Raw genomic sequence first — 56,507 nt, forward strand, 5'->3', positions numbered from 1 at the left:
CGCGGTAGAGCTGTTCCTCGCTGGCGCGCGGCCACGCCAGATAGACCTCGAAGCCCATCTGCAGCAGGCGCCGGTACTGGTCGAAGTCGTGGTGGCCGAGCCGGCCGATGGCATGGACGCTGCGCCAATAGGCCATCTCGGCGTCCACATCGAGGCTGCGAAGGCTTGCAGTGTGCGGGTTCTGCATGAGCGGTCTCCGTTCGCGGTCCGCCCCCTGTAGGCCGGATGCTACGACCGGGTCGGCGCGGGGTTCAACCCGCGCCGCATTCAGGCTTCGGCGCTGGCGGCATCCAGCTGGGCGATTTCCTGCGCCGACAGCGACAGCCGCGCGGCGGCGAGGATCTCGTGCAGCTGCGCCACGCCGGTGGCGCTGACGATGGGCGCGGTGATGCCGGGCCGTGCGATCAGCCAGGCCAGTGCGACCTGCGCCGGCGTCGCCCGGTGCGCGGCGGCGACATCGTCGAGCGCGGCGAGGATGCGCAGCCCGCGCGGGTTCAGATAATGCGCGACGACCTTGGCGCCGCGCGCGCCGCTTTTGCCGGCGTCGTCGGCGCTGCGGTACTTGCCGCTGAGGAAGCCGCTGGCCAGCGCGTAATAGCCGATCACGCCCAGCTCCTGTCCGCGCGCCAGCGGCTCCAGTTCCGCTTCGTAGCCGGCGCGGTCGTAGAGGTTGTACTCGGGCTGCAGGCTCTCGTAGCGCGGCAGGTGGTAATCGGCCGATACCTTCAGCGCATCGCGCAGGCGGGACGCGCTGTAGTTGGACGCGCCGATCGCCCGGACCTTGCCGGCTTCGACCAGGCGCGCGAAGGCGCCCAGGGTTTCCTCCAGCGGCACCGATTCGTCGTCCTCGTGCGCCTGGTACAGGTCGATCACGTCGGTGCGCAGGCGCCGCAGCGAGTCGTCGACGGCGGCATGGATGTTGTCGGCCGACAGGCCCGGGCGCTCGGCCCATTTGCCGACCTTGGTGGCGAGCACCACCTTGTCGCGCCTGCCGCCGCGGCCGAGCCAGCGGCCGATGATGGTTTCCGATTCGCCGCCCTTGTTGCCCGGCACCCACGCCGGATACACGTCGGCGGTATCGACCAGGTTGAAGCCGGCCTCGACGAAGGCGTCGAGCAGGGCGAAGGCGGTCTTCTCGTCCGCGCTCCAGCCGAAGACGTTGCCGCCGAACGCAATGGGGCCGACCTGCAGGCCGGAACGGCCGAGTTCGCGGAACCGGGTCATGCGCACCTCCTTGGAATCGGCATAACAGCATAGACGCCGCATATGCCGGTTCCGTTGCGACGAGGTGAAAACAGCGTTCCGCATGAGCTGCGCGCGCTAACGGGTCGTGAACATTCCAGCCCTGCGAGCGCATCGCACGCGCGTGCTAGGCTCGCTGCACTCCAACCGTGGAACATTCCGATGAAGACGACCGCCCCGTTGGTTGCCGCCTGCCTGCTGTTCGCCGCGCTGCCCGTTGCCGCGCAGGAGCACGCGCACGCCGGCCACGACCACGCCGCCATGCATGGCGCCCCGGCCTCCGCGCCGTTGCAGGCCGCCGTGTCCGGCGACTGGCGCAGCGCCGCCAACGCCGCGCGCGACCAATACCGGCATCCGCTGCAGACGCTGGAATTCTTCGGCGTGCAGCCGCAGCAGACGGTGATCGAGATCACCCCGGGCGGTGGCTGGTACTCCGAGATCCTGGCGCCGTACCTGCGCGGGCAGGGGCATTACGTGGCGGCGGTGGTCGATCCGCAGGCCCTGCCGGCCGGCGGCGGCCGCGACTACCAGCAGCGCACCCGCGACGGGCTGGAAAAGAAGTTCGCCGGCGCGCCGGCGCTGTTCGACAAGACCACGGTCGTCGCCTACGACCCGGCCGCGCCGGTGCTCGGCAAGCCGGGTTCGGCCGACGTGGTGCTGACCTTCCGCAACGTGCACAACTGGCGCGCCAGCAACCAGGCCGAGGGCATGTTCCGCGCGTTCTTCGCGGTGCTCAGGCCGGGCGGCACGCTGGGGGTGGTGGAGCACCGCGCCAAGGCCGACGTTCCGGCCGACGACAAGAGCGGTTACGTCGGCCAGGCGCAGGTGATCGCCATGGCCGAGGCGGCCGGTTTCAAGCTCGAGGAACGCAGCGAGATCAACGCCAATCCGCGCGATACCAAGGACCATCCCAACGGCGTGTGGACGCTGCCGCCTTCCAACACCCACGATGCCGCCGACGATGCCAGGTACAAGGCCATCGGCGAGAGCGACCGGATGACGCTGCGGTTCGTGAAGCCGCGCCCGTAACGCGTCTGGTTGTTGTACAGGCAAGGGCCGCCATCGCTGCGGCCCTTGCCGCTTCCGCGCCGCTGATTTCCTCTTCGTGTCCGCCATGCTCATCGCCTTCAACAAGCCCTTCAACGTCCTGTGCCAGTTCACCGACCGCAGCCAGCCGCCGCGGGCGACGCTGGCCGGTTTCGGGTTGCCGAAGGACGTGTATGCGGCCGGGCGCCTGGATTACGACAGCGAGGGCCTGCTGCTGCTCACCGATGACGGCGGCCTCGCGCACCGGTTGACCGATCCGCGCCACAAGCAGGACAAGACCTACTGGGTGCAGGTGGAGGGTATGCCGGCGCCGGAGAAGCTGCAGGCACTGCGCGACGGCGTGCTGCTCAACGATGGGCCGACCCTGCCGGCGCGCGTGCAGTGGCTGGAAACGGCGCCGGCGCTGTGGCCGCGCGATCCCCCGGTGCGTTTCCGCAGGACCGTGCCCGATGCCTGGCTGGCGGTCACGATCCGCGAGGGGCGCAACCGCCAGGTGCGGCGCATGACCGCCGCGGTAGGCCTGCCGACCCTGCGCCTGGTGCGCGCCTCGATGGGGCCGCATGCGCTGGATGGCCTGCAGCCCGGGCAGTGGCGGTGGGTCGGTGAATAGGAACGGGTGAGGGCAGCGCAAGAGCCCAGGGCAGGTTCACATGCAGCTTGAACGCATGCGGTTCCTGCCTCTACCCGTTCCTTTTCACGCGTTCCCTGCTTCAGGTGTCGCTGCCGATATCGCTGGTTTCGTCCACCGTGGTGGTGGCGCGGCGGCGCTGGGCGATCTGCTGCGATTTCGCCTCCAGCGCGGCATTGTCGCGCTTGTTCTTGCGGTAGATCGCGTAGCCGATCAGGCCCAGGCCGACCGCGGCCACGGCGACGGTGGCGGTGGGGTTGCGGCGCGCCGCGCGGCCGACCGCGCGGCCGCCGGTCTTCATCGCACCGATCGCGGCACCGGCCTTGAGCCAGTCGGCGGCATTGGAACCTCCGCTCTTGAGGCTGTCGCCGGCGTGGCTGGCCAGTTCCATGGCCCGTTCCAGGGCCGTTCCGGTGATGTCGCTGAACTTGCTCATGGGGATCCTCGGTTGCAGGGGCAGGCACGCAGTGTCGCGGGACGGGCGTGCAGGAAATGTTAGCCGCGCCCACGCATGAATCTGCAGTCCAGTATTCTTTCACCGTCGCCACGGGAGATGGATCTTCACGTCCCGCGTGGTTTTGCCCGGTGTGTTGCAGTCGCGCTCCACGGATCATCAGGCCAAGGGTGTCTGGGATACCGCCCCTTCATCTCCTTCTTCACCTCGGCATAGGTGTTCTGCCAGAAGTTGCGCAGGTCGCCCGTGACCTGCAGCGGCTTGCCGCCGGGGGAGAGCAGGTGCAGCAGCAGCGGTATGCGGCCATCGGCGATGCGCGGGGTGTCGGCCAGGCCGAACAGTTCCTGCAGTTTCACCGCCAGCACCGGCGGGCGCGGGGTGATGCCGTCGTCGTCCATCGCGTAGTCGATGGCGCGCTCCATGCCGGACGGCACGCCGATGCGCACCGGTGCATGACGGTCGATCAGCTGGCGTGCGTTCCAGTCGACGCCGGACTTCAGCGCCTCGCCCAGTTCCTGCTCGCCGAGAGCGTCCAGTCGGGTCTTGCCGGCGAAGGCCGGCAGCAGCCAGTCGTCGAGCGTGGCCAGCAGCGCCGCGTCGGACAGGTCCGGCAGTTCCAGTTCCGGCATCCAGTGGCGCAGGCCCTGCACGCGATGGCGCCATTGCCGCAGGTTGCCGGTCCACGGCAGGGCGTCCAGCCCCAGTTCGCCGACCGCGTCGGTGAGCGCGCGCGCGGCCTGCGCCGGATCGACCTTTCCGGCCGGGCGGCTGTCCAGCACGATGCGGTCGAAGCCGGATTCGCGGCGGGCCTCCAGCGCCCGCCGTTCGCTGTTCCAGCGCACCACGTCGTGCTGGTGGAAGCGCCTCGGGAAATCGCTGCGCAGGCGCGCTTCGTCCACCGGCGCGGCGCGCAGCAGCAGGGCATCGCGGGCCTCGAAGCGCAGTTCGCTGACCACCAGCCAGGGTTCGCCGCGCAGGTCGCTGTTGTCGAACAGGCGCGCGCTGCGGCCATTGGCCAGCTGGTAGCGCAGCGGATCATTCGGATGGCGCGCGGCGATGCGGTCGGGAAAGGCGTGGGCGAGCAGGTCGCCGAGCTCGTGCGCTTCGATGTCGGCCGGCGGCGTGGCATCGCAGCGCAGGCGCCGCCGCCACTGCCGGGCCGCCGCGTCGATCGCGGCCAGGGCGCTGCGACTGGCGTCGTGCGCCGCGCGCCCGTTGCGGAACGCGGCCAGCGCGCGCCAGCGCGCGGCCAGGGCATCGCCGCCGTGGCGCAGCGGATCGCGGGCTTCCAGCAAGGTGGCCAGGTCGGCGGCCAATGCCTGCTCGCGCGGATTGGCCGCGGCGATCAGCATCGCCGACAGGCGCGGGTGCGTGCCCAGCGCGAGCATGCGCTTGCCGGCAGCGGTGATGCCGGCGTTGTCGCCCAGCGCGCCCAGCCGTTGCAGCAGCTCGCGCGCGGCGGCCAGCGCACCGGCTGGCGGTGGGTCGACGAAGCGCAGGTCGTCGCTGCCCCAGGCGGCCAGTTCCAGCACCAGCGCGGCCAGCTCCACCTGCGCCATCTCCGGCCGCCGCTGCGGTTCCAGCCGCTGCGATTGCGGCCACAACCGCAGCGCCCAGCCGGCGGCCACGCGACCGGCACGGCCGGCGCGCTGGTCGGCCGAAGCCTGCGAGATCGCCACCGCGTCCAGCCGCGAGAAACCGCTGTTGGGGTCGTAGCGCGGCTCGCGCGCCAGGCCGGCGTCGATCACCACGCGCACGCCGGGCAGGGTCACCGAGGATTCGGCCACGTTGGTGGCCAGCACCACGCGGCGGCGCCCGTCCGGATCGGGCTGCAGCACGCGCGACTGCTGTTCGACGGGCAGTTCGCCATGCAGCGGCAGGACATCGCTGTCGCCCGGAAGCACCGGCTCCAGCGCGGCCTGCACGCGCGCGATCTCGCGCTGCCCCGGCAGGAACACCAGCACGTCGCCCGGATGCGTCGCCAGCGCATGTTCGACCGCCCGCCGCGCCTGCGCTTCCAGCGCCTCGTCGCGCCGCGCCGGGAAGTGGCTCACGTCCACCGGGAAGCTGCGGCCCTCGCTGGACAGGCGCGGCGCGTCGAGGAAGCCCGCCAGCCGCTCGCCGTCGAGCGTGGCCGACATCACCACGATGCGCAGGTCCTCGCGCAGCCCGGCCTGCACGTCCAGCGCCAGCGCCAGCCCGAGATCGGCGGACAGGTGGCGTTCGTGGAATTCATCGAACAGCAGTGCGCCCACCCCTTCAAGCAGGGGGTCGTCCTGCAGCATGCGGGTGAGGATGCCCTCGGTGACGACCTCGATGCGGGTGCGCGCGGAGACCTTGTTCTCGAAGCGGATGCGGTAGCCGACGGTCTCGCCGACCGGTTCGCCGAGCTGCCGGGCCATGAACTGCGCGGCGCTGCGCGCGGCAACCCGGCGCGGCTCCAGCATCACGATTTTCCCGCCCTGCAGCCAGGGCGCGTCGAGCAGCGCCAGCGGCACCTGGGTGGTCTTGCCGGCGCCGGGCGGGGCTTCGAGCACCAGGCGCGGGTGCGTGACGAGGCTGTCGGTGATCCGCGGCAGCAGTGGGGAAATAGGGAATTCGGCGACTTTCATGTGTGCGCAAGCATACGCGCTCGCCATGCGCGCCCGGCAGGCCAACGACAGGCGTGGATGGTCGTTTCCGCCACCTTCCCGGGCGAAACAGGTCGCTTCCAGCCGGGGGTATTCGCGTTCCGATGATCCTTTCCATCCCCTTCCTGCGCGTTGATGGGATGCACGGCCGAAGTGGGCGCAGCCCACTCCTGCCCACCTCCACCAAGAGACTCACTCCCATGCGTATGACATCAACATCCCCCTTCGCTTTGCTGGCGCTATCGGTTCTGCTGGCATGTCCGGCCTGTCAACCCGCTGCGAACACGGATGTACCTGTCACGAGCGCCAATGAGCTTGCCGCCAATGCCGATGAGCCGGTCGCAAACGCTGATGAATCTGCCGCGAACGCCGATGCGCCTGCCGCGAACACTGACGAACCGGCCGCGAACGCCCATGAGCCTGTCGCAGACGCCGGTAAAGGCGGAAAACTATGCTCACCCAGAACATCAGAAAAACTGGCGGTTGAGTTCATCAACAACTCCAGCCAGTCCGTCAATTTCCACTGGATGGAATTTGATTGCACGGAAGGCGGCGGGCCGTCATTGGCACCTGGACAACGGGAAAAGGCCGTCACCCACCCCGGTCACATTTTCCTGGCGCGTGGCGAAGGCGATCAGGTTCTGCGCACCTTCACGGCATCTGCCGATGCCCAGACCTTCGTCGTGGATGACGCTCTGATTGCACGGATAGCCAAGGAAGGTGAACCCTATACCGAAGGCAATTGTTCGCCGAAAACCGAAGGCCGGTTCAACGTTGAGTTCATCAACCATCTGAATGAGCCGGTCAGGATGCAGTGGATCGGGTTCGACTGCACGGTCCGGATGCTTCGCACGGTTCCCGCGAACGGAAAAACCAGGGAAATGACCTACCCCGGCCATATTTTCCGATTCGTTGATTCGGTCGGGCGCCAGCTCGCCACGTTTGATGTTTCCCCTGACGACGAGCAGCCCTACCACGTTTCCGATGACTGACTGCACTCCCGGTGCCCTCCTCCGGGACGTTGACAGCGGTGGTGCCAGCGGTTTGCAGGGGGTGAAAGGGACTCACCCGATGATCCTTTTCATCCCCTTCCTGCGCGTTTGTCGAGTGACCGATTGCCGTCATCACGGTAACGGCATCTTCCATTCGCTCCGAACCTGAGGAACCTCTCCATGGAACTCCCATCTCCACGTATCAAGCCGATGCGCACACGGCTTGCGCACGCCCTTTTCGGGGCATCGCTCACGGCCGTCGGCCTTGGCGCTGCGCTGCTGGCCCCCGTGCCTGCGCTGGCGCAGGTCGCCGCCTGGCAGACAGGGGCGCAGCCCATCGAGTTCGTGCGCGGGCATAAACACTGGTCCGAAACGCGCAGCCACTTCGTCGTCCTCAACCCCGATGGCAATCTTGTCGTGGCAAAGGCCGATGGCGGTTACGTCTGGGGCTTCGACACCCAGCCCAATATCGATCATCGGCTCGTGGGCCGGGTGGCCTGGCAGCCGGACGGCAATCTGGTGGCCTATGACGCAAAGGGCGGCTATCTCTGGTCGGCCCTGAGCAAGGATCCGGACAGTAGAAGCCGGCTGGTGTTGCAGTCCAACGGTGCGCTCCAGATCGTCTCCCCGCAACGTGGCGTGCTGTGGTCCAGCGACGGAAAACTCTCGGCACCTGGCGCTGCCCCGGTGACGACGGCGCCTGCGCCTGCACCCAAACCGGCACCCGCGCCGGCAGCGCCAGCACCTGCTGCCGAAGGCGTCGCGGGCAAGGGTTTTCCTTTTACTGCCGGGCAAACCATCCCGCAGGACGTGGAGTTCATTTCGCCTTCCAAACGCCACTTCCTGACCTTCCAGCGCAGTGGCAACCTGGTGGTCGCTTCTGCGGGCAAAAAGGCCTTCCTCTGGGGCCTGAACGTGCTGCCTGCGGTGGACTTCAGGCAGATACGCAGTGTCCGCCTGTCCAGCGATGGCAACCTTGTGGGCCTTGGCGAAAAGGGCAACATCATCTGGAAGGCGCTCAACGCCAACCCCGACCCCGCCTCGCGTCTGGAACTGTCCTATGGCGGCGCACTGCAATTGGTCTCGCCCAGCCGGGGCATCCTGTGGTCCAGCGACGGCATCCTTGAGCAGCCGATCCGGGTGGATTCGCGCCCGGCCGGCGTGAGCGCCTGCAAGCCCGAGGCTGGATGGAGCAAGTGTGTGCAGTTGGCAAGCCCGACCATCAAGATCATGGGCACCCCGAAAGTCAGCGACCAGGCGATAACCGCCGCTGCCAACGTGTACGCGGGGATGTTTGCCCGGCTCAAGCCGGCCTTCCCCGGCAGTTCGTTCAACGAATTCCGCGTCTATATGACCAACGGCGAAACCGAGCGGCAACTGGCCGCCCTGCCGGTGGTGGGCCAGATGTGGACGGATGGCTACGGCCCGAGGAGCCGGGCGGCGCTGCGGGGCGGTGCATCGCATGACTTCCTGTGGATCGAGGAACAGATGATCTGCAAGGAAGGCATCGTGACCCGCAACGAGGACTTCGCCGCAGGCCGCGCCGCCACCGGGGACAATGCCTACCGCAGCTTCGATCAGGTCATCCATGAAATGGCCCATTCCATCGATAGTCGCTACAAGCTGATGGATACGCGCCTGCGCAGGGCCTACCAGGGCGACCCGACCGAGCAGTTCCCGCAGGGCGTGCAGGCGTGGTTCGGCGCGCCGGTACGCGAGTTCGGTGCCCAGGAAAGGGTGCTGTTGCAGGATTTGTTCACCGCCCGCGCCACGTTCTCGTGCGAGGGCGTTGTCCGCTGACGGCAGCGACCTGTCGCGATGCAGCCGGGTGCAATGCCATTGCGCCCGGCTGCCGCGTCATTCCTTCAGCAGGCGACGGTAGGCCGAATCGAGCGGGTAGGCCGCTTCCAGCCGGGGGCGGTATTCGCGTTCCAATGCCAGCGCGGCGCGGGTGTCGCCGGCGTCGCGCAGGGCGCGCGTATGGGCAAGGGCGTAACGGGCGGTACGCGGGTTGCGTGCGCCCTGGTCGTCGCGGGTGATCTGATAGGCGGCACGGGCCTGTGCCAGCGCGCCTGCCATGTCGCCACGCGCATGCGCGATGGCCGCGCGCGTGGCGGCGGTGCGGGAGCGCAATTCCGGCTCGACACCTGTACCGGCCGATGCGACCAGATCCAGCAGCTTGTCCGCTTCTGCGTAGTCGCCGTGCGCCACATGCCACCGCGCCAGCGGCAGGCGCGCATAGGCCAGCCCCACCGCGCTGTCCTGTGCGGCAGTGCGGTCGGCAATGACCCTTTCCAGCAGGCCACGCGCCTCGGCATCGGCATGGCCGGCTTCGATGAGGGCCTGCGCCAGCGTGGTTCTCAACACCAGCAGGCGATTCTTGTCGCGCCCCTCCACGAGGGTTTCGTAGAGGTCGCGGGCCTGTCGCAGTTGCACCACGGCGGTTTCGAACTGACCACGCTGGAAGCTGAGCCAACCCGTGTGGAAAACAGCCTGCGCATACTGGAAGCTGTGCGCACCGTGCAGGCGCAGCAGCACCGGTACCCCCTTGGCCAGCGCCGCATCCGCCTCATCGAAGCGGCCCTGTTCGGCCAGCGGCATGGAAAGCGAGACACGTAGTTTCGCCAGGGTTGAGCTGTCTTCGCCGAACAATTCGCGGGTCAAGGCGATGCGCTCGCGCGAGACTGCCCATGCCCTGTCGTAGTCGCCGCCGAGATATTCCAGCGTGGTCTGTATCTGCTGGAGCAACGCAAGGTAGTCGCGCGTATGTGCGGCACTGGCATCGGCCAGCATCCGGCGCGCGCGCTCGCAATCGTTCAGGGCCTGCGCGTGGTCGCCGCCGCCGGAATGGAGCCTGCACAGGCCGCGCAAGCTCCGTGCAATTGCCGTCGGGTCCGCCTTTCCGGCTTCGCGCAGCGCCAATGCCTGCTGTGCGGCGTCCAGTTCACCGGCTGCCTGTGCCAGGGTTTCGTAGGCGTCGGCAAGCAACAAATCATCGCCTTTGCCGTGGCGGCGCACGAGGTCGAATGCACGTCGGGCGGCGTCTTCCGCCTCCTCGCTGGAGCCGATAACGGAATGGATGCTCGCCGCCTTGGCGCGCAGGCTGCGCGCGGCGGCCAGTGGGTCGTTCACGGTCGGGCGCAGATGCAGCTGCGCTGCCTCCTCCAGCAGTGGCGCGCCAACGTCGCCCTCGTTGATGCCGGAATAGGCGTTGCCCAGGGCTTCCAGCAGGCGCGCACGCACGCGCGGCTGGTCGGCCAGTTCCTCGTTCACCTGCTTGCGGCCACGGTCCAGCACGTCACGGGCGCTGAAATCATGGCGCTCGGCCTGGGTCGGGTCGGACAGTGAAAAGGCCGACACCAGGAACTCGGTGGTGCGGTCGGCCACTTCCGCCTGGAGGCGCGCCTCGCGCTCGGCCAGCACGGTGCGCCAGGTGAACGCACTCACCACCGCCAGCAGCGACGTACCGACCGCCAGCGGCCAGCGGTTGCGTTGCACGAAACGCTGTGCGCGGTAGCTCCACTGCCCGCGCCGCGCCAGCACCGGGCGCGCGCCGAGGAAGTGTTCCACGTCTGCGGCGAGTTCACGCACGGAGGCATAACGCTGCGCCGGTTCGCGGCGCAGTGCCTTGAGCACGATGGCGTCGATGTCGGCGGGGATGTGCAGCCCTTTCGCACGCGGTGCGGCGACGTGTTCGTCATCGTCCTTGCCGCTGCGCCTGCGGTGCTGGCTGGGTGGGGTGATGACGCCGGACAGGATGGCGCTGGCGCGTGCGTGGTCGGTATCCAGGTGCGCGAAGGGGCGCACGCCGGCCAGCAGTTCGTACAGCACCACGCCCAACGACCACACGTCGCAGGCCGTTCCCAGCGGTTTGCCGTCGATCTGTTCGGGGCTGGCATAGGCCGGCGTCATCGCCTGTGTCGCCGTGGCGAGCATCGCATCGGCATCGAGCAGGCGCGCGATGCCGAAATCCAGCAGCTTCGGCTCGCCACGTGCATCGACGAGGATGTTGGCGGGCTTGAGGTCACGATGGATGACCAGTCGCTCGTGCGCATACGACACTGCTGCGCAGACTTTCAGGAACAGGCCAAGGCGTGCGCGAAGATCCAGCGCCCTGGCATCGCACCAGCGGTCGATGCGCTGCCCCTCGACGTATTCCATCGCAAGGAACGGCTCGCCTTCGGCATCCACGCCGGCGTCGACCAGCTGCGCGATGTTGGAGTGGTTCAGGCTGGCGAGGATGCGCTGTTCCTCCGCGAAGCGCGCATGCAGCGAAACGGCACCGGCATGCAGCCGCTTCAGTGCCACGCGCTGCCGTGCGCCGCCAGCCTCGCGTTCGGCCAGCCACACCACGCCCATGCCGCCTTCGCCCAGGCGCTTGACGAGCCGGTAGCGGCCCGGCGCGGTGGGATGGATGTGAAGGTCGGCTTCAAGTGCCTCGGCGGCGGCAGTGACGACGCGGGGAATGGCGTCCAGCGCGGTATCGTCGGCGGCAGCAACCAGCCATTCGACCTCGCGCCGCAAGGCTGCATCGGCGCCGCATTGCGCCTCCAGATATGCGGCGCGCGCCTCCGGTGCGCGTTCCAGAACCGCATGCGCGATGGCTGTTGCGCGGGCGTAACGCTCGTCGCCGACGCCCTCAGGCATCGGCCAGCTCACGCCGCAGCCACGCCCGCGCCATGCGCCAGTCGCGCACGACGGTGGGGCGCGCCACGCCGAGTACGTCGGCGATTTCTTCCAGCTCCAGCCCGGCGAAGAACTTCAGGTCGACCACCTGCGCCTGCCGTTGGCTGAGGCCGGCAAGGCGTTCAAGTGCTTCATCAAGGCCGAGCAAATCCGCCTGCGCTTCCGGCACGTCGATTTCCGCGATGTCCACGCGCCGGTTCGGTGGCGGGCGCTTGGCCGCTGCGTTGCGGCGTGCGATGTCCACCAGAACCCGCCGCATCATCTGCGCGGCAAGTCCCAGGAACTGCGCGCGGTTGGCCATGTCCAGTTGCTGCTGGCCCAGCACCCGCAAACAGGCTTCGTTGACCAGTGCCGTGGTCTGCAGGGTGTGGCCCTCGCGCTCGCCGCGCATCGCGCGGGAAGCCAGTACCTTCAGCTCGGCGTAGAACATCGGCGAAAGCCCGCCCTCCGTAGCGACAACCGTTGCAGCGCGACGAGGCAGGGGATCCAGCGAAATCGGCATGGGCAACGGGCGGCAACGTAACAGGATGGCGGAGCAAGATGGCATCATCCCCGGGCCTGGACAAGCCCCGCCGGGAAGCGAGAGGAGCCTGCCGGCAGCGCCGCACCGGTGGTTCGGCGGTGCAGTTTGGTCGCCGCTCGCGCCGCTCGTACAATTCCCGTCTTCCCATTTCCGATTCCCGGCTTCATGCAACTGATCGACATCGGCGCCAACCTTACCCACGAATCCTTCGTGCGCGACCTGGACGCGGTGCTCGAGCGCGCGCGTGCCGCCGGCGTGGCGCAGATGGTGGTGACCGGCGCCAGCCGCGAGCATTCGCCGATGGCACTGGAACTGGCGCGGCAACATCCCGGCTTCCTGTACGCCACCGCCGGCGTGCATCCGCACCACGCGGTCGAGTACACCGACGAATGCGACGCGGAAATGCGCGCGCTGCACGCGCACCCGGAAGTGGTGGCGGTGGGCGAATGCGGGCTGGACTACAATCGTGATTTCTCGCCGCGCCCGGCGCAGCGCAGGGCGTTCGAACGCCAGCTGCAGATCGCCGCGGACCTCGCCGTCGACGGCGTGGGCAAGCCGCTGTTCCTGCACCAGCGCGACGCGCACGACGACTTCCTGGCGATGATGAAGAACTTCGACGGCCGGCTCGGCCCGGCGGTGGTGCACTGCTTCACCGCCGAGCGTCGCGAGCTGTTCGACTACCTGGACCGCGACTGGCACATCGGCATCACCGGCTGGCTGTGCGACGAGCGCCGCGGCGCGCACCTGCGCGAACTGGTGAGGCACATCCCGGCCGGGCGGTTGATGATCGAGACCGATGCGCCCTACCTGCTGCCGCGCACGTTGCGGCCGCTGCCCAAGGACCGCCGCAACGAGCCGGCGTTCCTGCCGCACATCGTCGAGGAACTGGCGCGCGACCGCGGCGAGGACGTGGCGCTGACCGCGGCCAACGCCACTGCCACCACGCGCAAGTTCTTCCGCCTGCCGGCGTCAGCCGGCTGAGCCGGGAAATGCCACCGTCGCCCGCGCGCCGCCTTCCGGCGATGCCTCCAGCGCGAAGCGGGCGCCATGCAGGTTGGCGATCTCGCTGACGATGGACAGGCCCAGCCCGCAGCCATCGCCGTCGGTGTCCAGCCGGTAGAACCGTTCCAGCACGCGCGCGCGTTCGCCGGCGGGAATGCCCGGGCCATCGTCGTCCACGCGCAGGGTCGGCGGCGTGGCGGACAGGCTCAGGGTCACCCGCCCGTCGCGGCGGCCGTAGCGCAGCGCGTTGTCGAGCAGGTTGCCGATCATCTCGCGCAGCAGCTGGGCTTCGCCCTCGACCGGCACGCCCTGTTCCGGGCCGTCGTAGCCCAGGTCCGCGCCCTGGGCGATGGCGCGGTCGGCATGGCGCTCCAGTTCGTCGCGGCACAGCGCGGCCAGGTCCAGCGGACGCAGCCGCAGCGCGCCGCTGCCGGCTGTCTCCGAGCGGTTGAGCATCAGGATCTGGTGGGTGAGGTGATGCAGCCGGGTCAGGCCGTCCAGCACCGCGTCGAGCGCGGCCCGGCGGGCGTCGCCGTCGGTCTCGCGCAGTGCGCTTTCCAGTCGCACCTGCAGTGCCGCCAGCGGCGTGCGCAGCTGGTGCGCGGCATTGGCGACGAAGCGCTGCTGCTGTTGCTGCGCGTCGACCAGGCGCCCGATCAGGGTGTTGATGGCGTCCAGCGCCGGCTGCAGTTCGCGCGGGCTGTCGCCGTGCAGCGGCAGCGGCCGCAGCTGCTGCACGTCGAACGCGGCCAGGCGCTGCGTGGCGCGGTTGACGTTGCCGACCACCGCCGCGGTGCCCCAGCGCAGCGCCGCCGCCGCCAGCAGCAGCACCACGGCCTGCAGTGGCAGGCTGGACAGCAGCAGGCGCCGCTCCAGGCGGTGCCGCTTGATCCGGGTCTCCGCCACGCGGACAAGCACCGGCCGCCGCGCGCCGGGCAGGGCGATGGCGACCTGCACCGCGCGCACGGCTTCGCCGTCGATCCAGGCGTCGTAGTACAGCGGTTCGCCGTTGCCGGGCACGGCCGGCGCCGGCACCGGCCGATCGCCGAACAGGAGGCGTCCGTCGTCGGCGACCTGGCCGTAGACGCGGTCCACCGTGTCCCAGCGGAACATGCGCGCGGTGGCATCGCTCATGGCGATGCCGGCGTTGCCGTCGCGCACGTACAGCAGCTGCGACAGCGACATCGCCGAGTCCCACAGCCAGCGGTCGTAGACCTGGCCGGCGTAGTGCCGCGCCAGTGCGAAGGACGCCACCGCGCTGGCCAGCAGCAGCAGCAGCAGCGGCAACCACAGCCGGCGCAGCAGCAGCGAGCGCAGGCTGGCCGGGGCTCGCGTCACGGCATGGCCTCGATCCGGTAGCCCAGCCCGCGCAGCATGCGGATGCCGGCGCCGGCGCCGGCATCGGACAGCTTGCGGCGCAGGCGGCTGAGGTGGACCTCGATCACCGACAGGTTGGCGTCGGCGTCCCAGTTGTAGACCGCGTCGAACAGGCGCTGCTTGGACACCACGCGCCCGGGCTGCTGCATCAGGATCTCGATCAGCGCCAGCTCGCGCGCGGTCAGTTCCAGCGGCGTGCCGTCGTCCAGGCGCGCGCCGCGGATGCCGGCATCGAACACCAGCCGGCCGATGCACTGCAGTTGCGCGCCATTGCCGCGCCGGCGCACCAGTGCGCGCACCCGCGCTTCCAGTTCGCCCAGCGCGAAGGGCTTGGGCAGGTAGTCGTCGGCGCCCGAATCCAGCCCGCGGATGCGGTCTTCCACGCCATCGCGCGCGGTGAGGATCAGCACCGGCGTGTCCATCCCGGTGCGGCGCAGCTGCGCCAGCAGGTCCAGTCCGTCGCCATCGGGCAGGCCCAGGTCGAGGATCAGCAGGTCGTAGTCCACCGCGTCGAGCGCGGCCGGCACGAGCTGCGCGCGGTCCAGGTGGTCGCACGCATGCCCGCCCTGCGCCAGCGCGCGCAACAGGCCTTCGGCGAGTCTACGGTCGTCTTCGATCAGCAGGATACGCATTGCAAGTTTCGCGCAAGGTTTTGGTCAGTTTCCCGCAAGTTCGCCACCTTATCGTGCCGGCGATGAATGCCAAGCCCCTGCTGTTCCTGTCGCTGCTGACGCTGCCGTGCATCGCCGACGCCATGACCCTGGCGCAGGCCGAAGCCGCCCTGCGCGAGAAAAACCCCGACATCCTCGCCGCGCGCATCGAGCTGCGCGGCGCGCAGGGCGATCTGTTCGATGCCGCGCGCCGGCCGCCGGCGGAACTGAGCATGGGCAGCAGCAAGATCAGCCGCCAGCAGGGCATCGGCGCCGGTCCCTGGAAGGACAAGCGCGTGGACAGCACGCTTGGCCTGGGCTGGACCTGGGAGCGCGGCGGCAAGCGCCACCTGCGCGTGGATGGCGCGCAGGCGCGTGGCGAGGCGGCGCGGCTGGACCTGCTCGACCAGCAGCGCGAGCAGGTGTTCGCCCTGCATGAAGCGTACTTCGGCCTGAAGGCCGCGCAGCAGTCGCTGCAGATGGCCGACGACAACCGCGCAGGCTCGGCGCGCGCGCTGGCCGCGGCCGAGCGCCAGCTTGCCACCGGTGCGATCGCGCCGATCGAGCGCAACCGCCTGGCGGTGGAGGACATGAAGGCCGAGGCCGAAGCGCGGCAGGCGCGGCAGGAACTGCTCGACGCGCAGACCGGGTTGGCATTGCTGATCGGCAGCACGCAGCCGCCGGAGCAGCTGCAGGCCGACGACCCGTGGCCGCAGTCCGGCGTGGCGGCGGAACTGCCGCAGGACTTCGACCCGGCCCTGCGCGCCGATCTGCAGGCCGCCGCCGCGCGCGTGCACGCGGCCGACGCCGAGCGCAGGTTGGCGCGCAGCCAGCGTCACCGCGACGTGCAGCTGGGCGTGGAAATGGAGCGCGAGCCGACCGACATCGGCGGCGTCACCTGGGGCTTCTCGGTCAGCGTGCCGCTGGCCGGTCCGGACCACTACCGCGGCCAGATCCTGCGCGCCGAGGCCGACTACGACGCGGCCGTGCTCGAGCAGCAGCGCAGCGGCCAGCTGGCGCGCGCGCAACTGCGCCAGGCCGGCGGCCAGCTGGAGGCGGCCGGCACCCGCCTTCGGCACTACGAACAGCGTATCGCCCCGGCCGCGCGCCAGGCGCTCGATGGCATGGAGCTGGCGTACCGGCGCGGCGCCGCCAGCCTGACCGATCTGCTCGATGCGCGCCGCACCTGGCGCGAAGCCGAACAGGAGCGCGTGCAGGCGCTGCTGGAACACGCCGTGGCCCTGGCGCGCTGGCAGGCGCTGGTCGCGCTCCCCTCTCCGCAAGGAACCTGATCCGATGAGTCGCAAGGTCTTTTCCCTCCCGGCGCGCTGCGGCCGCCTCGGTCCGCTGCTGCTGGCGCTCGCGCTCGGCGCCTGCGGCCATGAAGAAGAAGGTGCCGCGCCCGGCGCGCCGCAGGTGGAGAAGGACAGCATCCGCTTCGCCGCCGACAGCCCGCAGCTGCAGGTGCTGCGCAGCGCCGCCGCCGAAGCGGTGACGGCCAGCCAGGTGCAGGTGCCGGCGCGACTGGCATGGGACGACACCCGCACCAGCTACCTGCGCGCGCCGATGGCGGGGCAGGTCGCGCAGCTGGTGGCGGCGCCGGGCCAGGCGGTCCGCGCCGGGCAGACGCTGGCCTGGATCACCTCGCCCGAGTTCGGCCAGCTGCAGGCCGAGGGCGCGCGCGGGCAGGCCGAACTGCGCCAGGCGCAGCATGAGCTGACGCGGGTGCGTGAACTGCATGAGGCGGGCATCGCCTCGGGCCGCGAGCTCGACGAGGCCGAAGCGGCCTTCGCCGCCAGCCGCGCCGAGCACGCGCGCTCCAGCACGCTGGCGCGGGCGCTGGGCAACGGCGGGCGCATCGACCAGCGCCTGCCGCTGCGCTCGCCGGTCGACGGCGTGCTGGTCGAGCGCAACATCAGCCCCGGCATGAGCGTGTCGGCCGAGAGCGAACGGCCGCTGGCGGTGGTCAGCGACCCGGGACACCTGTGGCTGCTGCTGGACCTGCCCGAGCATCTGGCCGCGCAGGTCCATGCGGGTCTGCAGGTGGCCATCGACGACGGTGCCGGGCAGGCGCTGCACGTGCCGCTGCAGCACGTGGCCGACTACGTGGACAGCGAGACCCGCGTGGTCCATGCGCGCGCCGAGGTGGATAACGCTGCGCGCCGTTTCAAGGCCGGGCAGTACCTGCGCGCCACGTTGTCGTTGCCGCTGGCGCAGGGCGTGGCGGTGCCGGTGGCGGGCGTGCTGCTGATCGACAACCGCCAGGTGGTGTTCGTCGATGAAGGCAAGGGCCGCTACCGCCGCCAGCCGGTGGTCGGCGAGGACATCGGCGGCGGCCGCGCCTGGGTGCGCGAGGGCCTGCAGGCGGGACAGCGGGTGGTGGTCGATGGCGGGCTGCTGCTGCAGCAACTGCTCGACCAGCCGCAGGCGGCCCCGCACGGCAGCGCGCAGGCATCGCCATGATCGACCGCCTGGTTTCCTGGTGCCTGCGCCAGCCGGTGATGGTGATGCTGGCGCTGGTGCTGTTCATCGGCGCGGCGCTGGTGGCCTTCCGCGAACTGCCGGTGGAAGCGTTCCCGGACGTGTCCGACACCCAGGTCACGGTGGTCTCGCTGTATCCCGGCCGCGCCGCCGAGGAGGTCGAGCGCGAAGTCACCATGCCGCTGGAAGTGGCGCTGTCGGGCATCCCGCATTCGGTCAGGGTGTTCTCGCACACGCAGTTCGGGCTGTCGATGGTGATCCTCACCTTCGACGATGGCGCGGATGACTACTTCGCCCGCGCGCAGGTGCTCGAGCGGCTGCAGGACGTGGACCTGCCCGAAGGCGTGCATCCGGGCATCGAGCCGATGAGCTCGGCGGTGGGCGAGATCTACCGCTACGTGCTGCGCGGCGAACACATGAGCCCGACCGAGCTGCGCACGCTGCAGGAATGGGTGATGGCGCGGCAGCTGCGCACCGTACCCGGCGTGGCCGACGTGATCGGCTTCGGCGGCTGGCTGCGCGCCTTCCAGGTGCAGCCGGACCTGGACCGCCTGCGCGACCGTGGCGTGAGCCTGGAGGACTTCGCCAAGGCGCTGCAGGAAGGCAGCTCCAACGCCGGCGGCGGCTATGTGGAGAAAGGCCAGCAGCAATACCTGATCCGCGGCGTCGGCCTGCTCGGGTCGCCCGAGGACATCGGCCGCATCGTCGTGGCCGAGCGCGATGGCGCGCCGGTCCTGGTGCGCGACCTGGCCACCGTCGCCGATACCGGCCTGCCGCGGCAGGGCCTGGTCGGCCACGATGGCAACGACGACGCTGTGTTCGGCATGGTGCTGATGCGCAAGGGCGAGAACCCTTCCCGGGTGCTGGACGCGCTGCACGAACGCATCGCCCAGATCGAGAAGAACCAACTGCCCGCCGGCGTGAGCATCGAGCCGTTCTACGACCGCTCGTGGCTGGTATCGACCACGCTGCGCACCGTGTTCGGCAACCTGGTCGAAGGCGCGGTGCTGGTGTTCCTGGTGCTGTGGCTGTTCCTGTACAACCCGCGCGCGGCGCTGATCGTGGCGGCGATGATGCCGCTGGCGCTGCTGTCCACCTTCCTCGGCCTGCGGTTGTGGGGCGTGCCGGCCAACCTGCTGTCGCTGGGCGCGATGGACTTCGGCATCATCATCGACGGCGCGGTGATCGTCACCGAGCACATCGTGGCCAGGCTGGCGCTGCTGCCGCCCGGCAGCGACCGCCGCAGCAAGCTCGATACGGTGCTGTCGGCCACGCGCGAGGTCGGGCGGCCGACCTTCTTCTCGATGCTGATCATCATCGCCGCGCACATCCCTATCTTCACCCTGCAGCGCCACGAAGGGCGCATGTTCGCGCCGATGGCCTATTCGGTGACCTCGGCCCTGATCGGCGCGCTGATCCTGGCGCTGACCGTGGTGCCGCTGCTGTGCTACTGGTGGCTGGGGCGCGGCAAGCCGCCGCGCGCGGACAACCCGTTGATGCGGCGCCTGAGCGGTTGGTACCGGCCGGTGCTGGAGCGCGCGCTGGCGCAGCCGAAGACGGTGGCGCTGAGTGCGCTGGCGATCCTGGCGGTGACCCTGGCGCTGGGCACGCGGCTGGGCAGCGAGTTCCTGCCGGAACTGGACGAGGGCTCGATCTGGCTGACCGCCACGCTCGACCCCAGCACCAGCCTGAGCGAGGCGCAGGCCCAGTCGCGGCGCATCCGCGAACTGGTCGGGCAGATGCCGGAGGTATCCACCGTGGTCGCCAAACTGGGCCGCCCGGAAGACGGTTCCGACGCCAAGGGCGCCAACCAGATCGAGGCGCTGGTCGCGCTCAGGCCGGAGAAGGAGTGGCGCAGCGGATTGAACAAGGCGCAGCTGGTGGCGCGCATGCAGCGTACCCTGGAGCAGCGTATCCCCGGGCCGGAGTTCTCGATCTCGCAGCCGGTGCGCGACAACATCCTGGAGAGCATCTCCCAGATCAAGGGGCAGATCGTCATCAAGATCAGCGGCGACGACCTGGACCAGCTCAATGCCCAGGCCCAGCAGGTGCTGGCGCAGGTGCGCGACGTGGAGGGCGTGGAGAGCGCCTTCATCGACCGCGACGGCAGCCTGCCGCAGCTGCACATCGACATCGATCGCGAGCGCGCGGCGCGCTACGGGCTGAGCGTAAAGGCCATCGACGAGGTGATCGAAACCGCACTGGGCGGGCGCGAGGTCGGCGAGCTGTGGCAGGGCGAGCGGCGCTTCCCGGTGACCCTGCGCCTGGCCGACGGCGACCGCGAGCTGCAGCGGCTCAAGCAGGTGCCGGTGGACATCGGTCAGGGCCGCACCGTCACCCTGGGCGACGTGGCCGACTTCGGCATGGCCAGCGGCGCGATCAACATTTCCCGCGACAACGGCCAGCGGGTCAAGGCGATCAGCGTCTTCATCGCCGGCCGCGACATGGGCAGCGTGGTGGCCGACATGCGCCAGCGCGTGGACGCGTCGCTGCGGCTGCCGCCGGGCTACGGCGTCAGCTGGTCGGGCGAGTTCGAGAACCAGCAGCGCGCGATGCGGCGCCTGGCCTGGGTAGTGCCGCTGTCGGTGCTGATCATCTTCGTGCTGCTGTTCGATGCGTTCAAGGACGTCACCAGCGCCGGACTGATCCTGGCCAACGTGCCGTTCGCGATGATCGGCGGCATCCTGGCGCTGCTGCTGACCGGCATCCCGCTGTCGGTGTCGGCGGCGATCGGCTTCATCGCCCTGTTCGGGCAGGCGGTACTGAACGGGGTGGTGATGCTCAGCCGCTTCGGCCAGCTGCGCGAGCAGGGCCTGCCGCTGTACGAATCGGTGGTGCAGGGGTCGCTGCAGCGGCTGCGCACGGTGCTGATGACCGCATTGCTGGCGATGTTCGGCCTGCTGCCGATGGCGACGTCGCACGCCATCGGCGCCGAAACCCAGAAGCCGCTGGCGGTGGTGGTGATCGGCGGCCTGATCTCGGCGATGTTGTTGACCCTGGTGGTGCTGCCGGCGCTGTACTACTGGGTGCACCGGCGCCGCGAACGGCGCGAGGCGGCGCCTGCCTGACGGGGATGGGCCGGCTCCCCGCGGAGACGGCCCGCCCGGTGCGCGATCAGCGCTTGACCGGTTCCACCCGGCGGTTGCGGGCGCGGCCGTCCTCTTCGGCGTTGTCGGCCACCGGCTTGTCGTCGCGGTGGTGGAGGGCGCCGGCATCCTGCGCCGTTGCCGCGGCCGGCGGGTGCATCGCCGCTGTCGGGCGCCGCGCTGCATCCGGCCAGCAGCAGCGCCGCCATGCCGTATCCCCATGCCTTCCCGTGCCTGCGCACGCGTGTTTCTCCTTGAACGGGGAAGGGGCGAGCATCACGGGGACATGTTTCGCCACCGTGCTGCGTGCGTTACCTGCTCTGGGGAAGCATGTCGCTAGCGGGGGAGGGCAATGCCGTCGCCCGCGGCCCAGGCGTCGGCCAGTCCTTCGCGGTAGGTGCGGAAGCGCGGCTGCCATTGCAGCGCCTCGCGCGTGCCGCGGCTGTCGATGCGCTTGTTGCTCGCGTGGAAGCGGCGCAGCGCCGGATCGAGTGCCGGATCGTCCCAGGCCTGCGCCGGCGGCATCGTGAAACCGCCCAGCCGCGCGGCGCAGGCCAGCACGTCCTGTGGCGGCGCCGGTTCGTCGTCGGCAGGCAGATACAGGGCATCGCGCGACGGCCGCCGCATCGCGGCGATCAGCGCCTCGGCGAGGTCTTCGACATGCAGCCGGTTGAAGACCAGGCCGGGCCGCACGATGTGGCGCGCGTTGCCCCGGGCCAGCCGCACCAGCGCATTGCGGCCGCGCCCGTACAGGCCGGGCAGGCGGAACACGGCCGAGTCGATGCCGCGTCCGTGGGCGAGCGCGCGCCACTGCGCTTCGGCGAGCAGGCGTTGCGTGGCGGTGGTGCCGGTGGCGTCGGCGCGGGAATGCTCGTCGATCCAGCCACCGTCGCGGTCGCCGTACACGGCGGTCGAGGACAGGTAGCCGACCCAGCGCAATGCGGAGCTGGCCTGCAGGGCGGGGGCGAGCAGGCGCAGCGCGGGATCGCCGTCGACATCGGGCGGCACGCTGCCCAGCACCGCGTCGGCGCGTGCGACGGCGGCAAGCAGCGCCGCATCGGGGGCGTGGCCGGCATGCAGGCGGTGACGCACGAGGCCGTCATCGGGCGCGACGGCGGGATCGCGCACGCTGCCCTCCACGGCGACGCCGAGGGACTCCAGGCGCAACGCCAGCGTGCGCCCGGCATGGCCGAGGCCGAGGATCAGCACCCGCCGCGGCAGGGTGCCGGTGGTGGTCATGCGGGCTGCTGCGCTTCGTAGGCCTGAAGGTGGCAGTACGCGCTCTGCAGCAGGGGCGCGGATTGCCCGGCGGCCAGGGCGCGGTCGAGCATGTCGCCGACGATGTGCGCCGCTTCCACGCGCTGCCCCGCCTCCAGGTCGCGCAGCATCGAGGCCTTGATCGGCGAGCCGGCCCGGGTCAGCGCGGCCAGGGCGATCTCCTGCGCTTTCGCCGGTATCGGCTGGCCGGCGTGCGCGGCCACGGCCAGGCATTCGTCGTACAGCGCGCGCATGAACGCGGTGCCGTGGTCGGTGGCGACGATGCCGCCGATATCGGCGCGCATCAGGCAGGTGCCGGCCGCCAGCGCGGTCAGGAAGGTGTACTTGATCCACTGCTCGCCGACGATGTCGGGCGAGGCGACATGATCGATGCCCGCCGCCGCGCAGGCGGCCGCGAGCGCGGTGACCCGCGCGCTGCCGGTGCCGCCCTCGCGCTCGCCGAAGGTGAGGCGAGCGGGCTTGTCCAGATGCACGACGGCGCCGTCGCCGGCCTTGGTCGCGCTGATGAAGCACAACCCGCCGAGCACCGCGTCGCGGCCGAAGCGCGCATCCAGCGCGGCATAGTGGCGCAGGCCGTTGAGGATCGGCAGCACCGTGGTGCCGGCGCCGACCGCCGGCGCGATCGCCTCGATCGAGCTGTCCAGGTCGTAGGCCTTGCAGCTGAGGACCACCAGGTCGAACGGCCGTTCCTGCGCCAGCGCCGGCAGGGCATCGGCGGTGACGTGCGCGACCGGGAACGCGGCGTCGCCTAGCGGGCTGCGGATCACCAGCCCGTCGCGCTGCAGCTGCGCGGCGCGCGCCGGACGCACCAGGAAGGTGACGTCGCTGCCGGCCTGGGCCAGCCGGCCGCCGAAATAACCGCCGGTACCGCCGGCTCCGAGGATCAGGATGCGCATGTCGCAGGCTCCGGCATTGCTCAAGGAAAGGATTTGGGCAGGGCGCGCAACGCGGTCAGCTGCGCAGCCCCACGCCGCGCCGCAGCAGCCACAGCGACAGCGCGGTGAGCGCGGCGACGAAGCCCAGCATCAGCGCGTAGGACACCCACGGCGTCACGTCGCTGGTGCCCAGCAGGCCGTAGCGGAACGCGTTGACCATGTAGAAGATCGGGTTGGCCTTGGTCAGCGCCTGCGCCCACGCCGGCAGCAGGGTGACCGAATAGAACACGCCGCCCAGGTAGGTCAGCGGGGTCAGGATGAAGGTCGGCACGATGGCGACGTCGTCGAACTTCTTGGCGTACACCGCGTTGATGAAGCCGGCCAGCGAGAAGATCGTCGAGCCCAGCAGCACCGTGGTCAGGGTGACCAGCGGATGCGGGATGTGCACGCGGGTGAAGAACATCGCGATCAGCAGCACGATGGCGCCGACCATCAGCCCGCGCAGCACCGCGCCGGCGACGTAGCCGCCGAGGATCACCCAGTTCGGCATCGGGCTGACCAGCAGCTCCTCGATATGGCGGCCGAACTTGGCGCCGAAGAACGAGGAGCTGATGTTGCCGTAGCTGTTCTGGATGACGCTCATCATCACCAGGCCCGGCACGATGAACTGCATGTAGCTGTAGCCGCCCATGTCGCCGATCTTCGAGCCGATCAGGCCGCCGAAGATCAGGAAGTACAGGGTCATGGTGATGGCCGGCGGCACCAGGGTCTGGCCCCAGATGCGCAGGATGCGGTTGATCTCGCGGCGGACGATGGTGCCCAGCGCCACCCAGTTGCGGGCGCGGTCGGTCATGGGGGCGTTGGCCACGGGCGCGGGGGTGCTCATGCGGCGGTGTTCTCCAGGTTGCCGGTGAGGCGCACGAACAGCTCCTCCAGGCGGTTGCTCTTGGTGCGCATCGAGCGCACGCGGATGCCGGCGGCGCCCAGCGTGTCGAACACGCGGTTCAGGTCCATCGCCCGCGGCATGTCCAGGTCCAGGGTGTGCGCGTCGACCGCGGCCAGCTGCGCGCCCTCGATGTGCGGCAGCTGCGCGGGCAGCTCGCCGTCGATGTCGAGCACGAAGCCCTCCACGTCGAGCTTGGCCAGCAGGCCGCGCATCGGCCCCTGCTCGACGATGCGGCCATGGTTGATGATGGCCAGGTTGCGGCACAGCTGCTCGGCTTCTTCCAGGTAATGCGTGGTGAGGATGATCGTGGTGCCGGCGGCGTTGATCTCCTGCAGCGTCTTCCACATGTCGCGGCGGATCTCGATGTCCACGCCGGCGGTGGGCTCGTCCAGGATCAGCAGGCGCGGGCGGGTCATCATCGCGCGGGCGATCATCAGCCGCCGCTTCATGCCGCCGGACAGCGTGCGGCTCATCATCTGCGCCTTGTTCCACAGGTGCGCGCGCTTGAGCTCCTCTTCGGCGCGGACCTCGGCCTCGGCGCGCGGGATGCCGTAGAAGCCGGCGTAGTTGACCAGAATGTCGAAGGGCTTCTCGAACAGGTTGAAGTTGATTTCCTGCGGCACCAGCCCGATCAGGCGCATGGTCGCGCTGCGCTCGGCCACCAGGTCGGTGCCGAACACCTGCACCTGGCCTTCGCTCAGGTTCACCAGCGAGGACACGATGCCGATCAGGGTGGACTTGCCGGCGCCGTTGGGGCCGAGCAGGGCGAAGAAATCGCCGGGGGCGACTTCCAGCGAGACGCCCTTGAGCGCCTGCACGCCGTTGTCGTAGGTCTTGCGGAGGTCATGCACGCGCAGCGCGGGCGCGACGGGAGAGGTTCGGGAGTCCAAGCTCGGGGCCTTCGCGCCGGGGAGACGGCGCCGGATGAGTGCGAGCCGGTATTATAGGTGCCCCCGCGGCCCCGGCCCGGTTACACACTGTTGCTCGTGCCTGCACAATTCCCCCTCAGACTGGCCGGTCGCCGCATGCTGGCGCCCACCGTCGGCCACTACCAGTTCATCCGCGACGACGGCCAGCCGCTGGATTTCCAGCCAGGGCAGTTCATCCAGGTGCATTTCGAGTACGCCGACGGCACCGCCACCAAGCGCAGCTATTCGCTGGCGACCATCCACGACCACGTGCTCGGCCCGGGCGACGCAGTGGAGATCGCGGTCAGCTTCGTGCCCGGCGGCGCCGCCACCGCGCTGTTCGAGGGGCTGGAGATCGGCCAGCACGTCACCGGCAGCGGCCCGTTCGGGCGCTTCTGCCTGCAGCCGGGCGACCGCAATGGCCGTTACCTGCTGATCGCCACCGGCACCGGCGTCACCCCGTACCGTTCGATGCTGCCGCTGCTGGCCAGGGCCATGCAGGAGCGTGGCGTCGAGGTGGTGCTGCTGCAGGGCGCACGTACCCCGGCCGAGCTGCTGTACGCCGACGACTTCCGCGCCTTCGCCGCGGCCAACCCCGGTTTCCGCTACATGCCCTGCCTGTCGCGCGAACTGCCGGCCGACCCGCACCCGGACGTGCGCAGCGGCTACGTGCAGCAGCAACTGGCCGAGCTGGTCCCGGACCCGGCGCGCGACATCGCCTACCTGTGCGGCAATCCGGTCATGGTCGACGCCTGCTTCGAGGCGCTGAAGGCCGCCGGCCTGCCGGTGCCGCAGGTGCGCCGCGAGAAGTACGTCAGCAGCAAGTAGGCGGGGCTGCGCGGCCGCCCCCGCATGCGGCATGATTCCGCCAGGTGCCCCGTGCGTGGCGGCACCGCTGGACGCAAGGACTCCCGGGCTTGGCTTCGCTGGACTTCCCCACCATCGCCATCATCGGCCTGCTGCTCAATATCGGCGTGGCGGTCGGCTTTTCGCTGATCCTGCTGGTGATGCGCGGCCAGCCGGTGCCGCGGCTGTGGGCGGCGAGCCTGTGGGCCGGCGCGGTGAGCACGGTGATGGTCAGCCTGCCGGTGCCGCTGCCGGAACCGGCGGCCATCCTGGTGCGCAACGCGTTCGCCGTACTGGGCAGCATGCTGATGCTGTTCGGCGTGGCCCTGCACGTCGGCCGGCGCGCGCCGGTACGCCCGGCACTCGCACTGGCCGGCGGCTACCTGCTGGCCATCGTCTGGTTCAGCACGGCCAGGCCCGACCTGGGCATCCGCCTGGCGCTGTACAGCGTGCTGATCATCATCTGGAAGACCTGGGAGGCCTGGCTGCTGCTGCGCCATGCCCCGGCCGACGTGCGCCGCAGCTGCCGGCTGGCGGCCGTGGTGTTCCTGCTGGACGCGGCGCTGTTCCTGGCGCGGGCGCTGATCCCGGTGGCGCCGGGGGCCGGCGGCGACATCCTGCGCGCCGGCCTGCCGATGAGCGTCACCTACATCGGCGGCATGTTCGTGATGCTGGGCCACACCTTCGCCCTGGTGCTGCTGATCGTCGAGCGGCAGATGGTGGACCTGCGCCGGCTGGCGCGCCGCGACGGCCTGACCGGCCTGCTCAACCGCACCGCCCTGATGGGCGACGGCGAACAGCAGCTGGAGCAGAGCCTGCGCCTGCGGCAGCCGTTCGCTGCGATGCTGCTGGACCTGGATCACTTCAAGCGGATCAACGACACCCGTGGCCACCAGGCCGGCGACGAGGTGCTGCACCACACCGCGCGTGCCCTGCAGCGCAACCTGCGCGGCCGCGACTGGCTGCTCGGCCGCTACGGCGGCGAGGAATTCGTGCTGCTGGTGCCCGGCGCGGGCATGGAACAGGCGATGGCGCTGGCCGAGCGCCTGCGCGCGGCGCTGGAAGCCAGCCCGCTGGACCGGGACGGCGGGGCGATCGTCATCACCACCAGCATCGGGGTGGCCGTCGCCGATGCCACGCCTGGCCTGGAGCGCCTGCTGGCGCGGGCCGATGCGGCGCTGTACCGGGCCAAGGCCGCCGGCCGCAACCGCGTCGTCTGCGACCTGGGTGTGGAACCGGCGGCAGTGGCCTGAGGCCATCGCGCCGCAGGCCGGGGCCAGGACCCCGGCGCCCCCTGCATACCGCCGCCGGGACAGGTCCTGTAAAGCACGCTTGACAGCGGTCTTCGGCTCGTACATCCTCCTGTCAAGCTTCCTTGACAAGGACATGTGCGCAATGAACAGCAAAGTGTGCGCCGGCACCGGCGCCGGCTTCATCGGCATCGGTACGGCCTTTCTTGCCCTCGGGATTTCCGGACAGAGCGCCTTCACCGGCGTCGGCCTGATCTTCTTCGGCCTGGGCATCGGTGGTCTGGCGCGTGCCTCGAAGCGGAGTACGGGGGCGTGAAAGCCGCGTCCCGCTGCGTCCTGGTGGTGCTGGCGGGCGTGGCCGGGCTTGCCGCCGTGCAGATCAGGCAGGCATGGCCGTCGCCGCTGGGGAATACCGTCAGTGGCCTGCTCATCGCCGTCAGCGGCGTATTGATCGCTCTGGCGGTGGCCGATGGCATCCGCCCGAGGGCCGAGGACTGCGCGCCGCTGGCGGTGCGCCAGCGCTACATGCGCCGGTTCTTCGCCGCGATGGGCGGTTATCTGCTCGCGGTGTTCGCTTCGGTATGGATGCTGCGCTACGTGGAGTCATTGCCGTTGCGCGTGCTGCTGGCGCTGTTGCCGGTGCCGCCGGTGGCGCTGGTGATCGGTGCGATGGTGCGCTACGTCCGTGAAGTGGACGAAATGCAGCAGCGCATCGAACTGCAGGCGGTCAGCATCGCCACCGCGCTGGTGTCGCTGTTGTACCTGACCGGTGGTTTCCTGCAATCGGCCAAGGTGGTCGACCTGCGTGCCAGCACGGTGATGCTGATGGTGTTCCCGCTGGTGTGCGCGGTGTACGGGCTGGCAAAGTTCGTGGTCGCGCGGCGTTATCGATGAACAACCGCCTGCGCGAACTGCGCGAAACCAATGGCTGGTCGCAAGGAGAGCTGGCCGAACGGCTTGAGGTCTCCCGGCAGACCGTCAACGCGCTGGAGACCGGCAAGTACGATCCCAGCCTGCCGTTGGCGTTCCGCATCGCCCGCCTGTTCGATGCCAGGATCGAGGACATCTTCTTTCCTGATGTCACATAACGCTGCCAGCCGCGTCATGGGCTGACAGATCCAGATATCCGTTCCATCAACCACAAGGGGCCGTTCCGATGATGTCCCGCAAGACCCGTACCCTCCTGGCGGTAGCCGCGCTCATCGCCGTGCTCGGCTACCGCGCGTTCAAGCCCGCACCCGACGAGGCCAAGGCCGACAAGGCATCGCCTCCCGTCGCCGACGCGCCGGCCAGGCCGTTGATGCTGGGCCGGCTGGCGTTCCAGCCCTGCAGCCTGGATTCGCCGGCCAGCCGCGACAGCCTGGAAGCGCAGTGCGCGACCTTCGAGGTTCCCGAGGACCGCGCCAATCCGCAGGGCCGCAGGATCGCGCTGAACATCGCGCTGCTGGTACCGGACAAGCCGGAAGACGTGCAGCCCGATCCGGTGTTCTTCCTCGCCGGCGGCCCCGGCCAGTCCGCGGTGGACAGCTACCCGATGGTCGATGCCGCATTCGCCGACGTGCGCAAGCACCGCAACGTGATCCTGGTCGACCAGCGCGGTACCGGCCGATCCAACCTGCTGTCCTGCGAGGCGCCGGAGGAAGACGACGCCAGCGTCGAGGCGATGCAGGCCAGCGCCGCCGCCTGCGCGGCGACCCTGTCGAAGAAGGCCGACCTGCGCCACTACACCACCACCGATGCGGTGGCCGATCTGGAAGCCGTGCGCGAGGCCATCGGCGCGGCGCAGGTCAACCTGGTCGGCGTCAGCTACGGCACCCGCGTGGCGCAGCAGTACGCCATGCGCCACCCGTCCAGCACGCGCAGCATCGTGCTCGATTCGGTGGTGCCCAACACCCTGCGGCTGGGCAGCATCTTCGCCCGCAACCTGGACGACGCGCTGGCGCTGCAGTTCGCCCAATGCACCGGCAACGCCGCCTGCAAGGCGGCGCTGGGCGACCCGCGCGCCGAACTGGACGCGCTGCTGGCCACGCTGCGCGCCAACCCGGTGACGGTGCGCTACCGCGACGCCAGCACCGGCGAGGAACGCGAGGACGTGCTGCGCGCCGAAACCGTCGCCGGCCTGGTGCGCATGTACGCCTACATGCCGCAGGCCGCGGCGCTGCTGCCCAAGCTGATCCACGAGGCGCGCAACGGCCGCTACGGCGACCTGATGGCGCTGGCGCGGATGATGCAGGGCGACATGAAGGACGCCATGGCCATGGGCATGCAGCTGTCGGTGATCTGCAGCGAAGACGAGGAAGGCATGGTCGCGCGCAGCGGGGACGAAGGCACCGTGCTCGGCAACCGCATGGCCGAGGGGCTGGCGGCGATGTGCAGGGCATGGCCGAAGGGCCAGGTGCCGGCCGACTTCCACACGGCGTTGTCCGGCGCGGTGCCGGCGCTGGTGCTGGAAGGCGAGTTCGACCCGGTCACGCCGCCGCGCTATGGCGAGGACGTGGTCAAGGGCCTGTCCAAGGGCCGCCTGTTCGTGCTGCGCGGCCAGGGCCACGCGGTGATCGGCGCCGGCTGCATGCCCAAGCTGTTCGCCCAGTTCGTCGACAAGGCCGATGCCGCCGCGCTCGACGGCGCCTGCCTGGAAAAACTGAACTACGTGCCGTTCACCAGCTTCAATGGCTGGGAACCGTGACCGTCCACGCATCACTCAAGGATCCGCTTCCATGATCGTTGCAGAACGACTCCGCAAGACCTTCCCCGGCAAGGGCAAGGACAAGACGCCGGTGATCGCCGTGGACGAGGTGGGCTTCACCGCCCACGACGGCCAGATCACCGGCCTGCTCGGCCCCAACGGCGCCGGCAAGACCACCACGCTGCGCATGCTCTACACGCTGATGACGCCGGAGACCGGCAAGGTCGTGGTGGACGGCGTGGACGCCGCGGTCGACCCGAACACGGTGCGCCGCAGCCTGGGCGTGCTGCCCGATGCGCGCGGCGTGTACAAGCGCCTGACCGCGCGCGAGAATATCGAGTACTTCGGCCAGCTGCACGGCATGGACGCGGCGACCATCGCCGCGCGCATCGGCCGCCTGGCCGCGGCGCTGCAGATGGAGGATTTCCTCGACCGCCCGACCGAAGGCTTCAGCCAGGGCCAGCGCACCAAGACCGCCATTGCCCGCGCGCTGGTGCACGACCCGAAGAACGTGATCCTCGACGAACCGACCAACGGCCTGGACGTGATGACCACGCGCGGCCTGCGCGGCTTCCTCAAGGAACTGCGCGCCGAAGGCCGCTGCGTGATCTTCTCCAGCCACATCATGCAGGAGGTGGCGGCACTGTGTGACCGCATCGTCATCGTCGCGCACGGCCGCGTGGTGGCGCAGGGCACGCCCGACGAACTGCGCGATCACGCCGGCGAAACCAACCTGGAAGACGCGTTCGTCAAGCTGATCGGCAGCGAGGAGGGCCTGCACGCATGAACAAGACCGGATTCATTGGCAGCATGTTCACGGTGATGCGCAAGGAGCTGCGCGACTTCGCCCGCGACCGCCGCACCTTCTTCCTGACCCTGTTCATCGCGCCGCTGCTGTACCCGCTGCTGTTCCTGGGCATCGACAAGCTCAGCAACCTGCGCGTGGAGAACCAGCTGGAGAAGGACATGACCCTGCCGGTGGTGGGCATGGAGCGCGCGCCCAACCTGGTGGCGTTCCTGGCCAGCCACGGCATCACCGCCAGCGAGGCGCCGGACGATTACGAGGCCCGCATCCGCGCCCAGCGCGAGGACGTGGCGCTGGTGATCGCCCCCGACTTCGCCGACGACTGGCACGCCGGCAAGCCGGCCAAGGTCGAGGTCGTGGCCGACACCACGCGCCGCACCAGCGATGTGCAGGTGGCGCGCGTGCGCAAGGTGCTGATGGCCTACGGCCAGTCGGTGGGCGCGTTGCGGCTGCTGGCGCGCGGCGTCAATCCGATGGTGGCCGCGCCGGTGAGCGTGGGCACGCGCGACCTGGCCACCGCCGAGGCCAAGCGCGGCATCTTCCTGTCCGTCATCCTGCCGATGCTGCTGATGATGTTCGCCTTCATCGGCGGCTCGCACCTGGTCATGGACACCACCGCCGGCGAGCGCGAGCGGCAGTCGCTGGAGCCGCTGCTGGCCACCCCGGCTTCGCGTGGCGCCCTGGTCAGCGGCAAGATGCTGGCCTCGGCGGCGGTCGGACTGACGGCGATCCTGCTGATCCTGCTGTCGTTCAAGTTCAGCGCCAGCATCGGCCGCGGCATGGCCGGCTCGCTGGATGTCAGCTTCATGGCGATGGGCAAGCTGCTGCTGGTGCTGCTGCCGCTGGTGCTGATCGGCACCGCGCTGCTGACCTGCCTGGCGGCGGGCGCCCGCAGCATGAAGGAGGCGCAGAGCCATATCGTCTGGCTGATGATGCTGGCGATGATGCCCGGCTACGCGCTGATGGCCTATCCGCTGAAGGACACCCAGCTGTGGCAGTACGCGGTGCCGTTCTTGTCGCAGAACCAGATGCTGGTGAAGGTGACCCGCGGCGAGATGCCGGGCGCCGAGCAGTGGGGCGTCTACCTGGCGGCGTCGCTGTTGCTTGCGGTGCTGTTGTGGGCGGTGGCGGTGTGGCGCTACCGGCAGGAGAAGCTGGCGATTTCGGGCTGACGGCCAGCGGTACAAGTTATGCAGACAGCCCGGTTCCGCCGGGCTGTCTTTTTTCCGATGCGTGGATTGCCGCAGGACGCGGCGTCCGCCCGCCTCAACGCATCGCCACTGCGTCCACTTCAACCAGCACTTCGGGCCCGAACAGCGACTGGACACCGATCAGCGCGCTGGCTGGCGCATGCCCTCGCAGCCAGCGGTCGCGGCTGTTGCGTATCGTCGCCAGCTCCGCCTCCCGGTAGTCGCGGACATAGAAGGTGAGCCTGACCAGGCGGTCGATGCCGCTGCCGGCCTGGCGAAGCGTGGCTTCCAGATTCTGGAACACCTGTTCGAGCTGCTCCTGCAGGGTGCCGGCGATGCTTCCATCGGAGGACAGCGGGACATGTCCGCTGAGCAGGATCAGGCCACTGTCCAGAACCATCGCCCCGGAAACACCGGGGATCTCCTGCCCCGGCGCGGTTACCGCGGTGAAGGCTGCCACCGGTCCGCCCGCTGCGGGCACCGCGGGGGACTGCGCCGGAGGCGGTTCCTGCTGCCGCAGGGCGCCGATGAAATCCTGGACCGGCATCGCCCAGCCGAAGTGGTGGACGACATGCTCCAGTACGTGCCGTTGCTGCTGCGCGGTGAAAGCGGCGGTGGCGTCGCTCAATACGATGGGTTCGTAGCCGAGGTCATGCGCCGCGCGCAGCGTGGATTCGATGCAGACATGGGTGGCGTATCCGGCCAGATAGAGCCGGGTGATGCCCTGGCCGCGCAGATAGCTGTCCAGATTGGACGCGGCGAACGCGCTGGCACCGGCGCGGCCGCTGACGACGAACTCACCGGCTCGCGGAGCGAACGCGGGATGGAACCGCCAGCCGCTGTCTTCGGTCTTCCAGGTATTGAAGCTGGGAATGGCGCCGCGCAGGCCAAAGCGCGCCTGGCCCAGTTCGCGGTAATCCGATGACATCTGCAGCGTGGCGTGGATCACCGGCATGTCCGCATCGCGCGCTGCCGCCAGCGCGCGTTGCGCAGCCTGCTGCGAATGCTGGAAGGCCTCCTGGTCTTTGATCAGGCCGCGCAACTTGCCATCATCGACCAGCCATTCATTGACGAACTCGATCATCAGCAGCGCCGGGCGCCCCTGGTGTGGTGCGGAAAGAAGGGGCACCTGCGGCGATGCGGCGGAGGATTGGCCGGCTTTCGGCGGCAGCGGCGTCGAATGGCCGTTGGCGCTGGCCGCGGCGGACAGCAGCAGGAATTTCGGAAACAGCGAACGTGTGAGATCGAACAAGACAGGCCCCTCGCCAAATGGTGTGGGGGCGACTATAGGAAGGAGCGATATGGGTGATAAGCCCGTGGAATTCGCAGTAACTGTGAACGCAGGGAACGCTTGAGATGGATCCTTTCAGCGACATCAGCACCTTCGTGCGTGCGGCGGAAACGGGCAACTTCACCCGTGCGGCGCGCGTGCTGCGGCTCACGCCATCTGCGGTAAGCAAGTCGGTTGCGCGATTGGAGGCGGAGCTGGGAGTGAAACTGTTCCACCGTTCACCACGCCAGATCACCCTCACCGGAGACGGCGAATTCTTCTACGCGGCCTGCCGGCAGAGCATGAGTGGCGTGGAGGCCGCGCGCAGTCTGCTTTCAGGCGATGCGCAGCCCTGGTGTGGAAAGCTGCGGCTGGCGGTACCGGTGAGCTTCGGCCAGTACGTGGTCGCGCCGGCACTCGGCGCATGGTTGGCGGCGCATCCCGGCCTGGAAGTGGAGCTGGTATTGACCGACCGGCACGTGGATATGACTGCCGAGCGCTTCGACCTGGCGGTGATGCTGGGCGAAGTGCCCGATTCGAGGTTGGTGGCACGCGCATTGCCGCCGCACCGGTTCGTGACGGTCGCAGCGCCGTCGTATCTGCGGCAGCAGGGTGTGCCGCGGCGGCCAGAAGACCTTTCCGGGCATCGCTGCCTGCGCTACGTCATGGCCGGGAGCGGCAGGTTCCGTGCATGGACCTACACGCGGCAGCGGCAACATTACCGCCATGTCCCGCTTGGACCGCTTGCCAGCGATCATGCCGCGGTGCTGCTGGCCTTGGCCGAAGCGGGGCAGGGCATCCTGCAGGCGCCGCGCTACGTGGTGAGCGCCGGGCTGGCGGCCGGGCGCCTGGTGCCGGTTCTGGACGACCATGCCTGCACCGGGGCGCCATTGGCGGTGGTATATGGCCACGCACGCCAGGCATCGGCGCGTACCCGGTTGATGGTGGAGTTCCTGTTGTCCCTGGGCGACCAGCTGTGAGCCCGGGCGTGATTGCCGGTTCCGGCCGTGTTCGCAGCGCCGGGCGGTGAAGCCCGGCGCTGCGGCCCCGGATCGGGCCCACAAAAAAAGGCCCGGAGCGATCCGGGCCTTCTTTCTGCGGTGGCGCAGGGTTACTGGTTCGGCTGGAAGGCCAGCGTACGGCGGGTGGTGGTCGGGCTGGAGATCGGCTCGAAGCGCCAGCGCTTGACCGCGTTCAACGCCTCGCGGTCGAACACGCGCGGCGGATTGGCGCGCAGCACGCGGGCGTCGGTGACCGAACCATCGGTGCCGATGGTGAGTTCCACCAGCACCTCGCCGGAGGTGCCCGAGCGCAGCGCATCGGCCGGGTAGCGCGGGGCGGGCGTGCTCACCGCGCGCAGGGTAGGTGCGGCCGCGGCGGGCTTCGGTGCGGCGGCGACCTGCTGCGCGGCGGCGCGGGCATCGGCCTCACGCTTGGTGGCGGCCTGGCGCTCGGCTTCCAGGCGTTCGCTTTCCTGGCGTGCGGCCTCCTGGCGCGTGGCCAGCTGCTGCGCGGCGGTGGCCTCGGCGGCCTGCTGCTGCGCCAGGCGCTGCTGCTCGACCAGCTGCTTGGCGCGGTTCTCGGCGTCCTTCTTGACCTTGTCGGTCTCCTCCTGCGTGCGCTTGACCGCCACTTCCATGCCGCGGGTGATGCCCTGCTTGAGCCGCGGCAGCGCCGGTGCCGTCGGGTCCACCTTCTCGATCAGCGCGATCAGGCGCTGGGCTTCGGGGAAGTCCTCGCGCGCCAGGCTCTGTTCGGCGGCGATCAGGGTATAGGGCTGCAGGTCGGTCAGCGCGCTCTTGACCGCCGCGTCGTCGGGCAGCTTGTCGCGCAGGGCCAGATAAAACTCCATGGCATTGTCGCCGGCCGGCGCATACATGCGGTTCTCGCGCAGGGCGGTGCTGGCCGAATCGCGCAGCTGATCGGTGCCCATCGACTGTACCTTGGCCGAAACCGCGGGCTCGGCCGGAGCGGCGGCGGGGCTGGCGGGCGTGCCGGAGGCGGAGGCCGGAGCGGAATCGTCCTTGCCCGAACAGGCCGCCAGGGCGACGGCCAGCAGGGCGGGCGCCAGCAGGCGCGCTTTGCCGTGGATCGTGACGTACGACATCAATCTTCCCCTTGAATCGACGAACGCGAATGGTTGCTCGCCCGGGCCGTCATGGATGCGCGGCGTTTCCCGACGCCGGCCGGACCCGGGGCGAAGGGTGAATCTAGCATTGCCGCGCGTGGTTGCACGAGGCGGCGGTGGCGGGATCCATGAAAGCCGATGGCCGTCACGGGGTGACGACCATCGACCGGATCGGTGCCGGGGTCAGTGCCCGTTCTGCCTGGGATGGCCGTTGGACATCAGTTTGTCGGTCCAGGCGATGCCGATCGCCGACAGGATGAACACGCAGTGGATGATGGTCTGCCACATCACGCCGGCGGAGGTGAACTTGGTGCAGGGCACGCCCACGGCCGCTTCCGATCCGCACAGCGGCAAGCCGAGCTGGCCGGCCTCGATGAAGGTCTTGAGCAGGTGGATCGAGGAGATGCCGATGATCGCCATCGCCAGCTTCACCTTCAGCACCGAGGCGTTGACGTGGCTGAGCCACTCCGGCTGGTCCGGGTGCCCCTGCAGGCCCAGGCGCGAGACGAAGGTCTCGTAGCCGCCGACGATGACCATCACCAGCAGGTTGGAGATCATCACCACGTCGATCAGGCCGAGCACGATCAGCATGATCTGCTGCTCGGTCCAGCTGGCCGCGTGGGTGATCAGGTGCCACAGCTCGTGGCCGAACAGATAGACGTAGACGCCCTGGGCGATGATCAGGCCCAGGTAGAGCGGCAGCTGCAGCCAGCGCGAGGCGAAGATCAGGGCCGGGAGGGGGCTCAGCGGTTTGTGTTCGGACATGGCAGGAATGCTGCGTTGCGGAAAGGCGGCAGGTTAACGGTCGTCCGGTAGGCTGCCAAGCGCTACCGTATCGATCCCCGGCGACGGTTCCCCCCACGGAGACGCATTCATGATCGACCTCCATTACTGGCCCACCCCCAACGGCCACAAGATCACCCTGTTCCTGGAAGAAGCCGGGCTGGAGTACCGCCTGGTGCCGGTCAACATCGGCAAGGGCGACCAGTTCCAGCCCGATTTCCTGGCCATCTCGCCGAACAACAAGATGCCGGCCATCGTCGACCACGCCCCGGCCGATGGCGGCGCGCCGCTGAGCGTGTTCGAGTCCGGCGCGATCCTGCTGTACCTGGCCGAGAAGACCGGCCGCTTCCTGCCTGCCGACCTGCGCGGCCGCGCCGCCGCGCTGGAATGGCTGTTCTGGCAGATGGGCGGGCTGGGGCCGATGAGCGGGCAGATGGGCCACTTCAACGTCTACGCGCCCGAGCGCATTCCCTACGCCATCGAACGCTACGACAGCGAGGTGCGGCGCCTGCACCGGGTGATGGACAAGCGCCTGTCGCAATCGCCGTACCTGGCCGGCGACGAATACGGCATCGCCGACATGGCCAGCTACCCGTGGATCGGCGCCTACAGCAAGCTGCCGGCCGACTTCGACGCCTTCCCGCACCTGCACCGCTGGCACCAGGCCATCGCCGCGCGCCCGGCCACGCAGCGCGCCTACGCGCTGGGCCCGACGGTCAACCCGGATGCAGGCAAGCCGTTGAGCGAGGACGAGCGCAGGCAGTTGTTCGGCAGGCGTTGAGTTGCTTGGCGCTCCCCATGCGCTCCTGTTTCATTCGAGCTGATACAAGTCGGATCGCATAGCAGGTTCGCATTCCCGGCTCCTTTCCACGGAGCCGGGGGCGTTCGACCAGGCCGGATGCCAGGAATGGATGCGCGCTCCGCAGGAATGCATCCGCGCCTGGCGGATGGGTGCAGGCAATCTGCCTTGGTCGATACGGCGGATGTGTTCGATTGATTATGTCGGCGGAAAAGGTACGGGTAATGCAGCCCGGGCATCCGATACCGGGGAACGGCGATGATGTTTTCGCGTTTCGCAGCGTATATCCGGGGGGGTGCTTGTTTTGCGCTGGATAATGGGGGAGGGTATGGCGGCATGAACCGTCACGCAAGGAAGTGATCATGTCGGTACGCAGCGCAGCCTCATATTGGTTGTTTTTTCTGCTTTTTTCCATGTGAGGACTGGCTTTTGCCCAGAATCCGGGCGATATAAAACCCGATGAATCCGAAGGGGCACTCGCGGCTCTTGCCAGTGATGCGATGCAGCCTTACCAGGAATACGACAGGAAGATAAGGGCGGCGGAAATCGTGCCCGCGTTGACTTCGGATCTGTTCGGAGAGGCGGTGAACCTTTACGACCAGACCGTTGTTTTCCACCACGTGGATGTGGATGTTCCAGGCTCGAACGCATTGCCGGTGCGCCTGTCCCGTAGCCTGGCCATCAGGCCGGTTCCCTACCTGGGGACTCCTCCCGAAACATATGGCGGGGCGGGGGACTGGGACGTGGATGTCCCGCGGATATCAGGCGTGTTCGACTCGATGTACGGGTGGAACATCGGCTACGGCGGCAGCGCGCCACGCTGCTCCAGCAGTTTTTTCCCGCGTACCGATCCGCCGCATGACATGTCCGAGATATGGTCGGGCTATGTCTTGAGCATTCCGGGGCAAGGCAGCCGCAGTCTGGTGGGCCTGCCGCCGAGCCAGTACAGGAAGCCCGATTCCAAGACGCGACTGTGGACGACGACGGCCTTTGATGCGGTGTCCTGCACGCCGATGATCTCCGGATACCCAGGCGAGGGCTTTGTCGTGGAAACTATGGCAGGGCTGGTTTACACCTTCAACGTCGGAACCCAGCGTTCTGCAGGCAAGATGGGCAGGGATAATGGTTCTCCTGCTTCACGGCTGCGCTTGGAGGTGTCGCTGCTGGCGAGCAGGGTCGAAGACCGTTTCGGGAATTGGGTGGAATATTCCTACAACGCTGCGGGCCACCCTGTCAGCATCAGCAGCAGTGACGGCCGCCTCATCTCGCTGACATACAGCAGCGGCCGCCTTTCCAGCGCAAGCGCACATGGCAGGAACTGGAGCTATACCTACAATGGATCGAACCTCCAGCGCGTAAACCTTCCGGACCAGTCGTTCTGGGAGTTCACCCATCTGGCGGACAGGCGCATCCGCTATGAACGCTGGACGGAAGATCCCGGGGTGGGGTGCGGAAACATCGCGCCATTGGCGCTGAAGAACTACACGCTGCAGTTGCGCCATCCGTCTGGTGCACTGGGTGAATTCGAGTTCGCCCATCAACGGCTGTATCGCGCGGGCATTCCATGGACCTATTGCGAGGCCGAGTCGGTTGGTGGTACGTCGGTCGTGCATAGGCTGGCCTTGCCGAATTACTTCGACGTGCTTGGTCTCTGGACAAAGAGGATCACGGGTCCGGGCATCCCGTCCGGGCAGGTCTGGGGCTATTCGGACCTCGGCGACTATCATGGCCTATGGTCGGGAATCGTTCCGCCCTGTACGACATGCCCGCAGTCCAAGCGAGTCCGGATCGTGCAGCCGGACGGAAGCCAGGTGGAAGAGGAATATGGCATCGTCTATTCGCACAACGAGGGGCGCCTGCTGGGTAGGTTCCACAGTTCCAGTGTCGGAACCGCGCTCCGTTCCGAGTACCTCACCTACGTATCCAGTGCGGAAGCCGCCTCGGCTCCGTTTCCGGACAGATACGGATCGCTATGGGGAGGCAACGACGAATCGTCGGTATTGGTAAGGCCGCTGCGGCGACGGGAAGTGATCGAAAGCGGCGTGAAGTTCAGCTGGGAGGCGACAGCTTTCGATGTTTTCGCCCGGCCGGTGAATGTCACGCAATCCAGCACTCCCTCCCCCTGAAGGACTCAGGACATGAGCAAACAAAGGACCTGTTTCCAGCCGCTCCCTCTTTTGACTTCGCTGTTGGTGGCCCTGCTGCCGATGGTGGCCTCGGCGCAAAGCTACAGCCGCACGGAAGTCATCACCTATTACGACAACACGAGCAAGTGGGTGCTGGGCCAGGTAGCCAGCCGCGCGGTCAACGGCATAGTGGTTGAATCGACGACCTTCAGCACCACTACCGCACAGCCGTTGACGTACTCGTCCTATGGCCGGCTGCAGCAGACGCTGACCTACAACGCCGACGGTACGGTGGCCACGGTCAAGGACGGCAACAACAACCTCACCACGCTGTCGTCGTGGAAGCGCGGCATCCCCCAGTCCATCAGTCATGCCGATGGCAAGGCCCGCTCGGTGGTGGTCAACGACAGCGGCTGGATCACCCAGGTCACCAACGAAAACGGCTACGCGACCAACTACACCTACGATGCGATGGGCCGGCTGGCCAGCATCGCCTACCCGACCGGCGACAGTACGGTGTGGAACACCACCACGCAGGTATTCCAGCCGGTGAGCGCGGCCGAGTACGGGATACCGGCCGGGCACTGGCGGCAGACGGTGAGCACCGGCAATGCACGCAGGCTGACCTACTACGATGCGCTGTGGCGGCCGCTGCTCACCCAGGAGTACGACACGGCCAACATCAGCGGCACCCAGCGCTTCCAGCGCTTCAGCTACGACCATGAGGGTCGGATCACCTTCGCTTCGTACCCGGGCAGCAACGATGCGCTTTCCTTGGGCAATCGCACCACCTACGACGCCCTGGGCCGCCCTGTCGCCGCCACGCAGGATTCCGAGCTGGGCGTACTGACCACGACCATCGAGTACCTGGCCGGCTTCAAGACCCGCACCACCAACCCGCGTGGCCAGCAGACCACGACCAGCTACATGGCCTGGGGCCAGCCGACCACCGACTACCCGGTGGCAGTGGAGCAGCCGGGCGGGGTTTATACGGACGTCGCCCGCGACGTGTTCGGCAAGCCGACGGCGATCACCCAGCGCAATGCGGCCAGCAGCGTGTCGGTGACGCGGCGCTACGTGTACGACGCCTACCAGCAGCTGTGCAAGAGCATCGAGCCGGAGACCGGCAGCACGGTGATGGCCTACGACAACGCCGGCAACCTGAGCTGGTCGGCCAGCGGCCAGGCCCTGCCCTCGGCCAGCAGTTGTGACACCGCCAGCGTGGCAGGCAGCCAGAAGGTGAGCCGCAGCTACGATGCGCGCAACCGCCTCACCACGCTCACCTTCCCGGACGGCAACGGCAACCAGAACTGGACCTACATGGCCGACGGCCTGCCGGACACGGTCACCACCTGGAACGAGGGGGGCAGCACTACGGTCAGCAACAGCTACGTCTACAACAGGCGGCGGCTGCTGACCGGCGAAAGCCAGTCGCAGACGGCGGGACAGGCGGTGTGGTCGATCGGCTACGGCTACAACGCCAACGGCCACCTGGCGAGCCTGGTGTATCCGGCGGGCCTGACGGTGGACTACCTGCCCAATGCGCTGGGCCAGCCGACCCAGGCAGGCACTTTCGCCACGGGCGTGCAGTACTACCCGAACGGGGCGATGAAGCAGTTCACCTACGGCAACGGCCTGGTGCATACGATGACCCAGAACGCGCGGCAGCTGCCGGCGCGCAGCACCGACAGTGGCGGTGTGCTGGACCTGGCCTATGCCTACGATGGCAACGGCAACGTGGCCTCGATCACCGACTACACGGCCGCGGGCCGGCAGACCCGCAGCATGGGCTACGACGGCCGGGACCGGCTGACGGGCGTGACCTCGCCGCTGTATCCGGGCGGGGCCACATACACCTACGACGTGCTGGACAACGTCACCCGGGCCACGGTGGCCGGCCGCGATCACGTGTACTGGTACGACGCCAGCAACCGGCTGACCAACCTGCTCGACGGTCCCGGCGGCCCGAGCGTGATCGGGCTGGGCTACGACGCGCGCAGCAACGCGAACAACAAGAACGGCTACCTGTTCGTGTTCGACCACGGCAACCGGCTGCGCACGGCGCTGGGCACGGAGACGTACCGCTACGACGCGCAGGGACGGCGGGTGCGTACGTCCAGCACGGGCGGCGCCCTGTACGAGATGTACAGTATCGACGGGAAACTGCTGTGGCAGCGCGACGAGCAGATCGGGCTGCGCTTCCAGAACGTTTACCCGAGCCGCATTCGGGTGGCGTCGAGGTGGATGCTGACCGGGGCAGGCATGGGTGATCCCTGCCGATTGATCCTGCGCAAGGCCAGCCCTAGCCGATCCCCCTACGCTGCCTCCATCGACACGGCACGGGGAGGGGACGACGATGCATCCGATCTTGCGCGACATGCTGACGCAACCGGTGGGCTGGCTGACGATCTGCGGGGCGTTGATCATCCTGGGCATTCCAATGTTCACGGTGTTCTTCATCCGCCGCAGGATGCGCGAGGAGCAGCGCGGCCAGCGCTGAGGGCCTGGCGGCGGCTTGGCGCGCGCGACCGATGGCAGGGGCAAGGGCGGGCCGGCTCGGCTAGGATGGCGCGATCCATTCTGTCGATGACAGGAATCCCATGCGCCCCTTGTTCCTCGCCCTTGCCATGATGCTCGCCACGCCCGCCGTCCACGCCGAAAAGCTGACCCTCGAAGCCATCACCGGCAACGCGCCGCTGACCGGCCCCACCCTGATGAAGCCCAAGGTGGCGCCCGACGGTTCGCGGGTGACGTTCCTGCGCGGCAAGGACAGCGACCGCAACCAGCTGGACCTGTGGGAGTACGACATCGCCAGCGGCCAGACCCGGCTGCTGGTCGATTCCAAGGTGGTGCTGCCTGGCACCGAAACGCTCAGCGACGAGGAGAAGGCGCGGCGCGAGCGCCAGCGCATCGCGGCGATGACCGGCATCGTCGATTACCAGTGGTCGCCCGACGCGAAGACGCTGCTGTTCCCGCTCGGCGGCGAGCTGTACCTGTACGACCTCGGCAAGCAGGGGCGCGACGCGGTGCGCCAGCTCACCCGCGGCGAAGGCTTTGCCACCGATGCCAAGCTCTCGCCGAAGGGCGGTTTCGTCAGCTTCGTGCGCGAGCGCAACCTGTGGGTGATCGACCTGGCCAGCGGCAGGCAGCTGCAGCTGACCCGCGACGGCAGCGCCACCATCGGCAACGGTGTGGCCGAGTTCGTCGCCGACGAGGAAATGGATCGCCACACCGGCTACTGGTGGGCGCCGGACGACTCCGCCATCGCCTTCGCCCGCATCGACGAATCGCCGGTGCCGGTGCAGAAGCGCTATGAGATGTACGCCGACCGCGTGGAGATGATCGAGCAGCGCTATCCGGCGGCCGGCGACCGCAACGTGCTGGTCACGCTCGGCGTGGTCGCACCGGGCGCCGGCGCGGCGCCGAAGTGGGTCGATCTGGGCAAGGAGCAGGACATCTACCTGGCCCGCGTGAACTGGCGCGATCCGCAGCACCTGACCTTCCAGCGGCAGAGCCGCGACCAGAAGAAGCTGGAACTGATCGAGGCCAACCTGGCCGACGGCAGGCAGCGTACGCTGGCGACCGAGACCGGCAAGACCTGGGTGCCGCTGCACAACAGCCTGCGCTTCCTCAAGGACGGCCGTTTCCTGTGGTCGTCCGAGCGCAGCGGCTTCCAGCACCTGTACGTGGCCAATGCCGACGGCAGCCACCTGACCGCGCTGACCTCGGGCAACTGGCCGGTCGACGAACTGCTGGCGGTGGATGAAGCCGCCGGCACCGTCTATTTCCGCGCCGGCGTCGAATCGCCGCTGCGCAGCGAGATCTACGTCGTGCCGCTGGCCGGCGGTACGCCGAAGAAGCTGTCGCGGGCCGCGGGCATGCACGGCGCTGCGTTCGCCAACAATGCCAGCGTCTACGTGGACAGCTGGTCCAACAGCGCCACGCCGCCGCAGATCGAGCTGTACCGCGCCAATGGCGAAAAGATCGCCACTCTGCTGGACAACGACCTGGCCGATCCGTCGCATCCGTACGCGAAGTACCGCGACGCGCAGCTGCCGGTCGAGTTCGGCACGCTCACCGCCGCCGACGGCAAAACCCCGCTGCACTACAGCCTGATCAAGCCGGCCGGTTTCGACCCGGCGAAGCAGTACCCGGTGGCGGTGTACGTGTACGGCGGGCCGGCATCGCAGACCGTCACCGACAGCTGGCCCGGTCGCGGCGACCACCTGTTCAACCAGTACCTGGCGCAGCGCGGCTACGTGGTGTTCTCGCTGGACAACCGCGGCACCCCGCGCCGCGGCCGCGATTTCGGCGGTGCGCTGTATGGCGTGCAGGGCACCGTGGAAGTGGCCGACCAGCTCAAGGGCGTGGAATGGCTGAAGGCGCAGCCGTGGGTGGATGGAAAGCGCATCGGCGTGCAGGGCTGGTCCAACGGCGGCTACATGACCCTGATGCTGCTGGCCAAGGCCTCGGACCAGTACGCCTGCGGCGTGGCCGGCGCGCCGGTCACCGACTGGGGCCTGTACGACACCCACTACACCGAGCGCTACATGAACCTGCCGGCGGCCAACCCGGACGGCTATCGCGAAGGGCGCATCCTCACCCACATCGACGGACTCACCTCGCCGCTGCTGCTGATCCATGGCATGGCCGACGACAACGTGCTTTTCACCAACTCGACCAGCCTGATGAGCGCGCTGCAGAAGCGCGGCCAGCCGTTCGAGCTGATGACCTACCCGGGCGCCAAGCACGGCCTGTCCGGCAGCAATGCGCTGCACCGCTACCGCATGGCCGAGAACTTCCTCGCGCGCTGCCTCAAGCCCTGAGCCGGCACGGAGGCGGTGATGCTCCACCGCCGCCGCCGCCGCCGTGATCGTCGCCGGATCGCGATGCGCGGTTTGGAGCCGTAGATCCGGCGGGCCACGCGTGTGGCGGGCGGCATGACGAACGTCACTGTGACTGTCCGACCTTGTCGCCGACGGGGTGGCTGAATACGTTCGCGGTTCCGATCCAAGGAGCTGTGCATGATGCGTTCCCTCCTCGTTCTCGCCCTGTGCGCGTCCCTGCCGCTGGCCGCGGCTGCGGGACCGGCCACCCCGGCACCCGCCGCTGCCGGCGCTCCGGCATGGGTGGCGCGCAGCAATGAGCTGGCGCAGATCCTGCTGCAGGCGCAGGCGCCGTTCCTGCCGGAGATGGCCAGCTCGCTGGGCGTGCAGGGCTATGAGGGCCGGGCGGTCGACCTGGCCCCGGGCCACGATGCCCGTTATCGCGCGGCTCTGGGAACGGCACGCGAACGGCTGCGCGGACAGCTCCAGCTCGAGCGCGATCCCAATGTCCGGCAGGACCTGGAAATCATGATCGCGGCAGCCGAGCGCAGCATCGAAGGCAGCCAGCTCGATGCGCAGTACCTGATGCCGTGGGTGGACGTGCCGCAGGTCGTGTTTGGCGGGCTCAACAACCTGCTGACCGATCCGCCGCCGGCGCCGCATCGTGGCAAGGCGCTGGAACGGCTGCGGGCCTATATCGGCCAGGTGCCCGGCACGCCGCCGCTGGCCACGCTGGCGCGCCAGCGCTACGAGGAGAAAAGCGGCACGCCGGATCTGCTGCAGCCCACGCGCGCCGAGATCGAGCAGGCGCTGGCCAATGTCGATACCTATGTCGAGGGCATCGCCGAGCTGTTTGCCGAACACCGCATACGGGGCGCGGATGCGGCGCTGGCGACCCTGGCCACACAGATGAAGGACTACATCGCCTGGACCCGGGAACAGGTACTGCCCCTTGCACGCACCGATCCGCGCCTGCCGGCCGGGCTGTATGCCTTCCGGCTCAAGGAGGCCGGCATCGACATCGATCCTGCCCTGCTGATGCAGCGCGCGCAGCTGGAGTACATGGAGACCCGCGGCATGCTGCGGCAGCTGGCGCCGCTGGTGGCCGCGGCCAAGGGCCTGGCGATCGACGATCGCAACGACTACGTCGCGGTGATCCGCGCACTGAAGCGGGAGAAGATTGCCGACGACCGGCTCGAAGCGCACTACCGTGGCGTGATCGACGCCATCGACCCGGTCATCCGCCGCCAGCGCATCGTCGATATGCCACAGCGTCCGCTGCGGATGCGCCTGGGCAGCGCGGCCGAGAGCGCCGCGGCGCCAGCGCCGCACTACCTGCCGCCGCCGCTGGTCGACAACCACGGCCAGTTCGGGGTCTTCGTGTTGCCGCTGGGCAACCCGGCCTCGGAGGGCAAGGCGCAGTACGATGATTTCAGCTTCGATGCCGCGTCATGGAGCCTGAGCGCGCATGAAGGACGACCGGGCCATGACCTGCAGTTCGCGGCGATGGTCGAGCGGGGCATTTCGCTGGCGCGCACCCTGTTCGCTTTCAACCTGGTCAATGTGGAGGGCTGGGCGCTGTATGCCGAGGCGGAGATGATGCCGTACGAGCCGTTGGACGGGCAGATGATCGCCCTGCAGTTCCGCCTGCTGCGCGCGGCGCGCGCGATGCTCGATCCGATGCTCAACCTGGGCCTGATCGACCGGGAACAGGCGCGCGGCGTATTGATCGAGGGTGTCGGCCTGTCCGAGGCGATGGCCCGGCAGGAACTGGATCGTTATACCGTGCGTGCGCCGGGGCGTGCGCCCAGCTATTTCCATGGCTACAGCCGGATCATGGAGCTGCGCATGCGGGCCGAGCTGGCGCTGGGGGAGCGATTCGATCTGCTGGCGTTCAACAACTTCCTGCTCGACCAGGGCCTGCTGCCGCCGGACCAGCTGGCAACGGCGGTGGAAGAGGTGTTCGTGCCTGCGCAGCGCAAAAGGTAGTTTCTGATCTGGAGCGGCCGCGGCCCCGGTGCGGGCGTCGCTGCATCCGGCCCGTACATGGCTTTTACCGCCCCCGATCCACAGGCCTGCGGAGAATCGGGTGGTGCCCGGGCCCATGGCTGCAGAAGCACACCGCAGGGAGCCGGGCGCGTCCTTTCCTGTAGGGGTTTTCGCCTGGGAGTTATAGGAAAAGTCTGATTGGCGCCGAAGTGCGACTGCTTCCCTTTGGGAGTGAGCCGTGGCGCCCGGGATGGGGGCGCCCGGGTGTCCGGCTCCCAAGGGCGGCGGTCATGAAAAGGCTTCAACGCTCCATGTCATCGGCGCTCCGGCAATGTCCGTTTCCAGTGGCGTGGTGTAGGCGGCGGAAACGCTTTGCATCAGGGCATGCCGATTGACGTACCGGGAATGCCGGGCGGCAGGGGGCGGCGTCAACGAATGCGCCGGCGCCCCTGCCGATTGCCTGTGCAGCGGCTCCGTGCCCCGAAGATTCCGCGGACGACCCGGAAGGCCCCGTCGATTGCCGGGCTTTCCGGCTTTACCGGGAGCCCGGTGGCACCCAGATCGCCACGCCCGCGGCCCGTTTCTGCTGCGTCGGTATGCCTACGCTCAGGCCGCCGCCGGTGTGCCGGCCATAGCTGCCGGCGCCGACCGACATGCCCACCGGCGAGCCGCCGGCGCCTACGCCCATCAGGATCACCCCGTTGGCGCCGAGTGCCGCCGCTTCGCGCTTGAGCCGCGCGATGGCCGCGTCGGTCTGGCCCTGCGTGCCGAAGCCGACCGCGCTGGAGGATTCGAGCTGGGCGATTTCCACCGAGCCGGCCGGCGGCGTGGAATAGATGCGCACGCTGGCCGGATCGACCGGCGCGCGGGCCTGGCCGAGCATGACCCTGGAGGTGCTGGCACAGCCGCCGGCGGCCAGGGCGATGCCCAATGCGATGGCGAGCGGGAATTTCATGGCTTCACTCCCCGGTGGGTGTCGGATGGATCATCGGCGCCGGTGCGTGAATCGGCCGCGAACCGGATGGAACGCCCGGTAGCGGCCGTTTCCGGGCTATCTTGCGCGCACCAACCGGTGGAGGAAAGGACATGGGGCTGATCAGTCTGGTCTGGGGCATCGTGGCGCTGTTGTGGATGGTGTTGGCCTTCATCCCGCTGCTGGGCTGGGGCAACTGGTTCCTGATTCCGTTCGCCGCGGTCGGCGCGATCGTCGCCGCCATCGGCCTGCTGTTCACCCGCGCCGGCAATCGCGGCCGCGCCAAGGCCGGGCTGCTGCTCAACGTGGCCGTGATCGTGGTCGGCGTGATCCGCCTGGGCCTGGGCGGCGGCTTCGTCTGACCGGCAGGCGTAGAATGGCGGGCCCTGCCGGCAGACGGGTCCGGCGCACAGGGCCCGCAGCAGGCGCGACCACCCACCGATGATCATCCGACCCCGCCCCCGCGGCTGGCAGCTGCTGTACATCCTGCGCGGTTCGATCGTGCCGGCCATCGCGCCGCGGGTGCTGGCGATCGGCGTGCTGGCGGTGGCCGTGGCCCTGTTCGCCAAGCTGCACCATCCCTTCGCCGCCGATGGCCTGGCGGTGGCACCGTTCACCCTGCTGGGTCTGGTGCTGTCGATCTTCCTGAGCTTCCGCAACAACGCCTGCCATGAGCGCTGGTGGGAGGGCCGCAAGCAATGGGGCCAGCTGCTGATCGAGGTGCGCAGCCTTGCCCGCCAGGCGAACGCCCTGCTGGTGGAGGATGCGGCGCTGCGCCGGCGCGTGTCGCGGCCGCTGATCGGTTTCGCCCATGCCCTGGCCGCGCGCCTGCGCGGCCGCGACGAAGCCGCCGCCGCCGCGCCGTGGCTGGAGCCGGACCAGCAGGCGGCGCTGCAGCGGCGGAACATTCCCGACGCCCTGCTGGCGCTGGTCGCGGCCGAACTGGCCACGCCGCTGCGCGCGGGCACGCTCGACCCCTATCTGTACGGCTGCTTCGAGCAGCGCCTGCACGCGTTGTCCACGGTGCAGGCCGCCTGCGAGCGCATCGCCGGCACGCCGTTGCCGTTCGCCTATACCCTGCTGCTGCATCGCTGCGCGTGGCTGTTCTGCGTGCTGCTGCCGTTCGGCCTGGCCGGCGCGCTGGGCTGGGCCACGCCGGTGGTATCGATGCTGCTGGCCTACGCGTTCTTCGGCCTGGACCAGCTGGGCGAGGAGCTCGAGGAGCCCTTCGGCCTGGAACCCAACGACCTGCCGCTGGACGCGATGGTGCGCACCGTCGAGATCGACGTGCTCGACGCGCTGGGCGGGCATCCGCTGCCCGAACCGCTGCAACCGCAGGGCTACCTGCTGCAATAAGCCATTCCCCCGCCTTTGGAGTACCGCCATGTTCCATCCCCGCTACCGCCCGCGCCGCATGCGCCACGACGCTTTCTCGCGCCGGCTGATGCGCGAGAACACGTTCACCGCCGACGACCTGATCTGGCCGGTGTTCGTGCACGAGTTGCCCGGCCGCGCGCCGGTGGCATCGATGCCGGGCGTGGATCGGTTGTCCATCGACGAACTGCTGCGCGAGGCCGAGCAGGCGCTGGAGCTGGGCGTGCCGGTGATCGACCTGTTCCCGGTGGTCGACCCGTCGTGCAAGTCGCTCGACGCCGCCGAGGCCTGGAATCCGGACGGCCTGGCGCAGCGCGCGGTGCGCGCGCTCAAGCAGCGCTTCCCCGAACTGGGAGTGATGACCGACGTGGCGCTGGATCCGTTCACCGTGCACGGCCAGGACGGCATCATCGACGAGCGCGGCTACGTGCTCAACGACGTCACCGTCGATGCGCTGGTCAAGCAGTCGCTGTCGCATGCCGAGGCCGGCGTGGACATCGTCTCGCCTTCGGACATGATGGACGGGCGCATCGGCGCGATCCGCCAGGCGCTGGACGACGCCGGCCACATCAACGCCCGCATCATGGCCTATTCGGCCAAATACGCCTCGGCGTTCTACGGCCCGTTCCGCGACGCGCTGGGCAGCTCGGGCAACCTCGGCAAGGCCGACAAGCACACCTACCAGATGGACCCGGCCAACAGCGACGAGGCGCTGCGCGAGATCGCGCTGGACCTGGAGGAAGGCGCGGACATGGTGATGGTCAAGCCGGGCATGCCGTACCTGGACGTGGTGTACCGGGTAAAGCAGGAGTTCGGCGTACCGACCTTCGCTTATCACGTCAGCGGCGAGTACGCGATGCTCAAGGCCGCCGCCGCCAATGGCTGGCTGGACGAGCGCCGCTGCGTGATGGAGACGATGATCGGCTTCAAGCGTGCCGGCGCCGACGGCGTACTGACCTACTACGCGCCGCAGATCGCGCGCTGGCTGCGGGAAGGCTGAGATGGACGCACCCGGCATGCAGCCCTGGCAATGGGTGGTGTGGGTGGTCGGCGTGACCGCGTTCGCAGTGGTGATCGGGCTGGTGATCGCCGCCGTGCTCCGCGCCGCGCGCCGTCCGCCGGAGCTGCCTTCGGCCGCGCAACGGCTGCAGCGGCAGTCGCCGCAGCCGCCGGAAGTCGAGGCGCGGCTGCGCGAGCTGGCAGGCCTGCAGCAGAGCGGCCGGATCGGCGAGGTCGAGTACGAACGGCGGCGCGCCGAGATACTCGCGCAGCGGCCGGAAGAGCGGTAGAGCGGGGCAATGCCCCGCCGGGGCTTTGCCGGTAATGCCCCGCCGGGCGTTGCCCGGCGCTACAAAGCCGCGCCCCGATCGTGTAGAGCGCGGCAATGTCCCGCTGGGTTTTACCGGGGCGGCCCCGCCGGGCGTTGCCCGGCGCTACAACGCCACGCCCCGATCGTGTAGAGCGGGGCATCGCCCTGCTGGGGGCTTCAACCGGGACTGTCCATCGGCGTGGCCCTGTGATGCGCCTATCGGCAATCGTCGCTGCCATTGCTGGCCGGCGCGCGCATCCGGTACAGGTCGAAGCCGCCGGCGCGCGGTGCGCGTGCGTGGCCGCTGACCAGCAGTTCGCCCGGGGTGCTGGCATCGACCAGTGCCGCGCGGGTGTCGCCCTCGGCGGTGTTGAACGACAGCGCCAGCGGTTCGGCCGCGCTCCAGCGGCCGTTGCGGCAATGTGACAGCTGCAGCTGCGCGCCGCCGCTGCTGTTGCCGCGGGCGAACACCACCGCGCGTCCCCCCGCCAGCCAGCTGCCGTCCAGTTCGTCGCCTGGGCTGTTGAGGCCGGCCATCGGCTGCGGCGCGGCGAAACCGTCGCCGGCGCGGCGTGCGCTCCACAGGTCCCAGCCGCCGGCCCCGCCGCCGCGGTTGCTGGCCAGCAGCAGGGAGCCGTCGTCCTCGCGCAGGGCGGGCGAACGCTCGTCGTCGGCGCCGTTGATCGTCGCGCCCAGGTTCTGCGCGGGACCGAAGCCGCCGTCGTCCAGCAGGGCCGCACGGTACAGGTCGAAGCCGCCATGGCCGCCCTCGCGGTTGGAGGCGAAGTACAGCCAGCGTCCGTCGGCGCTCAGGAACGGATCGACCTCGTCGGCGGCGGTGCTGAACGGCAGCGGGCGCGCATCGGTCCAGCGCGACTCCTGCCACGTGGCCTGCCAAAGATCCCAGCCGCCGGCGCCGCCTTCGCGGTTGCTGGCCCAGACCAGTCGCCGGCCATCGGCCGAGCGCGTGGCGCGCAGTTCGTCGGCGCGGGTGGAGACCACGCCGATGCCCTCGATGCCGAACTCGGCCAGTGCCGTCACCTGCGGCGCAAAGAGTAGACTCGCAGACAGCGCGAGCAGCAGCGATCGGATCCGCATGGAGATTCCGCAAGCCAGGGATCGCGTCAGTCTAGGTCATGCAGAGGATCACCATGAGCGCCGCCCGCTATGCCGTCTTTGGTCAACCCATCGCCCATTCGCAGTCGCCGCGCATCCAGGCCGCCTTCGGCAGGGCGGAGGGGATCGAAATCGACTACCGCGCCATCGAGGCCTCGCCGCAGGAGTTCGCCGCCGCGCTGGAAGCCTTCGCCGCCGGCGGCGGCGTTGGCGCCAACGTGACCCTGCCGCACAAGGAAGCGGCGTTCGCGCTGTGCGCCACCACTACTTCGCGCGCGCAGCGCGCCGGCGCGGTCAACACCCTGCTGCGCAAGGGCACGCGCTGGCATGGCGACAACACCGATGGCATCGGCTTGGTGCGCGACCTGACCGGCCGCCACGGCCTGGACCTGCGCGGCCGCCGGGTGCTGCTGCTCGGCGCCGGCGGCGCCGCGCGCGGGGTGGCGCCGGCGCTGCTCGATGCCGGCATCCTCGAACTGGTCGTGGCCAACCGCACGCCCGAGCGCGCCGACGCGCTGGTCGATGCGATGAGCGAGCCGGGCCGCGCGATTTCGGCGTACTGGGAGGCGCTGCGCGAACAGGGCGACTTCGAACTGATCATCAATGCCACCTCCGCCGGCCGCAGCGACGGCGCGGCCTTCAGCCTGCCGCTGTCGCTGGTCAACAGCCTGACCACCGCGGTGGACCTCAACTACGGCGAGGCGGCGATCCCGTTCCTGGCCTGGGCGCGCGCGGCCGGCTGCCGCAATTACTTCGACGGGCTGGGCATGCTGGTCGAGCAGGCCGCCGAGAGCTTCCAGCAGTGGCATGGCGTGCGTCCCGGAACCGATGAGGTCTATGCGGGACTGCGCGAGCGCGCCGCTACCCTGGTCACCGCGGACTGAGCGGCATGGACCACGCGCAACTGCTGAGCTCGCTGCTGGTATCGGTCGGCTACCGCCTGCCGGTGATGATCGCGCTGGGCGTGGCGCTGGTGCTGCTGCTCGGCGCGCCGAAAGCGGCGGCGCGCAGCGCGGCGCTGTGGGCGCTGGCGATCCTGATGGCGGTGACGCTGTTCGGCGCCGCATTGTCGGTGCTGCCGCTGCTGATGATCGCCGCCGGTAATTTCGACGGCATCGCCGGGCTCAATACCTGGCTGGGCATCGGCCATTTCATGCTGTCGCTGCTGGAAGCGGCCGGTTTCGTGCTGCTGGCCTGGGCGCTGGCCAGGGCGCTGCGCGGAAACGCCGGCGCACCAGGCTGAACCGGCGTAGGTCGGCGGCCGCGCGCCGGTATGGGAAAATGCCGGCCATGAACGGAGCAGGCGGCAGAACGGCGTGACGGAAAAAGTGGAAGCGCCGCGGGCGTTGACCGAGGAAGTGAAGACGGCCATCCGCGACGCCTACGCGAAGCTGCAGGCCAACACGCCCGGGTTCAGCACGCGCCGCTCGCAGAGCCAGATGATCGGGGTGGTCTCGCGCGCGCTGGCTACCGGCGGGGTGGGCGTGGTCGAGGCGCCGACCGGTGTCGGCAAGAGCCTGGGCTACCTGACCGCCGGCGTGCCGATCGCGCTGGCGTCGAAGAAGAAGCTGGTGGTCAGCACCGGCACGGTGGCGCTGCAGTCGCAGCTGGTCGAGCGCGACATCCCCAACTTCCTCAAGGCCACCGGCCTGCAGGCCACGGTGGCGCTGGCCAAGGGCCGCACCCGCTACCTGTGCACGCGCAACGCCGCCGAGGCGCAGGGCGAGGGCGCGCAGGAGGGCATGTTCGGCGACGAGGTGCAGCTCTACGACCGGCCGCTGGCGCCGATCGAGATGGACGTGGCCGGCAAGCTGATGCGCGCCTTCACCGAAGGGCGCTGGAACGGCGACCTGGACAACGCGCCGGAAGCGGTCACGCCCGGCCTGCGCCTGCGCATCACCACGCCGGCCTCGGGCTGCGCCGGGCGCCGCTGCGCCTATTCGACGCAGTGCCCGGTGCTGCGCGCGCGCAACGAGGTGCGCGAGGCGCAGATCGTGGTCACCAACCATGCGCTGCTGCTGTCGGCGCTGTCCATCGGCGAGTCCGACAACGGCCAGCCGCTGATCGCACCGCCCGCCGACATGCTGTTGGTGCTGGACGAAGGCCACCACATCGGCAATGTCGCCATCGACCAGGGCGCGGCCAGCCTGCCGCTGGACGACATGGCGCGACGCACCGGGCGCCTGCAGATCATCATCGCCGGCGCGTATCGCGCGGTGGACAGGGACAAGATCGGCAACCTGCTGCCGAACGAGGCGATTGAGGCGGCGGCGCGCGTGAGCAAGCTGCTCAGGGTGTTCGCCGACGGCATCGCGCAGGTGTGGACGCCCGCCGCGGACGAGCGCGAGCCGCTGTGGCGCGCCGCCAATGGCCGCCTGCCGGAAGCGTGGAAACAGCCGATCGAGGAGCTGGCCGACGAGACCCGCACCCTGCTCAACTGGGCCACGGCGGCCGCCGCGCAGGTCGCCAAGGGCAAGCCCGAGGACGCCGGCCACGAGCGCCTGCAGCGCAGCCTGGGCATGGCGCTGGAGATGATCCAGCAGCAGCACGACCTGTGGGCCGGCTGGCGCCGCGAGGACAAGGAAGGCCAGCCGCCGATGGCGCGCTGGATCACCCTGACCCGCGACGGCGAGCACGTGCTGCACTGTTCGCCGGTGTCGGCGGCGATGGTGCTGCGCAAGCTGCTGTGGGACGAAGTGGATTCGGTGGTGATGACCTCGGCCACGCTCACCGGCGGCGGCGATTTCCAGGCGCTGTCCATCGACAACGGCATTCCCGAGGAGGCGGAGATGGTATCGCTGGCCTCGCCGTTCGACCTGGCCAACCAGGCGCAGCTGGTGGTGCCGCCGTTCCCGGTGACGCCGGACGACCGCGAGCGTCACCCCAAGGAAGTGGCGAAGTACCTGGCTGCCGAACTGGACTGGGACAAGGGCAGCATCGTGCTGTTCACCTCGCGCTGGAAGATGGAAAAAGTGGCCGAGCTGATGCCGGCCACGCAGCGCAGGAAGGTGCTGGTGCAGGGCGAGGGCGCCAAGCAGAAGATGATCGACGAGCACCTGCGCCGCACTGCCGCCGGCGAGGGCTCGGTGCTGTTCGGGCTCAACTCGTTCGGCGAAGGCCTGGACCTGCCGGGCGAAGCCTGCACCACGGTGGTCATCACCCAGGTGCCGTTCGCGGTGCCGACCGATCCGCAGACCTCGACGCTGGGCGAGTGGTTCGAGAGCCGCGGGCTGAATTCCTTCAACCTGATCGCGGTCCCGCACGCGCTGCGCACGCTGACCCAGTTCGCCGGGCGCCTGATCCGCACCTCCACCGATACCGGCCGCGTGATCATCCTCGACTCGCGGCTGCTCACGCGCCGCTACGGCAAGCGCATCATCGACGCGCTGCCGCCGTTCAGGCGGGTGATCGGGTGAGGCACGGTTGAGCGGGGCAGCGCTCCGCTGGAGCATTCGCGGCCAAGCCACGCCTCGCGCTGCCAGGCGCCGCAAACCGCCTGTAGGCGGGGGCAACGCCCCGCTGCGGCAATACCGGACAAGCCCGGGCCGGGAATGCCCGACGATTCCGGCTGGATGCGCCAAGGCGCGCGATGAAGCGCGGCGCGCTTATTCCTCGCGCTTGTTCAGCGCCGAGGTCGCCGCCGCGGCGTCCTCGCGCGACAGGAACAGGTATTCCAGTTCGCATCGGCCGAATTTGTCCTCCAGCTCCTGCATGCGCACCGGATGGCTGCCGAAGCGGTAGTGCTGGTGGCCGGTGTCGGCGTCCTCGATCAGATAGACACCGAAGGACGGGGGACTGGTGAGGGTGCCTTCCAGCTTGACGGACGAAGGGTCGATGGCGCGCTGGATGAGGTCTTCTAGATCGGTCATGGCGTTGCGTGGGGGTGTCGGTGTCGTGCTTTCGGGGGCAAGTGGAATCGTTGGCGGGGCCGGCGTCAATGCTTTTCGTGCTTCCAGTGGCGGCGCCTGCCCTGCGCCAGCCATTCGATGGCCTGGGCGATGCGCTGCTGGCGGGTGGTTTCGCGTTTGGCTTCGCCTATCCATTCCAGGTAGTCGCGCTGGGCACTGGCGGCGAAGCCGTCGAACGTGGCCCTGGCCTGCGGTGCCGCGGCCAGCGCCTGCGCGAATGCCGGCAGCATGGGTAGCGGCGGCCGCGGCGTGCGCTTGAGGGCCGGCGCGCCACCATCGATGCGTTGCATGGCCTGGCGCAGCTGGCCGGCGAATGCGCGCTTGCCGGGCAGGTCGGCCACCGACAGCAGCCGGCCGTACTGGCCCATCGCTTCGCCGTCGTCTTGCCTGCCGCCGTCGCGCGACCACAGGTTCAGCGCGGCATGGGCCTTGAAGGCGGCCATGCCGCACAGCAGCCTGCCGCGATGCAGGAAGGCGGGCATGCCCCACTTGATCGCTTCTTCCGCCTCCGGGCAGGCCGCATGCACGCGCTGGCGGATCTCGCGCAGGATCGGCTGCGCGAAGGCGGCGGCGCTGGCGATGTAGGCATCGACGCGGGGATCGGGCGTGGGCATGGCGGGCCTCGGATGGGCGCAGCCTGCCGTCAGTCGCACGCGGTTACAAGCCCGCCGTGGAGCGGCCCCGGATTTCCGCGGCTTCCCGCGGGGCGTTCAGGCCCCGCGGAAGCGCCGCGCCAGCCCGCTGACCACGGCGATGGCGGCGGTCAGCGCGGCCATCGACAGGAACTGCAGGCGGGTTTCCGGCGCCGACAGCAGCAGCACGAAGATCAACGCCAGGATCGCCAGCGCCAGCACCGTCAGGTAGGGGAAGCCGGCCATGCGGAACGGCAGCGGCGTGCCCAGGCGCTCGGCGCGGCGGCGCAGGATCAGCTGCGAGAGCAGGGTGAGGGTCCACACCAGCAGGCAGGTCGAACCGACCACGTTCAGCAGCACCGGCAGCACGCGGTCCGGGTACAGCAGCTCCAGCACGGTGGCGGCGAAGCCGAACAGCACGCTGGCCAGCACCGCCAGCACCGGTACCTGGCTGCGGCTGATGCGCGCCAGCCAGCGTGGCGCCTCGCCGCGCGCGGCCAGCGAGTGGATCATGCGCGAGGCGCCGTAGAGGTTGGCGTTGAGCGCCGAGAGCAGGGCGATCACCGCGATCACGGTGATGCCGGTGGCCGCGCCGGGGATGTTGGCGACCTGCAGCACCGCGGCGAACGGGGACTTGAGCGACTCGCTGGTCCACGGCACCACCGCGATGATCACGCCGATCGAGCCGATGTAGAACACCAGGATGCGCCAGGCCACGGTACGGATCGCGCGCGCCAGGCTGCGCTCGGGGTCCTGGGTTTCGGCCGCGGCCACCGCCACGATCTCGGTGCCGCCGAAGGCGAACACCACCACCAGCAGCGCCGCGCCGACGCCGGCCAGGCCCTTGGGTGCGAAGCCGCCGTGGTCGAATACATTGGACAGGCCCGGCGAGGCCACGCCCGGCAGCAGCCCGCACAGCAGGGCGATGCCGACCAGGATGAAGGCGATGATCGCGGCGACCTTGAGGATGGCGAACCAGAACTCGAACTCGCCGTAGTTGCGCACGCCCATCAGGTTGATGACGGTGAACACCACCATGAACGCCAGCGAGGTCAGCGGCACCGACAGCTGCGGCAGCAGCGTCGCCAGCAGGCCGGCCGCGCCCACCGATTCGGCGGCGATCACGATCACCAGCTGCACCCACCACAGCCAGCCGATGGTGGCGCCGGCGGTGGCCCCCAGCGCGTCGGCGGCGTACACCGAGAACGCGCCGCTGGCCGGCCGCGCCGCGGCCATCTCGCCCATGGCGTGCATCATGATGATCACCAGCGTGCCGGCGACCAGATAGGACAGCAGTACCGCCGGGCCGGCGGCCTGGATGCCCACGCCCGAGCCGAGGAACAGGCCGGCGCCGATCGCGCTGCCCAGGCCCATCATGATCAGCTGGCGCGGTTTGAGCGCGCGTTCCAGTTTCTGCGACGGCGGAGCCGGGTCGGCAACGGACGGATTGGCAGGCATCGGCGGGCTTCGGAGGGCGGAAAGGGCGACACCATACCGCGTCGGCTGCCAGGCGTGCCTGTTCCGTTGGTTGGGGCCGGAGGGCCGCGAGGCGGCCGGCCGGGGCGCGGGGCGGACCGGGGCGCGGGCGCTTTGTCAACGTGCGGCCGCAGCAATCCTGATGGCCTGAATGGACTACCTTATCCGTCCACCCTCCCCGCCGTGACGGCAGCTTTCCGAGACAGCAATGACTTT

51 protein-coding genes (2 of these 51 cut by a window edge) are annotated in these 56,507 nt (G+C 69.2%); 30 read left to right on the forward strand and 21 right to left on the reverse strand.

The annotated features are described in order from the left end of the window. Both ABB22_RS01330 and ABB22_RS01335 read right to left on the reverse strand, forming a co-directional pair. Window positions 1-187 carry the 5' portion of a hypothetical protein gene (locus ABB22_RS01330; RefSeq protein ID WP_055767104.1) on the reverse strand. Its footprint begins 116 nt before the window's first position, so only the first 187 of its 303 coding nucleotides appear in the window; its start codon is at window positions 185-187; its stop codon lies beyond the left edge, outside the window. A gap of 80 nt (window positions 188-267) precedes the next feature. After that, complete coding sequence (locus ABB22_RS01335; protein WP_055767101.1) at window positions 268-1,224, reverse strand: aldo/keto reductase; 957 nt, start codon at window positions 1,222-1,224, stop codon at window positions 268-270. A gap of 180 nt (window positions 1,225-1,404) precedes the next feature. Here ABB22_RS01335 and ABB22_RS01340 point away from each other — a divergent pair, with 180 nt between their 5' ends. Both ABB22_RS01340 and ABB22_RS01345 read left to right on the forward strand, forming a co-directional pair. Then, a complete protein-coding gene (locus ABB22_RS01340; protein ID WP_152983982.1) occupies window positions 1,405-2,271 on the forward strand; it encodes a class I SAM-dependent methyltransferase in 867 nt (288 codons plus the stop codon). Between the two features lie 85 nt (window positions 2,272-2,356). Beyond that, on the forward strand, window positions 2,357-2,899 hold the full coding sequence (locus ABB22_RS01345; RefSeq protein WP_055767098.1) for a pseudouridine synthase: 543 nt from the start codon (window positions 2,357-2,359) through the stop codon (window positions 2,897-2,899). 100 nt (window positions 2,900-2,999) lie between these two features. On the opposite strand, the gene ABB22_RS01350 is transcribed toward ABB22_RS01345, so the two are convergent. Beyond that, window positions 3,000-3,353: a mitochondrial import receptor subunit TOM20 gene (locus ABB22_RS01350; RefSeq protein ID WP_055767095.1), complete on the reverse strand. Its 354-nt coding sequence runs from the start codon at window positions 3,351-3,353 to the stop codon at window positions 3,000-3,002. A 125-nt stretch (window positions 3,354-3,478) separates the two neighbouring features. After that, on the reverse strand, window positions 3,479-5,983 hold the full coding sequence (gene hrpB, locus ABB22_RS01355) for an ATP-dependent helicase HrpB (protein WP_055767092.1): 2,505 nt from the start codon (window positions 5,981-5,983) through the stop codon (window positions 3,479-3,481). A gap of 122 nt (window positions 5,984-6,105) precedes the next feature. On the opposite strand from hrpB, the gene ABB22_RS18015 reads away from it, so the two are divergent. Continuing rightward, a complete protein-coding gene (locus ABB22_RS18015; protein WP_152983983.1) occupies window positions 6,106-6,993 on the forward strand; it encodes a hypothetical protein in 888 nt (295 codons plus the stop codon). Window positions 6,994-7,173: 180 nt separating this feature from the next. Beyond that, window positions 7,174-8,793, forward strand: coding sequence for a hypothetical protein (locus ABB22_RS18495; RefSeq protein ID WP_152983984.1), 1,620 nt, complete (start codon window positions 7,174-7,176; stop codon window positions 8,791-8,793). A 57-nt stretch (window positions 8,794-8,850) separates the two neighbouring features. Here the strand turns inward: ABB22_RS18495 and ABB22_RS01375 are convergent, their stop codons facing one another. Together ABB22_RS01375 and ABB22_RS18360 are read right to left on the reverse strand one after the other, a co-directional pair. Then, complete coding sequence (locus tag ABB22_RS01375) at window positions 8,851-11,640, reverse strand: serine/threonine-protein kinase (RefSeq protein ID WP_055767081.1); 2,790 nt, start codon at window positions 11,638-11,640, stop codon at window positions 8,851-8,853. Then, complete coding sequence (locus ABB22_RS18360) at window positions 11,633-12,109, reverse strand: ECF-type sigma factor (RefSeq protein WP_055767077.1); 477 nt, start codon at window positions 12,107-12,109, stop codon at window positions 11,633-11,635. The genes ABB22_RS01375 and ABB22_RS18360 overlap by 8 nt, the downstream gene beginning before the upstream one ends. Before the next feature lie 258 nt (window positions 12,110-12,367). Here ABB22_RS18360 and ABB22_RS01385 point away from each other — a divergent pair, with 258 nt between their 5' ends. Next, the gene (locus ABB22_RS01385; RefSeq protein ID WP_055767076.1) at window positions 12,368-13,183 is read left to right on the forward strand and encodes a TatD family hydrolase; all 816 of its coding nucleotides are present in this window, start codon (window positions 12,368-12,370) and stop codon (window positions 13,181-13,183) included. On the opposite strand, the gene ABB22_RS01390 is transcribed toward ABB22_RS01385, so the two are convergent. Together ABB22_RS01390 and ABB22_RS01395 are read right to left on the reverse strand one after the other, a co-directional pair. After that, a complete protein-coding gene (locus ABB22_RS01390; protein WP_055767073.1) occupies window positions 13,172-14,542 on the reverse strand; it encodes a sensor histidine kinase in 1,371 nt (456 codons plus the stop codon). The two genes, ABB22_RS01385 and ABB22_RS01390, sit on opposite strands and share 12 nt — an antisense overlap. After that, the gene (locus ABB22_RS01395; protein WP_055767070.1) at window positions 14,539-15,213 is read right to left on the reverse strand and encodes a response regulator; all 675 of its coding nucleotides are present in this window, start codon (window positions 15,211-15,213) and stop codon (window positions 14,539-14,541) included. The genes ABB22_RS01390 and ABB22_RS01395 overlap by 4 nt, the downstream gene beginning before the upstream one ends. A 62-nt stretch (window positions 15,214-15,275) precedes the next feature. On the opposite strand from ABB22_RS01395, the gene ABB22_RS01400 reads away from it, so the two are divergent. Genes ABB22_RS01400 through ABB22_RS01410 form a run of 3 tightly spaced genes read left to right on the forward strand, consistent with a single transcriptional unit; the run spans window position 15,276 to window position 20,780 of the window. Next, complete coding sequence (locus ABB22_RS01400) at window positions 15,276-16,523, forward strand: TolC family protein (protein WP_055767067.1); 1,248 nt, start codon at window positions 15,276-15,278, stop codon at window positions 16,521-16,523. Window positions 16,524-16,527: 4 nt separating this feature from the next. Beyond that, entirely contained in the window at window positions 16,528-17,694 is a 1,167-nt protein-coding gene (locus ABB22_RS01405) for an efflux RND transporter periplasmic adaptor subunit (protein ID WP_055767064.1), read from the forward strand. Next, window positions 17,691-20,780, forward strand: a complete 3,090-nt coding sequence (locus ABB22_RS01410; protein ID WP_055767059.1) for an efflux RND transporter permease subunit — start codon at window positions 17,691-17,693, stop codon at window positions 20,778-20,780. The genes ABB22_RS01405 and ABB22_RS01410 overlap by 4 nt, the downstream gene beginning before the upstream one ends. 46 nt (window positions 20,781-20,826) lie before the next feature. Here ABB22_RS01410 and ABB22_RS18875 read toward each other — a convergent pair whose 3' ends face one another. The 5 genes from ABB22_RS18875 to ABB22_RS01430 form a co-directional block, all read right to left on the reverse strand. After that, window positions 20,827-20,958, reverse strand: coding sequence for a hypothetical protein (locus ABB22_RS18875; RefSeq protein ID WP_268768290.1), 132 nt, complete (start codon window positions 20,956-20,958; stop codon window positions 20,827-20,829). Between the two features lie 176 nt (window positions 20,959-21,134). Next, window positions 21,135-22,037, reverse strand: a complete 903-nt coding sequence (locus ABB22_RS01415) for an NAD-dependent epimerase/dehydratase family protein (RefSeq protein ID WP_055767057.1) — start codon at window positions 22,035-22,037, stop codon at window positions 21,135-21,137. Beyond that, complete coding sequence (gene panE, locus ABB22_RS01420; protein WP_055767054.1) at window positions 22,034-22,972, reverse strand: 2-dehydropantoate 2-reductase; 939 nt, start codon at window positions 22,970-22,972, stop codon at window positions 22,034-22,036. Before panE ends, ABB22_RS01415 begins: the two co-directional genes overlap by 4 nt. 55 nt (window positions 22,973-23,027) lie before the next feature. Beyond that, entirely contained in the window at window positions 23,028-23,837 is an 810-nt protein-coding gene (locus ABB22_RS01425; RefSeq protein WP_055767051.1) for an ABC transporter permease, read from the reverse strand. Next, the gene (locus tag ABB22_RS01430; RefSeq protein WP_425477763.1) at window positions 23,834-24,823 is read right to left on the reverse strand and encodes an ABC transporter ATP-binding protein; all 990 of its coding nucleotides are present in this window, start codon (window positions 24,821-24,823) and stop codon (window positions 23,834-23,836) included. Before ABB22_RS01430 ends, ABB22_RS01425 begins: the two co-directional genes overlap by 4 nt. Window positions 24,824-24,922: 99 nt before the next feature. On the opposite strand from ABB22_RS01430, the gene ABB22_RS01435 reads away from it, so the two are divergent. The 8 genes from ABB22_RS01435 to ABB22_RS01470 all read left to right on the forward strand — a co-directional run bounded on the left by ABB22_RS01435 (window position 24,923) and on the right by ABB22_RS01470 (window position 31,564). Further along, window positions 24,923-25,633, forward strand: a complete 711-nt coding sequence (locus tag ABB22_RS01435; protein ID WP_055767043.1) for an FAD-binding oxidoreductase — start codon at window positions 24,923-24,925, stop codon at window positions 25,631-25,633. Between the two features lie 89 nt (window positions 25,634-25,722). Then, the gene (locus ABB22_RS01440) at window positions 25,723-26,904 is read left to right on the forward strand and encodes a GGDEF domain-containing protein (RefSeq protein ID WP_055767040.1); all 1,182 of its coding nucleotides are present in this window, start codon (window positions 25,723-25,725) and stop codon (window positions 26,902-26,904) included. A 79-nt stretch (window positions 26,905-26,983) separates the two neighbouring features. Beyond that, window positions 26,984-27,217, forward strand: a complete 234-nt coding sequence (locus tag ABB22_RS01445) for a hypothetical protein (RefSeq protein ID WP_055767037.1) — start codon at window positions 26,984-26,986, stop codon at window positions 27,215-27,217. Beyond that, entirely contained in the window at window positions 27,214-27,795 is a 582-nt protein-coding gene (locus ABB22_RS01450; RefSeq protein WP_055767034.1) for a hypothetical protein, read from the forward strand. Before ABB22_RS01445 ends, ABB22_RS01450 begins: the two co-directional genes overlap by 4 nt. Next, the gene (locus ABB22_RS01455) at window positions 27,792-27,989 is read left to right on the forward strand and encodes a helix-turn-helix transcriptional regulator (RefSeq protein WP_055767031.1); all 198 of its coding nucleotides are present in this window, start codon (window positions 27,792-27,794) and stop codon (window positions 27,987-27,989) included. The genes ABB22_RS01450 and ABB22_RS01455 overlap by 4 nt, the downstream gene beginning before the upstream one ends. Before the next feature lie 68 nt (window positions 27,990-28,057). Continuing rightward, window positions 28,058-29,587: an alpha/beta fold hydrolase gene (locus ABB22_RS01460; RefSeq protein ID WP_055767028.1), complete on the forward strand. Its 1,530-nt coding sequence runs from the start codon at window positions 28,058-28,060 to the stop codon at window positions 29,585-29,587. Between the two features lie 31 nt (window positions 29,588-29,618). Further along, window positions 29,619-30,374: an ABC transporter ATP-binding protein gene (locus ABB22_RS01465; protein WP_055767025.1), complete on the forward strand. Its 756-nt coding sequence runs from the start codon at window positions 29,619-29,621 to the stop codon at window positions 30,372-30,374. Then, complete coding sequence (locus tag ABB22_RS01470) at window positions 30,371-31,564, forward strand: ABC transporter permease (RefSeq protein ID WP_055767022.1); 1,194 nt, start codon at window positions 30,371-30,373, stop codon at window positions 31,562-31,564. Before ABB22_RS01465 ends, ABB22_RS01470 begins: the two co-directional genes overlap by 4 nt. A 94-nt stretch (window positions 31,565-31,658) precedes the next feature. On the opposite strand, the gene ABB22_RS18565 is transcribed toward ABB22_RS01470, so the two are convergent. Continuing rightward, window positions 31,659-32,834 carry an isochorismatase family protein gene (locus ABB22_RS18565; protein ID WP_200911350.1) on the reverse strand — a complete coding sequence of 392 codons (1,176 nt, stop codon included), beginning with the start codon at window positions 32,832-32,834 and terminating at the stop codon, window positions 31,659-31,661. 104 nt (window positions 32,835-32,938) lie between these two features. Between ABB22_RS18565 and ABB22_RS01480 the strand changes: the two genes are divergently transcribed. After that, the gene (locus ABB22_RS01480) at window positions 32,939-33,832 is read left to right on the forward strand and encodes a LysR family transcriptional regulator (protein WP_055767020.1); all 894 of its coding nucleotides are present in this window, start codon (window positions 32,939-32,941) and stop codon (window positions 33,830-33,832) included. A gap of 131 nt (window positions 33,833-33,963) precedes the next feature. Here the strand turns inward: ABB22_RS01480 and ABB22_RS01485 are convergent, their stop codons facing one another. Then, on the reverse strand, window positions 33,964-34,959 hold the full coding sequence (locus ABB22_RS01485) for an energy transducer TonB (protein WP_055767017.1): 996 nt from the start codon (window positions 34,957-34,959) through the stop codon (window positions 33,964-33,966). Between the two features lie 204 nt (window positions 34,960-35,163). Then, window positions 35,164-35,745 (reverse strand): TIGR00645 family protein, encoded by a 582-nt coding sequence (locus tag ABB22_RS01490; RefSeq protein ID WP_055767014.1) that lies wholly within the window; start codon window positions 35,743-35,745, stop codon window positions 35,164-35,166. Between the two features lie 109 nt (window positions 35,746-35,854). On the opposite strand from ABB22_RS01490, the gene ABB22_RS01495 reads away from it, so the two are divergent. The 5 genes from ABB22_RS01495 to ABB22_RS01515 all read left to right on the forward strand — a co-directional run bounded on the left by ABB22_RS01495 (window position 35,855) and on the right by ABB22_RS01515 (window position 45,503). After that, complete coding sequence (locus ABB22_RS01495; protein ID WP_055767011.1) at window positions 35,855-36,544, forward strand: glutathione binding-like protein; 690 nt, start codon at window positions 35,855-35,857, stop codon at window positions 36,542-36,544. Window positions 36,545-37,062: 518 nt separating this feature from the next. Beyond that, window positions 37,063-38,688: a hypothetical protein gene (locus tag ABB22_RS01500; RefSeq protein WP_055767008.1), complete on the forward strand. Its 1,626-nt coding sequence runs from the start codon at window positions 37,063-37,065 to the stop codon at window positions 38,686-38,688. A 12-nt stretch (window positions 38,689-38,700) separates the two neighbouring features. After that, window positions 38,701-41,319: an RHS repeat domain-containing protein gene (locus tag ABB22_RS01505; RefSeq protein ID WP_082443531.1), complete on the forward strand. Its 2,619-nt coding sequence runs from the start codon at window positions 38,701-38,703 to the stop codon at window positions 41,317-41,319. Further along, window positions 41,289-43,514, forward strand: a complete 2,226-nt coding sequence (locus tag ABB22_RS01510; RefSeq protein ID WP_057505017.1) for a S9 family peptidase — start codon at window positions 41,289-41,291, stop codon at window positions 43,512-43,514. The genes ABB22_RS01505 and ABB22_RS01510 overlap by 31 nt, the downstream gene beginning before the upstream one ends. Before the next feature lie 198 nt (window positions 43,515-43,712). Continuing rightward, entirely contained in the window at window positions 43,713-45,503 is a 1,791-nt protein-coding gene (locus tag ABB22_RS01515; protein ID WP_425477759.1) for a DUF885 domain-containing protein, read from the forward strand. 535 nt (window positions 45,504-46,038) lie between these two features. On the opposite strand, the gene ABB22_RS01520 is transcribed toward ABB22_RS01515, so the two are convergent. After that, window positions 46,039-46,458, reverse strand: a complete 420-nt coding sequence (locus tag ABB22_RS01520) for a hypothetical protein (RefSeq protein WP_055766999.1) — start codon at window positions 46,456-46,458, stop codon at window positions 46,039-46,041. Window positions 46,459-46,589: 131 nt separating this feature from the next. Here ABB22_RS01520 and ABB22_RS01525 point away from each other — a divergent pair, with 131 nt between their 5' ends. From ABB22_RS01525 to ABB22_RS01540, 4 genes are all read left to right on the forward strand, one after another. Beyond that, entirely contained in the window at window positions 46,590-46,838 is a 249-nt protein-coding gene (locus ABB22_RS01525) for a hypothetical protein (RefSeq protein ID WP_055766997.1), read from the forward strand. Window positions 46,839-46,917: 79 nt separating this feature from the next. Then, the gene (locus ABB22_RS01530) at window positions 46,918-47,832 is read left to right on the forward strand and encodes a bestrophin family protein (protein ID WP_055766994.1); all 915 of its coding nucleotides are present in this window, start codon (window positions 46,918-46,920) and stop codon (window positions 47,830-47,832) included. A 28-nt stretch (window positions 47,833-47,860) separates the two neighbouring features. Further along, window positions 47,861-48,850 (forward strand): porphobilinogen synthase, encoded by a 990-nt coding sequence (hemB, locus tag ABB22_RS01535; protein ID WP_055766991.1) that lies wholly within the window; start codon window positions 47,861-47,863, stop codon window positions 48,848-48,850. Between the two features lies 1 nt (window position 48,851). Continuing rightward, window positions 48,852-49,139 (forward strand): SHOCT domain-containing protein, encoded by a 288-nt coding sequence (locus tag ABB22_RS01540; RefSeq protein WP_235504263.1) that lies wholly within the window; start codon window positions 48,852-48,854, stop codon window positions 49,137-49,139. Window positions 49,140-49,375: 236 nt separating this feature from the next. Here ABB22_RS01540 and ABB22_RS01545 read toward each other — a convergent pair whose 3' ends face one another. After that, complete coding sequence (locus ABB22_RS01545; RefSeq protein WP_055766988.1) at window positions 49,376-50,257, reverse strand: TolB family protein; 882 nt, start codon at window positions 50,255-50,257, stop codon at window positions 49,376-49,378. Between the two features lie 53 nt (window positions 50,258-50,310). Here ABB22_RS01545 and aroE point away from each other — a divergent pair, with 53 nt between their 5' ends. The 3 genes from aroE (at window position 50,311) to dinG (ending at window position 53,691) form a co-directional block, all read left to right on the forward strand. Next, complete coding sequence (aroE, locus tag ABB22_RS01550) at window positions 50,311-51,159, forward strand: shikimate dehydrogenase (protein WP_055767409.1); 849 nt, start codon at window positions 50,311-50,313, stop codon at window positions 51,157-51,159. A 5-nt stretch (window positions 51,160-51,164) separates the two neighbouring features. Beyond that, a complete protein-coding gene (locus ABB22_RS01555) occupies window positions 51,165-51,518 on the forward strand; it encodes a hypothetical protein (RefSeq protein ID WP_055766984.1) in 354 nt (117 codons plus the stop codon). 73 nt (window positions 51,519-51,591) lie between these two features. Then, complete coding sequence (dinG, locus tag ABB22_RS01560; protein WP_055766980.1) at window positions 51,592-53,691, forward strand: ATP-dependent DNA helicase DinG; 2,100 nt, start codon at window positions 51,592-51,594, stop codon at window positions 53,689-53,691. Window positions 53,692-53,880: 189 nt separating this feature from the next. On the opposite strand, the gene ABB22_RS01565 is transcribed toward dinG, so the two are convergent. From ABB22_RS01565 to ABB22_RS01575, 3 genes are all read right to left on the reverse strand, one after another. Next, window positions 53,881-54,144, reverse strand: coding sequence for a hypothetical protein (locus ABB22_RS01565; protein WP_055766976.1), 264 nt, complete (start codon window positions 54,142-54,144; stop codon window positions 53,881-53,883). A gap of 65 nt (window positions 54,145-54,209) precedes the next feature. Further along, window positions 54,210-54,797, reverse strand: a complete 588-nt coding sequence (locus ABB22_RS01570; RefSeq protein WP_055766974.1) for a YdeI/OmpD-associated family protein — start codon at window positions 54,795-54,797, stop codon at window positions 54,210-54,212. 96 nt (window positions 54,798-54,893) lie between these two features. After that, entirely contained in the window at window positions 54,894-56,273 is a 1,380-nt protein-coding gene (locus tag ABB22_RS01575) for an amino acid permease (RefSeq protein WP_055766971.1), read from the reverse strand. Window positions 56,274-56,499: 226 nt separating this feature from the next. On the opposite strand from ABB22_RS01575, the gene ABB22_RS01580 reads away from it, so the two are divergent. Next, window positions 56,500-56,507, forward strand: the beginning of a protein-coding gene (locus ABB22_RS01580) for an acyl-CoA dehydrogenase family protein (RefSeq protein WP_055766967.1). The gene runs 1,165 nt beyond the window's last position; 8 of the gene's 1,173 nt are visible here — the first part of the coding sequence; it begins with the start codon at window positions 56,500-56,502; its stop codon lies beyond the right edge, outside the window.

This window comes from Stenotrophomonas nitritireducens, assembly GCF_001431425.1.
Lineage (GTDB): Bacteria > Pseudomonadota > Gammaproteobacteria > Xanthomonadales > Xanthomonadaceae > Stenotrophomonas > Stenotrophomonas nitritireducens.

Excerpts from the sequence above, each read along its gene's own strand:
- ABB22_RS01335 (WP_055767101.1), bottom strand. The coding sequence starts at position 1,224 with ATGACCCGGTTCCGCGAACTCGGCCGTTCCGGCCTGCAGGTCGGCCCC.
- ABB22_RS01340 (WP_152983982.1), top strand. The coding sequence starts at position 1,405 with ATGAAGACGACCGCCCCGTTGGTTGCCGCCTGCCTGCTGTTCGCCGCG.
- ABB22_RS01345 (WP_055767098.1), top strand. The coding sequence starts at position 2,357 with ATGCTCATCGCCTTCAACAAGCCCTTCAACGTCCTGTGCCAGTTCACC.
- ABB22_RS01350 (WP_055767095.1), bottom strand. The coding sequence starts at position 3,353 with ATGAGCAAGTTCAGCGACATCACCGGAACGGCCCTGGAACGGGCCATG.
- hrpB (WP_055767092.1), bottom strand. The coding sequence starts at position 5,983 with ATGAAAGTCGCCGAATTCCCTATTTCCCCACTGCTGCCGCGGATCACC.
- ABB22_RS18015 (WP_152983983.1), top strand. The coding sequence starts at position 6,106 with ATGATCCTTTCCATCCCCTTCCTGCGCGTTGATGGGATGCACGGCCGA.
- ABB22_RS18495 (WP_152983984.1), top strand. The coding sequence starts at position 7,174 with ATGGAACTCCCATCTCCACGTATCAAGCCGATGCGCACACGGCTTGCG.
- ABB22_RS01375 (WP_055767081.1), bottom strand. The coding sequence starts at position 11,640 with ATGCCTGAGGGCGTCGGCGACGAGCGTTACGCCCGCGCAACAGCCATC.
- ABB22_RS18360 (WP_055767077.1), bottom strand. The coding sequence starts at position 12,109 with ATGTTCTACGCCGAGCTGAAGGTACTGGCTTCCCGCGCGATGCGCGGC.
- ABB22_RS01385 (WP_055767076.1), top strand. The coding sequence starts at position 12,368 with ATGCAACTGATCGACATCGGCGCCAACCTTACCCACGAATCCTTCGTG.
- ABB22_RS01395 (WP_055767070.1), bottom strand. The coding sequence starts at position 15,213 with ATGCGTATCCTGCTGATCGAAGACGACCGTAGACTCGCCGAAGGCCTG.
- ABB22_RS01400 (WP_055767067.1), top strand. The coding sequence starts at position 15,276 with ATGAATGCCAAGCCCCTGCTGTTCCTGTCGCTGCTGACGCTGCCGTGC.
- ABB22_RS01405 (WP_055767064.1), top strand. The coding sequence starts at position 16,528 with ATGAGTCGCAAGGTCTTTTCCCTCCCGGCGCGCTGCGGCCGCCTCGGT.
- ABB22_RS01410 (WP_055767059.1), top strand. The coding sequence starts at position 17,691 with ATGATCGACCGCCTGGTTTCCTGGTGCCTGCGCCAGCCGGTGATGGTG.
- ABB22_RS18875 (WP_268768290.1), bottom strand. The coding sequence starts at position 20,958 with ATGCACCCGCCGGCCGCGGCAACGGCGCAGGATGCCGGCGCCCTCCAC.
- ABB22_RS01415 (WP_055767057.1), bottom strand. The coding sequence starts at position 22,037 with ATGACCACCACCGGCACCCTGCCGCGGCGGGTGCTGATCCTCGGCCTC.
- panE (WP_055767054.1), bottom strand. The coding sequence starts at position 22,972 with ATGCGCATCCTGATCCTCGGAGCCGGCGGTACCGGCGGTTATTTCGGC.
- ABB22_RS01425 (WP_055767051.1), bottom strand. The coding sequence starts at position 23,837 with ATGAGCACCCCCGCGCCCGTGGCCAACGCCCCCATGACCGACCGCGCC.
- ABB22_RS01435 (WP_055767043.1), top strand. The coding sequence starts at position 24,923 with ATGCTGGCGCCCACCGTCGGCCACTACCAGTTCATCCGCGACGACGGC.
- ABB22_RS01455 (WP_055767031.1), top strand. The coding sequence starts at position 27,792 with ATGAACAACCGCCTGCGCGAACTGCGCGAAACCAATGGCTGGTCGCAA.
- ABB22_RS01460 (WP_055767028.1), top strand. The coding sequence starts at position 28,058 with ATGATGTCCCGCAAGACCCGTACCCTCCTGGCGGTAGCCGCGCTCATC.
- ABB22_RS01465 (WP_055767025.1), top strand. The coding sequence starts at position 29,619 with ATGATCGTTGCAGAACGACTCCGCAAGACCTTCCCCGGCAAGGGCAAG.
- ABB22_RS01470 (WP_055767022.1), top strand. The coding sequence starts at position 30,371 with ATGAACAAGACCGGATTCATTGGCAGCATGTTCACGGTGATGCGCAAG.
- ABB22_RS01480 (WP_055767020.1), top strand. The coding sequence starts at position 32,939 with ATGGATCCTTTCAGCGACATCAGCACCTTCGTGCGTGCGGCGGAAACG.
- ABB22_RS01485 (WP_055767017.1), bottom strand. The coding sequence starts at position 34,959 with ATGTCGTACGTCACGATCCACGGCAAAGCGCGCCTGCTGGCGCCCGCC.
- ABB22_RS01490 (WP_055767014.1), bottom strand. The coding sequence starts at position 35,745 with ATGTCCGAACACAAACCGCTGAGCCCCCTCCCGGCCCTGATCTTCGCC.
- ABB22_RS01495 (WP_055767011.1), top strand. The coding sequence starts at position 35,855 with ATGATCGACCTCCATTACTGGCCCACCCCCAACGGCCACAAGATCACC.
- ABB22_RS01500 (WP_055767008.1), top strand. The coding sequence starts at position 37,063 with ATGCAGCCTTACCAGGAATACGACAGGAAGATAAGGGCGGCGGAAATC.
- ABB22_RS01505 (WP_082443531.1), top strand. The coding sequence starts at position 38,701 with ATGAGCAAACAAAGGACCTGTTTCCAGCCGCTCCCTCTTTTGACTTCG.
- ABB22_RS01510 (WP_057505017.1), top strand. The coding sequence starts at position 41,289 with ATGCGCCCCTTGTTCCTCGCCCTTGCCATGATGCTCGCCACGCCCGCC.
- ABB22_RS01515 (WP_425477759.1), top strand. The coding sequence starts at position 43,713 with ATGATGCGTTCCCTCCTCGTTCTCGCCCTGTGCGCGTCCCTGCCGCTG.
- ABB22_RS01520 (WP_055766999.1), bottom strand. The coding sequence starts at position 46,458 with ATGAAATTCCCGCTCGCCATCGCATTGGGCATCGCCCTGGCCGCCGGC.
- ABB22_RS01525 (WP_055766997.1), top strand. The coding sequence starts at position 46,590 with ATGGGGCTGATCAGTCTGGTCTGGGGCATCGTGGCGCTGTTGTGGATG.
- ABB22_RS01530 (WP_055766994.1), top strand. The coding sequence starts at position 46,918 with ATGATCATCCGACCCCGCCCCCGCGGCTGGCAGCTGCTGTACATCCTG.
- hemB (WP_055766991.1), top strand. The coding sequence starts at position 47,861 with ATGTTCCATCCCCGCTACCGCCCGCGCCGCATGCGCCACGACGCTTTC.
- ABB22_RS01540 (WP_235504263.1), top strand. The coding sequence starts at position 48,852 with ATGGACGCACCCGGCATGCAGCCCTGGCAATGGGTGGTGTGGGTGGTC.
- ABB22_RS01545 (WP_055766988.1), bottom strand. The coding sequence starts at position 50,257 with ATGCGGATCCGATCGCTGCTGCTCGCGCTGTCTGCGAGTCTACTCTTT.
- aroE (WP_055767409.1), top strand. The coding sequence starts at position 50,311 with ATGAGCGCCGCCCGCTATGCCGTCTTTGGTCAACCCATCGCCCATTCG.
- ABB22_RS01555 (WP_055766984.1), top strand. The coding sequence starts at position 51,165 with ATGGACCACGCGCAACTGCTGAGCTCGCTGCTGGTATCGGTCGGCTAC.
- ABB22_RS01565 (WP_055766976.1), bottom strand. The coding sequence starts at position 54,144 with ATGACCGATCTAGAAGACCTCATCCAGCGCGCCATCGACCCTTCGTCC.
- ABB22_RS01570 (WP_055766974.1), bottom strand. The coding sequence starts at position 54,797 with ATGCCCACGCCCGATCCCCGCGTCGATGCCTACATCGCCAGCGCCGCC.
- ABB22_RS01575 (WP_055766971.1), bottom strand. The coding sequence starts at position 56,273 with ATGCCTGCCAATCCGTCCGTTGCCGACCCGGCTCCGCCGTCGCAGAAA.